This is a genomic window from Parafrankia colletiae, assembly GCF_001854655.1.
Classification (GTDB): domain Bacteria; phylum Actinomycetota; class Actinomycetes; order Frankiales; family Frankiaceae; genus Parafrankia; species Parafrankia colletiae.
Genome location: NZ_MBLM01000138.1, coordinates 1 through 57,671, shown reverse-complemented (window position 1 = coordinate 57,671; position 57,671 = coordinate 1). Strand labels below are relative to the sequence as shown.

47 protein-coding genes and 2 pseudogenes (1 of these 49 running past the window's edge) are annotated in these 57,671 nt (G+C 70.8%); 22 read left to right on the top strand and 27 right to left on the bottom strand.

The features are described 5' to 3' along the window. The 3 genes from CC117_RS23855 to CC117_RS23845 all read left to right on the top strand — a co-directional run. A protein-coding gene (locus CC117_RS23855; RefSeq protein WP_084132691.1) for a GlcG/HbpS family heme-binding protein crosses the window boundary here: on the top strand, window positions 1-365 show its 3' portion. It extends 91 nt beyond the left edge of the window; only the last 365 of its 456 coding nucleotides appear in the window; its start codon lies off the left edge, out of view; its stop codon occupies window positions 363-365. Between the two features lie 66 nt (window positions 366-431). After that, window positions 432-1,955, top strand: a complete 1,524-nt coding sequence (exaC, locus tag CC117_RS23850) for an acetaldehyde dehydrogenase ExaC (RefSeq protein ID WP_071087829.1) — start codon at window positions 432-434, stop codon at window positions 1,953-1,955. A 10-nt stretch (window positions 1,956-1,965) separates the two neighbouring features. Further along, entirely contained in the window at window positions 1,966-2,439 is a 474-nt protein-coding gene (locus CC117_RS23845; protein ID WP_071087827.1) for a DUF779 domain-containing protein, read from the top strand. Window positions 2,440-2,486: 47 nt separating this feature from the next. On the opposite strand, the gene CC117_RS23840 is transcribed toward CC117_RS23845, so the two are convergent. Continuing rightward, window positions 2,487-3,968, bottom strand: coding sequence for an alpha/beta hydrolase domain-containing protein (locus CC117_RS23840; RefSeq protein WP_198541963.1), 1,482 nt, complete (start codon window positions 3,966-3,968; stop codon window positions 2,487-2,489). Window positions 3,969-4,206: 238 nt separating this feature from the next. Here CC117_RS23840 and CC117_RS23835 point away from each other — a divergent pair, with 238 nt between their 5' ends. The 4 genes from CC117_RS23835 to CC117_RS23820 all read left to right on the top strand — a co-directional run bounded on the left by CC117_RS23835 (window position 4,207) and on the right by CC117_RS23820 (window position 8,940). Then, the gene (locus CC117_RS23835; RefSeq protein ID WP_071087865.1) at window positions 4,207-5,244 is read left to right on the top strand and encodes a potassium channel family protein; all 1,038 of its coding nucleotides are present in this window, start codon (window positions 4,207-4,209) and stop codon (window positions 5,242-5,244) included. A gap of 255 nt (window positions 5,245-5,499) precedes the next feature. After that, complete coding sequence (gene groL, locus CC117_RS23830) at window positions 5,500-7,140, top strand: chaperonin GroEL (protein WP_071087825.1); 1,641 nt, start codon at window positions 5,500-5,502, stop codon at window positions 7,138-7,140. Window positions 7,141-7,276: 136 nt separating this feature from the next. Next, a complete protein-coding gene (locus CC117_RS23825; RefSeq protein WP_198541962.1) occupies window positions 7,277-7,795 on the top strand; it encodes a GNAT family N-acetyltransferase in 519 nt (172 codons plus the stop codon). A 197-nt stretch (window positions 7,796-7,992) separates the two neighbouring features. Continuing rightward, entirely contained in the window at window positions 7,993-8,940 is a 948-nt protein-coding gene (locus tag CC117_RS23820) for a zinc-dependent alcohol dehydrogenase (protein ID WP_071087821.1), read from the top strand. Between the two features lie 153 nt (window positions 8,941-9,093). Here the strand turns inward: CC117_RS23820 and CC117_RS23815 are convergent, their stop codons facing one another. From CC117_RS23815 to CC117_RS23780, 8 genes are all read right to left on the bottom strand, one after another. Further along, entirely contained in the window at window positions 9,094-10,365 is a 1,272-nt protein-coding gene (locus CC117_RS23815; RefSeq protein ID WP_071087818.1) for an acyl-CoA dehydrogenase family protein, read from the bottom strand. Next, window positions 10,362-11,501, bottom strand: coding sequence for an acyl-CoA dehydrogenase family protein (locus CC117_RS23810; RefSeq protein ID WP_071087816.1), 1,140 nt, complete (start codon window positions 11,499-11,501; stop codon window positions 10,362-10,364). Before CC117_RS23810 ends, CC117_RS23815 begins: the two co-directional genes overlap by 4 nt. Window positions 11,502-11,586: 85 nt before the next feature. Next, complete coding sequence (locus CC117_RS23805; protein ID WP_071087814.1) at window positions 11,587-12,411, bottom strand: SDR family oxidoreductase; 825 nt, start codon at window positions 12,409-12,411, stop codon at window positions 11,587-11,589. A 58-nt stretch (window positions 12,412-12,469) separates the two neighbouring features. After that, a complete protein-coding gene (locus CC117_RS23800; RefSeq protein ID WP_071087813.1) occupies window positions 12,470-13,684 on the bottom strand; it encodes a CaiB/BaiF CoA transferase family protein in 1,215 nt (404 codons plus the stop codon). Beyond that, window positions 13,681-14,982, bottom strand: a complete 1,302-nt coding sequence (locus tag CC117_RS23795) for an amidohydrolase family protein (protein ID WP_071087811.1) — start codon at window positions 14,980-14,982, stop codon at window positions 13,681-13,683. Before CC117_RS23795 ends, CC117_RS23800 begins: the two co-directional genes overlap by 4 nt. 62 nt (window positions 14,983-15,044) lie before the next feature. Continuing rightward, window positions 15,045-16,241, bottom strand: coding sequence for a cytochrome P450 (locus CC117_RS23790; RefSeq protein ID WP_071087809.1), 1,197 nt, complete (start codon window positions 16,239-16,241; stop codon window positions 15,045-15,047). A gap of 311 nt (window positions 16,242-16,552) precedes the next feature. Next, window positions 16,553-17,995 carry an aldehyde dehydrogenase family protein gene (locus CC117_RS23785; protein WP_071087863.1) on the bottom strand — a complete coding sequence of 481 codons (1,443 nt, stop codon included), beginning with the start codon at window positions 17,993-17,995 and terminating at the stop codon, window positions 16,553-16,555. A gap of 390 nt (window positions 17,996-18,385) precedes the next feature. Beyond that, on the bottom strand, window positions 18,386-19,114 hold the full coding sequence (locus tag CC117_RS23780; protein ID WP_071087807.1) for a TetR/AcrR family transcriptional regulator: 729 nt from the start codon (window positions 19,112-19,114) through the stop codon (window positions 18,386-18,388). A gap of 1,217 nt (window positions 19,115-20,331) precedes the next feature. On the opposite strand from CC117_RS23780, the gene CC117_RS23775 reads away from it, so the two are divergent. The 7 genes from CC117_RS23775 to CC117_RS23745 all read left to right on the top strand — a co-directional run bounded on the left by CC117_RS23775 (window position 20,332) and on the right by CC117_RS23745 (window position 29,761). After that, window positions 20,332-21,690, top strand: a complete 1,359-nt coding sequence (locus CC117_RS23775) for an ABC transporter substrate-binding protein (RefSeq protein ID WP_084132685.1) — start codon at window positions 20,332-20,334, stop codon at window positions 21,688-21,690. Window positions 21,691-21,819: 129 nt separating this feature from the next. After that, window positions 21,820-22,626: an ABC transporter ATP-binding protein gene (locus CC117_RS23770; protein ID WP_071087805.1), complete on the top strand. Its 807-nt coding sequence runs from the start codon at window positions 21,820-21,822 to the stop codon at window positions 22,624-22,626. A 34-nt stretch (window positions 22,627-22,660) separates the two neighbouring features. Further along, window positions 22,661-25,513: an ABC transporter permease subunit gene (locus CC117_RS23765; protein ID WP_071087803.1), complete on the top strand. Its 2,853-nt coding sequence runs from the start codon at window positions 22,661-22,663 to the stop codon at window positions 25,511-25,513. Next, complete coding sequence (locus CC117_RS23760) at window positions 25,510-26,445, top strand: zinc-dependent alcohol dehydrogenase (RefSeq protein ID WP_071087801.1); 936 nt, start codon at window positions 25,510-25,512, stop codon at window positions 26,443-26,445. Before CC117_RS23765 ends, CC117_RS23760 begins: the two co-directional genes overlap by 4 nt. A 61-nt stretch (window positions 26,446-26,506) precedes the next feature. Further along, window positions 26,507-27,058 carry a VOC family protein gene (locus tag CC117_RS23755; protein ID WP_071087800.1) on the top strand — a complete coding sequence of 184 codons (552 nt, stop codon included), beginning with the start codon at window positions 26,507-26,509 and terminating at the stop codon, window positions 27,056-27,058. A gap of 112 nt (window positions 27,059-27,170) precedes the next feature. Then, window positions 27,171-28,031 carry an SDR family oxidoreductase gene (locus tag CC117_RS23750; RefSeq protein ID WP_256385404.1) on the top strand — a complete coding sequence of 287 codons (861 nt, stop codon included), beginning with the start codon at window positions 27,171-27,173 and terminating at the stop codon, window positions 28,029-28,031. A 278-nt stretch (window positions 28,032-28,309) separates the two neighbouring features. Further along, window positions 28,310-29,761 (top strand): DEAD/DEAH box helicase, encoded by a 1,452-nt coding sequence (locus CC117_RS23745; protein WP_071087798.1) that lies wholly within the window; start codon window positions 28,310-28,312, stop codon window positions 29,759-29,761. Window positions 29,762-29,907: 146 nt separating this feature from the next. On the opposite strand, the gene CC117_RS23740 is transcribed toward CC117_RS23745, so the two are convergent. The 13 genes from CC117_RS23740 to CC117_RS23680 form a co-directional block, all read right to left on the bottom strand. Then, a complete protein-coding gene (locus CC117_RS23740) occupies window positions 29,908-31,098 on the bottom strand; it encodes an amidohydrolase family protein (RefSeq protein ID WP_071087857.1) in 1,191 nt (396 codons plus the stop codon). A gap of 117 nt (window positions 31,099-31,215) precedes the next feature. Further along, complete coding sequence (gene dmpG, locus CC117_RS23735; protein WP_071087796.1) at window positions 31,216-32,226, bottom strand: 4-hydroxy-2-oxovalerate aldolase; 1,011 nt, start codon at window positions 32,224-32,226, stop codon at window positions 31,216-31,218. Then, window positions 32,223-33,149, bottom strand: coding sequence for an acetaldehyde dehydrogenase (acetylating) (locus CC117_RS23730; protein ID WP_198541961.1), 927 nt, complete (start codon window positions 33,147-33,149; stop codon window positions 32,223-32,225). Before CC117_RS23730 ends, dmpG begins: the two co-directional genes overlap by 4 nt. A gap of 4 nt (window positions 33,150-33,153) precedes the next feature. Beyond that, on the bottom strand, window positions 33,154-33,966 hold the full coding sequence (locus tag CC117_RS23725) for a 2-keto-4-pentenoate hydratase (RefSeq protein ID WP_198541960.1): 813 nt from the start codon (window positions 33,964-33,966) through the stop codon (window positions 33,154-33,156). Window positions 33,967-34,018: 52 nt separating this feature from the next. Continuing rightward, a complete protein-coding gene (locus CC117_RS23720) occupies window positions 34,019-34,954 on the bottom strand; it encodes a 3-carboxyethylcatechol 2,3-dioxygenase (RefSeq protein WP_084132679.1) in 936 nt (311 codons plus the stop codon). Continuing rightward, window positions 34,878-36,644 (bottom strand): bifunctional 3-(3-hydroxy-phenyl)propionate/3-hydroxycinnamic acid hydroxylase, encoded by a 1,767-nt coding sequence (locus tag CC117_RS23715; protein ID WP_084132677.1) that lies wholly within the window; start codon window positions 36,642-36,644, stop codon window positions 34,878-34,880. Before CC117_RS23715 ends, CC117_RS23720 begins: the two co-directional genes overlap by 77 nt. Before the next feature lie 2 nt (window positions 36,645-36,646). Next, window positions 36,647-37,510, bottom strand: coding sequence for an alpha/beta fold hydrolase (locus CC117_RS23710; protein ID WP_071087788.1), 864 nt, complete (start codon window positions 37,508-37,510; stop codon window positions 36,647-36,649). Between the two features lie 445 nt (window positions 37,511-37,955). Beyond that, window positions 37,956-38,387, bottom strand: coding sequence for a hypothetical protein (locus tag CC117_RS23705; protein WP_071087786.1), 432 nt, complete (start codon window positions 38,385-38,387; stop codon window positions 37,956-37,958). Window positions 38,388-38,682: 295 nt separating this feature from the next. Continuing rightward, window positions 38,683-39,435, bottom strand: a complete 753-nt coding sequence (locus CC117_RS23700) for an IclR family transcriptional regulator (protein ID WP_071087779.1) — start codon at window positions 39,433-39,435, stop codon at window positions 38,683-38,685. 50 nt (window positions 39,436-39,485) lie between these two features. Then, the gene (locus CC117_RS23695) at window positions 39,486-39,977 is read right to left on the bottom strand and encodes a nuclear transport factor 2 family protein (protein ID WP_071087777.1); all 492 of its coding nucleotides are present in this window, start codon (window positions 39,975-39,977) and stop codon (window positions 39,486-39,488) included. Continuing rightward, the gene (locus CC117_RS23690; protein WP_071087775.1) at window positions 39,977-40,981 is read right to left on the bottom strand and encodes an alpha/beta hydrolase; all 1,005 of its coding nucleotides are present in this window, start codon (window positions 40,979-40,981) and stop codon (window positions 39,977-39,979) included. The genes CC117_RS23695 and CC117_RS23690 overlap by 1 nt, the downstream gene beginning before the upstream one ends. Further along, window positions 40,981-42,774, bottom strand: coding sequence for a flavin-containing monooxygenase (locus tag CC117_RS23685; RefSeq protein ID WP_071087773.1), 1,794 nt, complete (start codon window positions 42,772-42,774; stop codon window positions 40,981-40,983). Before CC117_RS23685 ends, CC117_RS23690 begins: the two co-directional genes overlap by 1 nt. Window positions 42,775-42,807: 33 nt before the next feature. Further along, window positions 42,808-44,472, bottom strand: a complete 1,665-nt coding sequence (locus CC117_RS23680) for an FAD-dependent oxidoreductase (RefSeq protein WP_071087771.1) — start codon at window positions 44,470-44,472, stop codon at window positions 42,808-42,810. Window positions 44,473-44,888: 416 nt separating this feature from the next. Here CC117_RS23680 and CC117_RS23675 point away from each other — a divergent pair, with 416 nt between their 5' ends. After that, window positions 44,889-46,577: a class I adenylate-forming enzyme family protein gene (locus CC117_RS23675; RefSeq protein ID WP_071087769.1), complete on the top strand. Its 1,689-nt coding sequence runs from the start codon at window positions 44,889-44,891 to the stop codon at window positions 46,575-46,577. Between the two features lie 48 nt (window positions 46,578-46,625). Here CC117_RS23675 and CC117_RS23670 read toward each other — a convergent pair whose 3' ends face one another. Next, the gene (locus tag CC117_RS23670; RefSeq protein WP_071087767.1) at window positions 46,626-47,507 is read right to left on the bottom strand and encodes an LLM class F420-dependent oxidoreductase; all 882 of its coding nucleotides are present in this window, start codon (window positions 47,505-47,507) and stop codon (window positions 46,626-46,628) included. A gap of 215 nt (window positions 47,508-47,722) precedes the next feature. On the opposite strand from CC117_RS23670, the pseudogene CC117_RS23665 reads away from it, so the two are divergent. Further along, window positions 47,723-47,902, top strand: a pseudogene (locus CC117_RS23665) (amidohydrolase family protein); the annotation flags it as partial. A gap of 424 nt (window positions 47,903-48,326) precedes the next feature. Here the strand turns inward: CC117_RS23665 and CC117_RS23660 are convergent. Further along, window positions 48,327-49,196 (bottom strand): hypothetical protein, encoded by an 870-nt coding sequence (locus tag CC117_RS23660; protein ID WP_198541958.1) that lies wholly within the window; start codon window positions 49,194-49,196, stop codon window positions 48,327-48,329. Between the two features lie 539 nt (window positions 49,197-49,735). On the opposite strand from CC117_RS23660, the gene CC117_RS23655 reads away from it, so the two are divergent. Then, complete coding sequence (locus CC117_RS23655; RefSeq protein ID WP_071087853.1) at window positions 49,736-50,125, top strand: VOC family protein; 390 nt, start codon at window positions 49,736-49,738, stop codon at window positions 50,123-50,125. A 196-nt stretch (window positions 50,126-50,321) separates the two neighbouring features. Then, window positions 50,322-50,489 (top strand): annotated as a pseudogene (locus tag CC117_RS35160) (sugar phosphate isomerase/epimerase); the annotation flags it as partial. 85 nt (window positions 50,490-50,574) lie between these two features. Here CC117_RS35160 and CC117_RS23650 read toward each other — a convergent pair. Then, window positions 50,575-51,813: a cytochrome P450 gene (locus tag CC117_RS23650; protein ID WP_071087761.1), complete on the bottom strand. Its 1,239-nt coding sequence runs from the start codon at window positions 51,811-51,813 to the stop codon at window positions 50,575-50,577. Window positions 51,814-52,000: 187 nt separating this feature from the next. Further along, entirely contained in the window at window positions 52,001-52,708 is a 708-nt protein-coding gene (locus CC117_RS23645) for a GntR family transcriptional regulator (RefSeq protein WP_071087851.1), read from the bottom strand. A 130-nt stretch (window positions 52,709-52,838) separates the two neighbouring features. On the opposite strand from CC117_RS23645, the gene CC117_RS23640 reads away from it, so the two are divergent. Genes CC117_RS23640 through CC117_RS23630 form a run of 3 tightly spaced genes read left to right on the top strand, consistent with a single transcriptional unit; the run spans window position 52,839 to window position 56,038 of the window. Beyond that, a complete protein-coding gene (locus tag CC117_RS23640) occupies window positions 52,839-54,011 on the top strand; it encodes an amidohydrolase family protein (RefSeq protein ID WP_071087759.1) in 1,173 nt (390 codons plus the stop codon). 7 nt (window positions 54,012-54,018) lie between these two features. After that, window positions 54,019-55,125 (top strand): NAD-dependent epimerase/dehydratase family protein, encoded by a 1,107-nt coding sequence (locus CC117_RS23635; protein ID WP_071087757.1) that lies wholly within the window; start codon window positions 54,019-54,021, stop codon window positions 55,123-55,125. A gap of 46 nt (window positions 55,126-55,171) precedes the next feature. Further along, on the top strand, window positions 55,172-56,038 hold the full coding sequence (locus tag CC117_RS23630; RefSeq protein ID WP_071087755.1) for an SDR family NAD(P)-dependent oxidoreductase: 867 nt from the start codon (window positions 55,172-55,174) through the stop codon (window positions 56,036-56,038). On the opposite strand, the gene CC117_RS23625 is transcribed toward CC117_RS23630, so the two are convergent. Next, window positions 55,946-56,830 (bottom strand): dienelactone hydrolase family protein, encoded by an 885-nt coding sequence (locus CC117_RS23625; protein WP_241830360.1) that lies wholly within the window; start codon window positions 56,828-56,830, stop codon window positions 55,946-55,948. The two genes, CC117_RS23630 and CC117_RS23625, sit on opposite strands and share 93 nt — an antisense overlap. A 300-nt stretch (window positions 56,831-57,130) precedes the next feature. Between CC117_RS23625 and CC117_RS23620 the strand changes: the two genes are divergently transcribed. Further along, window positions 57,131-57,671, top strand: a 541-nt coding sequence (locus CC117_RS23620) for an IS6 family transposase (RefSeq protein WP_071087753.1), incomplete at its 3' end; no start/stop codon positions are given.

Here is a 57,671-nt window from a genome sequence, read left to right as displayed (position 1 = left end):
CCGTGGCCGACGACGGCGGCCACCTGCTGGCGTTCGCCCGCCAGGACGGCGCGATCCTCGCCAGCGTCGACATCGCCATCCGCAAGGCCCGCACCGCGGTACTGCTGCGCATGACCACCGACGAGCTGGGCAAGGCCGCCGCGGTCGGTGGCCCGCTGTACGGCATCGAGGGGACCAACGGCGGCCTGGTCGTCTTCGGCGGCGGCATCCCGCTGTTCACGCCGGATGGCGACCTGCTCGGTGCGATCGGGGTGAGCGGCGGCACCGTCGAACAGGACATCACGATCGCCCAGGCCAGCGCCGACCGTCTCAGCGCCGATCACCCCGGCACCGCCGCAACGTCTCCGCAACGTGCACGGGCCTAGCGTCCGCGCCAGCCACCTCGGCCGGAATCGACCGGAACCAGCAGATTCCCGAAGGAGTTCCGAGACATGACCGTCTACGCCCGCCCCGGACAGCCGGAATCCCCCACCCGTTTCGCCTCACGCTACGACAACATCATCGGCGGCGAGTACGTGGCGCCGGCGAAGGGTCAGTACTTCGAGAACACCAGCCCGGTCACCGGTCAGGCCTTCACCGAGATCGCCCGGTCCACCGCGGAGGACGTGGAGAAGGCCCTCGACGCCGCACACGCCGCCGCGCCGGCCTGGGGACGGACCTCGGTCGCCGCCCGCGCCGACATCCTCAACAAGATCGCCGACCGGATGGAGGCGAACCTCGAACTGCTTGCCGTCGGCGAGTCCTGGGACAACGGCAAGCCCGTGCGCGAGACGCTTGCCGCCGACATTCCGCTGGCCATCGACCACTTCCGGTACTTCGCGGGCGCCATCCGGGCGCAGGAGGGCTCGCTCTCCGAGATCGACGCGGACACCGTCGCCTACCACTTCGCCGAGCCACTGGGCGTCGTCGGGCAGATCATCCCCTGGAACTTCCCGCTGCTCATGGCGACCTGGAAGCTCGCGCCCGCCCTCGCGGCCGGCAACGCCGTCGTGCTCAAGCCGGCCGAGCAGACCCCGGCGTCGATCAACCTGCTGTGGGACCTGATCGGCGACCTGCTGCCACCCGGCGTCCTCAACGTCGTGCAGGGCTTCGGCGTCGAGGCGGGCAAGCCGCTCGCGTCCTCACCGCGCATCGCGAAGATCGCCTTCACCGGCGAGACGACCACCGGACGTCTGATCATGCAGTACGCCAGCCAGAACCTGATYCCGGTCACGCTCGAACTCGGCGGCAAGAGCCCGAACATCTTCTTCCGGGACGTGTTCGCCGAGCACGACGACTTCCAGGACAAGTGTCTGGAGGGCTTCACGATGTTCGCCCTCAACCAGGGCGAGGTCTGCACCTGCCCGTCGCGGGCCCTGGTCGACCGCGAGATCTTCGATGACTTCCTCGACGCGGCGGCGATCCGCACGAAGGCCGTCCGGCAGGGCAACCCGCTCGACACCGAGACCATGGTCGGCGCGCAGGCCAGCGCCGACCAGCTGGAGAAGATCCTCTCCTACATCGACATCGGCCGGAAGGAGGGCGCCCGCCTCGTCCTCGGCGGCGAACGCGCCGAGCTCGGCGGCGATCTGGCCGGCGGCTACTATGTCCAGCCGACGATCTTCCAGGGCGACAACCGGATGCGGATCTTCCAGGAGGAGATCTTCGGCCCGGTGGTGTCGGTGACCTCCTTCGACGGCTACTCCGACGCGATCGCCCAGGCGAACGACACCCTGTACGGGCTCGGCGCCGGCGTGTGGACCCGGGACGGCACCACCGCCTACCGCGCCGGCCGCGACATCCGCGCGGGCCGCGTCTGGACGAACTGCTACCACCTCTACCCCGCGCACGCGGCCTTCGGCGGCTACAAGCAGTCCGGCATCGGCCGGGAGAACCACCGGATGATGCTCGACCACTACCAGCAGACGAAGAACCTGCTCGTCAGCTACTCCCCCAAGGCGATGGGCTTCTTCTAGGAGACAGACCATGACCGACGTCCAGGGAACCGACGTCGGGGGAAGGGCCACCCGGGTGGATGCCACCCCCGCGGCGCTCGCCATGCTGCGGCGACTCGCCGCGGAACACGGGCCGCTGATGATCCACCAGTCCGGCGGATGCTGCGACGGCTCGTCCCCGATGTGCTACCCGCGCGGCGAGTTCCTCGTCGGCGACCGCGACGTCCTGCTCGGCGTCATCGGCGCGGACAGCGCGGACAGCACGGACAGCACGGACAGCACGGATGACGCCACGGTCGGGGGCATCCCCGGCGATGGCGTGCCCGTCTACATCGGTGCGGCCCAGTTCGAGTACTGGTCCCACACCCACCTGACGATCGACCTGGTGCCGGGGCGCGGCGCCGGTTTCAGCCTGGAGGCGCCCGAGGGCTACCGATTCCTGACCCGGTCCCGCCTGTTCACCGACGCCGAGGTGGCCCGGCTGGACGCCGTGCGGCCTGGCTGACCGCCGCGCTGCCCGCGGGTGCGGGTGCGGGCAGCGCGACCGCCGGGTCAGGGAATGTCGTCGCGGTGGGCCTGCGCGATCGTCGCGGCGGCGTCCGCCTGGACGACGTAGCCCCGGGCGACGTTGCGCACGGTGGCGGCGGTGACCTTGCCGACGTAGTCGCTGTGCGACCGGTACAGCTGGTCCAGGGTCGCCTCGTCGAAGGGGACATGGGTGCCGTACAGGATGCAGAAGCTTTCTCCGCCGTTGGCCCCGGTGTTCACCGCGGTCGGGGCGTCCACGGCGGCCAGCCGGATGCCGCCGAGAGCGATCCCGTGCTCGTCCCGGGCCAGCACCTGCCGACCGTCCGGACCGGTGGTGAACGTCAGGCCCGGCGCGGAGGGCGGGGAGGCACCGAAGCGGGCCCACCGCGCGAGGTGGTCGATCGCCGCGTTGGTCACATGGTGCAGCGGCGCCCGGCTGAACGGCGGGCTGGTGCAGTCGGGTTCGAACGCCCCCTCGGGGTAGTCCCGCTCCAGCAGGCTGTACAGCGCCGACCGGATGTTCGCGTCGAAGTGCGAGGTTCCGGCCACCTCCCAGCGGCGGAAGGTCGCCGAGTCGGGCGTGGTGGACGGCGTGCGGACGTCCGTCTCGCTCAGCACCTGCAGGACCTTCAGGCCGACGTCCGTGCGCAGCGCCCCGCCGCCGACGGTGAGCAGCAGCGAGTCGATCACCTTGTGCAGCGGGTGGATCGCGTTGTGGTAGACCGCGAGCCGCCCCGCGGACTGGGAGGCGCCGGCCCCCATCACGTGCCGGGCCGTCAGCGGGCCGAGTGGACGGACCTGCGTCGGCTTCGGGCTGCGCACCGCCTGCACGGCCTGGGAGAAGATGTCGTAGGACAGCGCGTCGGGGGGCGTGACAGTGCCGCCGGCGGTGGTGTCCAGAGCGCCGTAGCGGTCCGGGTTCCAGGCCCTGAGATGGTTCACGCCGCCGGTCTGCGCCGAGACGCCGACCCAGGCGTAACCCTCGCGCAGGAAGTGCTCCCGGTGCGGGAGCCAGGCAGCCTCGATGTCGTAGCCGGCCGAGACGTTCAGCCACTCGACCACCACCACGCCGTTGAAGCGGCGCGGATCCGTCGGACGCCGCACGATCATCCGTGAGGTGTACGGGATGTCCGGCGTCGCCACCGTCGCGTCCGCGAGCGCGGGGATCGTGTAGATGTTGGCCTTGCCGCTGAACGAGAACTCCTCCTCGACGTACCCGTGCCTGCGCAGGTCCGTGTCGCTCAGGAACGGCTTCGACTGCGCGGTGGTCGGGATGGCGGTCACGGCCGGGTTCGGCACGGCCGACGGCGCCGCCGGGCCCGGCCGTCCCGGCGCGGACGGCGCGGACGGCGCGGACGGCGGCGCGGGCGTCGCGTCCGCCGGTAAACGGACAGTGGCAGCCGGTGCAGCCGCGGTTGCCGCAGGCACCGCGACACCCAGCGGAATGATCATGGACGCCGCGACGAGCCCGGCGCTGGCCACACGGCCGAGGGGCGAGCGGGGCATAGCGCTCCTTCCGATCACGGCCGGGCCGAGCGCCCAGCCGCCACCACGATCGGTGAGCGGGCCACGACAGGTCAGGAAACCACCACGTTCCGGCTAGCCCAAAAGGGGAATCATCGATCTTCATCTGCGCGGCAGGTCGCAGTCGTCTCCGGGCTCGTGGCCGCCGATGCTCGGCAGTCGCGCCTCCGCGCATCCCCGGCCGAGGGGGCGTCGGCCGGGGCGCCGGGCGTGCGGGAGACTGGCGGGCGTGGCGAGGGAGCGCGGAAGTGAGCGGGCGCATGCGAGTGTCTCGGTGCCGCGCCCGGCGGGTGGGGGGCCGGGCCGGGCGATCGCACGGCGGCTGGCGCTGGCCCTGCTGATCCTGGTGGGGACCGTGGCCGTGGTCTACGCGGGGCGGGACGGCTATGCGGACAACCAGGGGAACCCGCTGAGCCTGCTGGACGCCTCCTACTACGCGACCGTCAGCCTTTCGACGACCGGGTACGGCGACATCGCGCCCCTCACGCCGAGCGCGCGCCTGGTCAATGTCCTGGTGGTCACCCCGGCTCGGGTGATCTTTCTGATCGTGCTGGTCGGCACGACACTGGAGGTGCTGACCGAGCGTTCCCGGGAGGCCTTCCGGGTCGAACGGTGGAGGAGACGAGTGGACCAGCATGTGGTCGTGGTCGGCTACGGGGTGAAGGGCCGCAGCGCGGTGCGGGCGCTGCGCGAGGACGGCGTTCCCGCGGAGCAGATCGTTGTCGTCGACCCCGACCGGCGGGCGCTCGCCGACGCGGGCCGTGACGGGTTCACGACCGTCACCGGGTCGGGCACCCGTTCGGCCGTGCTGCGGGAGGCGCTGGCCGAGCGCGCCCGCGCTGTGATCATCGCCACGAACTCCGACGAGGCCAACGTTCTGATCACCCTGACGGCACGGGAGCTGGCACCGAACGCGGTGATCTCGGCGGCTGTCCGCGAGGCGGAGAACATCCCCCTGCTGCGCCGCGGTGGGGCGGACCAGGTGGTGACCAGCTCGGACGCCGCCGGCAGGATGCTCGGACTCGCGACCCGCAGCCCGCAGGTCGTCGACGTGTTCGAGGACCTGCTGACCTCCGACGCGGGGCTGCGGCTGGCGGAGCGCCCCGCGGCCGCGGACGAGGTCGGGCGCGGCCCCCGGGAATGCTCGGATCCGGTGCTCGCCGTCATCCGGGACGGCCGTCTGCTTCGGTTCGACGACCCGGCCGCGACCCCGATCCACCCCGGCGACCGCCTGATCACCGTCCGCAACGTCGGTTGACACCCCGCAGGACGAGCTCCTGCCGGGAACACGACCACCCCCCGACATCGGTACCGGGGGTAGACCTTGGGTGGTCGCGGTGTCGCTGTCGGCACGGCCGGTCCCTATAAAGTTGCTGGCACTCAGCTAGGTCGAGTGCCAACCTCTGGTGTGACGGTGCCGGGGCCACCTGGCCCGTCGTCTGGCGTCGTCAGGCACCCGCCAGCGACCGGCATTCCTCCGCGCAGGCCTGCCCCCCAGGAGGACTCACCACGCATGTCAAAGATCATCGCGTTCGACGAGGAGGCACGGCGCGGCCTGGAGCGCGGCATGAACCAGCTGGCCGACGCGGTCAGGGTCACGCTCGGCCCCAAGGGCCGCAACGTCGTCCTCGAGAACAGGTTCGGGCTGCCCACGATCACCAACGACGGCGTGAGCATCGCGCGCGAGGTCGAGCTCGAGAACCCGTACGAGAAGATCGGCGCGGAACTCGTCAAGGAAGTGGCGAAGAAGACCAACGACGTCGCGGGTGACGGCACCACCACCGCGACGATCCTGGCCCAGGCGCTGGTGCGCGAGGGCCTGCGCAACGTCGCCGCCGGCGCGAACCCCCTCGGCCTGAAGAAGGGCATCGAGGCCGCCGTCGAGCGCGTCTGCGCGGAGCTCGTCGCCGCGGCCCGGGAGGTGGAGACGAAGAAGCAGATCGCCGCAACCGCGTCCATCTCCGCCGGCGACCCGGCCATCGGCAACATGATCGCCGAGGCGCTGGACAAGGTCGGCCGGGAAGGGGTCATCACCGTCGAGGACAGCAACACCTTCGGCCTGGAGCTCGAGCTCACCGAGGGCATGCGGTTCGACCGGGGCTACATCTCGCCGTACTTCGTCACCGACGCCGACCGCCAGGAGACCGTCCTCGAGGACCCGTACATCCTGCTCACCACCGGCCGGATCTCGTCGGTCAAGGACCTCGTCCCGCTGATGGAGAAGGTGGCCCAGACCGGGCGGCCACTGGTGATCATCGCGGATGACATCGAGGGCGAGGCCCTGGCGACCCTGGTCGTGAACAAGATCCGCGGCACCTTCAAGAGCGCCGCGGTGAAGGCCCCCGGTTTCGGTGACCGCCGCAAGGCCATGCTCACCGACATCGCCGTGCTGACCGGCGGCCAGCTCATCTCCGAGGACGTCGGCCTCACCCTGGACGGCACCACGGTCGACCTGCTGGGCCGTGCCCGCAGGGTCGTCATCACAGCCGACGAGACCACCATCGTCGAGGGCGCCGGCGACCCGGACCAGATCACCGGACGCGTCAACCAGCTCCGGGCCGAGATCCCGACCGCCGACACGGACTTCGACCGCGAGAAGCTGCAGGAGCGGCTGGCGAAGCTCGCCGGCGGCGTCGCGGTCATCAAGGTCGGCGCGGCCACCGAGGTCGAGCTCAAGGAGAAGAAGCACCGCATCGAGGACGCCGTCTCGAACGCGAAGGCAGYGGTCGAGGAGGGCATCGTCGCCGGCGGTGGCGTCGCCCTGCTGCAGGCGTCCACCCGTGCGTTCGAGAACCTGGGCCTGACCGGCGACGAGGCGACCGGGGCGCGGATCGTCGAGCAGGCGCTCGCCGCGCCGCTGCACCAGATCGCCTACAACAGCGGCCTGGAAGGCGGTGTGGTGGTCGAGAAGGTGCGGGGCCTGCCTACCGGCCACGGGCTGAACGCGGCCACCGGCGAGTACGTCGACATGATCGCCGCCGGGATCATCGACCCGGTGAAGGTCACCCGCTCGGCGCTGCAGAACGCCGCGTCGATCACCGGGCTCTTCCTGACCGTCGAGGTCGTCGTGGCGAACTCCCCGGCCACGGCCGCGGCGGAGGCGGCGGCGGACGCAGCCGCCATGGCCGGCCAGATGGGCGGCATGGGAATGTGACCCACGGGTCCTCCCGACCACAGCCGTGCCGGTACAGCACGAGGCCACTTCCGCTCCGCGGAAGTGGCCTCGTGCCACGACGAATCCTGACGTCCTGATGCGCCTGCGGCTGGCAACATCGGGCGCTGTGGAACACGTGCTGATCACGCAACGGCTGGTACTCACGCCCGTCGCGGACACCGACCAGGCAGAGCTGGCGGCGCACTGGACCGATCCGGACGTGCGGCGGTTCCTGTTCGACGGCACCGCGCTGTCACCGGCCCAGATCACCCAGACCGTCGCCGACAGCGCCGCGTCGTTCACCGCCCACGGGTACGGACTCTGGCTGGCCCGCGGACGCGGCGGCCATGACGAGCCCGGCGGGCACAGGGGCGAAAGCCTGGTCGGCACCGCCGGGCTGCGCCCACTCGACGACCTCGGCGTCGAGGTCCTCTACAGCCTCACCCCCGCCGTCTGGGGCCACGGGTTCGCGACGGAAGCCGCCCGCGCGGTCATCGACCACGCCCTGGGCACCGTCGGCCTCCCCGAGGTGCTCGCCGAGGTCGACGAGGGCAACACCGCCTCCATCCGCGTGATCAACCGCCTTGGCCTGACCCCGTTCGCCACCGTCCAGGGCGAACTCGGTCCCCTGATCCGCTACCGCCTGCGCCCCTGACCCGCCCGAGCCGAAGGCGGCGGGGGACTCACTGCCACCGGTGCGCGCCCGTGGTCTCCGACGGCCTTCCGTTGCCGTCACCATGGTCGCGCTCACCGGCCTGAGCAGCGTCATCGACCGCCATGTCGGCTCCTCACTCCGGCGGCCCGACGTCATCCCTGGTAGACCTGAGTTCTCCGGCGGTGGGAGGAGAACCGATGAAGGCGGTACGTGGGTACGAGGGGCGGCCGGTGGTCGTCGATGTGGACGACGCCCCCGGGTGGGACGACGGCGAGCTCCTCGACATGGCCGTGGCCGGGATCTGCGCCTCCGACCTCAGCTACCTGAAGTACGGGACCGCGTTCGTCCTCGGCCACGAGCTCGCCGGGCGGCGGGCCGACGGAACGCCCGTGCTGGTGGAGGGCCAGTTCGGCTGTGGGACGTGCGACCTGTGCCGGGAGGGCCGGAACAACCTGTGCGGCCAGACGACCAGCATGGCCCTCGGCATGAAACGTGACGGCGGCATGGTGGAGCAGTTCCGGGTGCCCGCGAACAAGGTCTTCGACGTGCCGGCCGGGCTCGACGTCGCGGACGCCTCGCTGGCCGAGCCCGCCGCGGTCTCCTGGCACGGGGTCCGCCTCGGCGGGGCCGCGCCGGGCCGGACAGTCGCCGTCGTCGGAGGCGGGTCGATCGGTCAGCTCGCCGCCGCCGCGGCCCAGACCCAGGGCGCGGACGAGGTCGTGCTGGCGGCCCGCTACCCCCACCAGCACGAGATCCGCGAGCGTCTCGGGGTGGGCGAACCCGCCGAGGGGGCCCTCTACGACGTGGTGATCGAGGCCGCCGGGTCGCCCAGCTCCCTGCACCGCAGCATCGAGCTGTTGAAACCCGGGGGAACGATCGCCCTGCTCGGTGTGTACTTCGACGGCATGGATCTCCCGCATTCTGCGCTGCGCGGCAAGGAGGTCACCCTCGTCGTCTCCATGGGGTACTGCGGCCACGCCGGTCGCCGCGAGATGCTCCAGGCCGCCGAGATGCTCGCCGCCCGTCCCGAGATTCCCGAGGCGCTCATCACCCACCGATTCCCACTGGCGGACGCCGCCGAGGCGTTCCGGGTGGCGTCTGACCGCAGCACCGGCGCCGTCAAGGTCGTCGTGGAGGTCACCTGAACCCACTGCGCCGACGTGGGCACCCTCAGGTCGAGATCCGGTCGTGCACCCCGGACCCGGCCGTCGGTGCGGCGGTCGACGACACGACCGGCGTGGCGGCAGGCGGCCCGGCAGACCGCCTGCCGCGAGTTGCCGGCCCGGTGGATCCTCCGGTCAGGCGCGGGTCGACGCGCTGCGCGGTACGTCGCGGAACGGGCGGTCGCGGTCAGGCGTGCGCTCGCGGGGCATGCCGAGCACCCGCTCACTGATGACGTTGCGGGCCATCTCCGTGGTGCCACCGCCGATGCACGACGTCTGCCGCATCAGGAAGTCGTCGACGCAGTTCGCGGCCGCGCCGTCGTCCGATGTCCAGGCTGCCCCCGCGGAGCCGGCGATCTCGAACGCGATGGTGGCCTTCCGCGCGGACGAGACGCCCGCGAACAGGCGCGTGATCGCGGCCGACTGTTCGGAGATCCGGCCCGCGGCGACACCCCGGCCGATCCGGCGCCGGAGCGTCTGGCCGACGAGTTCCAGCATGTGGGCCTCGCCGAGAAGGTCCCGGACGCAGCGATCGTCGAACCGTCCGGCGTCCCGGGCGACGTTGACGATCGAGGCCGCACCGACCTCGCCGGGAGAGGCTCCCACGGGGATGCTGACGAACGGCGAGTTGAAGAGCATCCGCTCGTGGAACATCCAGCGGGTGCCCACCGTCCAGCCGCCGTCGACATCGCCGATGCGGTCGCTGTCCGGGACCCGGACGTCGGTCAGGAACTCCTGGCAGAACTCGGTCGAGCCGTTCAGCATCTCGATGCGGCGCACCTCGATGCCCGGCTGGTGAATCGGGAGAATGAACACGGTCAGGCCCCGGTGCTTCGGGACGTCCCAGTTCGTCCGGGCCAGGCACAGGCCCCAGTCGGCGGTCGAGGCGCCGGTCGTCCAGACCTTCGAGCCGTTCAGGATCCACTCGTCGCCGTCGCGGACGGCGCTGGTGAGGGCGGCCGCGACGTCCGACCCGCCGCTGGGTTCGGACAGCAGCTGCATCCAGATCTCCTCGCCTTTCAGGATGGCGGGGATGTGCCGGCGCTTCTGCTCCTCGGTGCCGAACTCCAGCAGCACGGCGCCGCACGGCGAGAACGTCGGTGCCTGCAGCCGCGCAGGGTATTCGTAGCCCACGATCTCGGCGTTGAACGCGCGCTGGTGGTCCGCTGTCAGGCCCTGCCCGCCGTACTCACGGGGAAAGCCGATCCCGGCGAGGCCGGCGTCGAAGACCATGCACTGGATCTCGCGTTCACGGGCGAGCGCGGCGAGTTCCTCCTCCTCGGTCTGGACCGGTAACGCGACGGTGGGCGCGGCCGTCTCATCCGGCGCCAGCGGGCGGAGATTGGCGTGGATCCAGGTACGGGCCCGCCGCCGGAAGCTGTCGACGTCCTCGGTACCGTCGGTCATGCCCGCTCCTTCTGGTTCTCGAGCACGGTGCTGATGCGTTGGCGGTGGTCGGCCGGCGTGCCGTACAGCGCTCGGTTCACGGTGACGCGGCGCAGATAGAGGTGCAGGTCGTGCTCGAAGGTCACGCCGATCCCACCGTGGATCTGCACGCAGTCCTGGACCAGCTCGGAGCCGTAGTCACCGATGAACGCCTTGGCGGCGCTGACCAGCTCCTTCGCGTCGGGCGATCCTTCGTCGACCGCCGCGGCGGCAGCGTCGTTGACGGCGTGGCAGGCCTCCAGCCACGTCTTCTGGTCCGCGAACCGGTGCTTGAGCTCCTGGTAGGAAGCCAGTGGGCGCCCGAACGAGTAACGGTCGAACGCCCACTGGAGGGTCATGTCGAATGCTGTCTGCAGGGCGCCCACCGCCTCGGCGTTGCCGATGACGACCGCGAGCTGGAGCTGACGCTCGAGAAGGTCGTCGGCGTCACCCGGCTCCCCCACGATGGCCTCGACGGGGACACGGACGCCGTCGAACGTGACCGCGCTGAAACGGCGGGTCAGGTCCGCCGTCCGCATCGGTTCGCGGGACAGCCCGGCGGCGTCGGTCGGAACGAGGACCTGCGTCAGCCCCGCCTCGCCCCAGGCCGTGACGAGGATGTGGTCCGCCTGCCCGGCCGCCTCGACGGGGCGCTGGGTGCCGTCGAGGACGACCTCACCGCCGGCGATCCGGCAGCGCGGGCCCGCAGGACCCTGGCCGTCGGTGGAGAGAGCCGGGCCGAAGCACCACGCCGCGACCGACGTGCCGGCCAGGAGGGACGCGAGGACGGGCCGGTGCGTGTCGCCGCCGACAGCGCTCAGCGTCCCGGCTACCACGTTGGTCGGCACCAGCGGGCCGGGCGCGGCGTGCACCCCGAACTCGTGGGCGATCGTGGTGAGGTCCACCAGCCCCGCGCCGCTGACCGAGCCACCGCCGTGTTCCTCGCTGACCAGCAGCGACGTCCAACCGAGATCGGCCCCCTCGCGCCAGTAGTCGGGATCGAAGCCGGCGGGGTGGTTCCGCAGACTCCGGACCTCGTTGATCGGCACCCGACTGGTCAGGAATCTCGCGGTGGTGTCCCGAAAGATCTCCTGGTCGGCGCTCAGTTCCAACAGCATGTCGGGTTTCCTCCAGGTCGCTGGCGGCACCGGCGGGGCCGGGCCGGCCGAACGTCGGTCCGGCCGGCCGGCCGAAGATTCGGTCCTACCGGCCGAAGAAGAAGCGCACGTTCTCCACGGCGGCCGGGTAGCTCCCCGTGATGCCCGAGCTGCAGTAGCCCGCATCGGTGATGACGGTGATCCCACTGACGGCCGCGGCGGCGTCGCTGCAGAGGAACAGCAACGGGTAGGCCTGCTCCAGCGGCGTCGCCGCCTCGATGCCGATCTCGGCCCGGTAGTCGGCGCCGAAGCCGAGCCACATCTCCTTGTTGGCCTGGGCCAGGGGCGTGTCGGTGGGGCCGGGGCAGATGGCGTTGACGCGGATGCCCCGCTTCAGCAGCGTGAACGACTCCCGAGCCACGTAGGCGCAGACCGCCTGCTTGCTCCACATGTAGTCGGCCTTGCCGTGCTCGTGGACCCACGCCGTCGCCGCGTCGAAGTCGGTGATGTCGAGGAACTCCCTGAGCAGCGGGAGATTGCCCTCCCAGCCGAGGCCGGCCGCCGACGAGATGAAGCCGATGGCCGAGCCCCGGGGCAGCAGGTCCCCGGCCAGCAGGCGGTCGATCAGATACCGGTGGCCGATGAAGTTGATCCGCTCGATGCCCGGCGTGCCGTCGGCGACACCGGCGGCGGAGAACAGCGCGTGCACCGGCCCGCCGACCTGCTCGACGGCCGCGTCGATCGACGCCGCGTCCGCCAGGTTGACGTGGATGGACTTGGCGCCGGGCAGCGTGACCTCGGCGTAGTCCATGACCACGACCTCGGCGCCGGCGCTCTGTGCCAGCTCGGCGGCGGCCGCGCCCATGCCGGTCGCCCCGCCGACGACGAGGACCCGCTTCCCGTCGTACCGGAAGGCATCGAACAAGGTCATGTCACTTTCTCCTACCTGTCAGGTCGAATGACTGATCCGCGGACGGCCCGGGCGGCCGCTACGCGACGACGCCGCGCACCTTGAGGTCCACGACCGTGTCCCAGTCGAGCCCGAGCTCCGCGAGGATGGCGTCGCCGTGCTCGTTGAACTGCGGCGCCCGGTGGGCGGGCGGCGGCTGCTCGTCGAACTGCACCGGCGCGGCGGCCAGCTGGAACGGCACGCCGGCCGCCGTCGCGCAGTCCTGGATGTAGCCGTTCGCGACGGCCTGGGCGTCGACCGCGGCCTCGCGTGTGTCCTGCACGACCGCCCACTGGCCGACGAAGTCGGCCAGCCGCGACCGCCACTCCTCGAGCGTCCGCTCCGCGAAGGCCTCGCGCAGCAGCGCGATCGCCTCGGCGCTGTTGTCGCGCAGCGCCGCGTGGCCGGCGAAGCGGGGGTCGACCGCCAGCTCCGGCCGCCCGATCACCTCGCAGATCGGCGGCCAGTACCTGCCCGCCTGCAGGCAGGAGAACGCCAGCCAGCGCCCGTCCTTGGTCAGGTAGTTGCCGACGAGCGGATTGGCCAGCGCGTTCAGCGGCGGCGGCTCCCAGGGCAGGTCCAGCAGCAGCGAGAGCCCGAGCGCCTGGCCCATGGCCCACAGTCCCGTGCCGAGCAGGGACACATCCACGATGCTGGCGACGCCGGTGCGCTCCCGGTGGAACAGGGCGCCCATGATCCCGCCCGCGATCGTCATCGCGCCGATCGAGTCACCGAAGCCCGGGGCCGGCGGGCTCGGCACATGGCCGTACTCGGGCCGGGTCAGCCCCGCGGCGATCCCGGCACGCGCCCAGAACGCCAGCGAGTCGTACGACCCCCGGTCCGCGTCGGGGCCCCGCTCACCCTGGCCGGTGCCACGCACGTAGACGATGCGCGGGTTGTGCGCACGGATCGACTCGACGTCGATCCGCAGCTTCGTCCGCACCTTCGGCAGTTTGTTGGTGAGGAAGACGTCGGACGTCGCGGCCAGCCGGTAGAGGAGATCGCGACCCTCGGCGGAGGTGAGGTCGAGGCCCAGGCTCCGCTTCCCGCGGTTGGAGTGCTCCAGCAGCACGTGGACGTCCGCCGGAACGGGAACGACCCCGGCCGCGGCGAGCCCGCGCATGGCGTCGCCGCGCTCGACATGCTCGATTTTGATGACCTCGGCGCCCCAGTCGGCCAGCAGGGCCGACGCCGCCGGTACGAACGTGTGCTCGGCGACCTCGAGGATGCGGACGCCCTCCATGACACCCGTCATCGAAGCCCACCCACGTCCTGGAGCCCGTCGGCCTCCACCCGGCCCACTCCGGCGGCCTCGTTGCGCCGACGCCACTGGGCACGCGACATCCGGGTCACATCCACGTCGGTCGCCTGCGCACGCAGCGCCCCCACCGTCGCCTGCTCCTTCGGGACGTGCCCGAAAGGGTCCCAGTTGAAGAAGCGGGCGCTGTTCTCCCAGGTGATCTGGTGAATCTCGGCGTCCGGGACACCGGCGTTCTGCAGCTCGTTCCACACGAACTCCGGCGACTCCGGCCAGGTCGTGTCGGTGTGCGGGTAGTCGCACTCCCAGGCGATCACGTCGACGCCGATGTCGTGCCGCATCTTGAGGCCGGCGGGGTCGGTGATGAAACAGGCCAGGAAATGCTCACGGAAGACCTCGGATGGAAGCTTCCCGCCGAAGTCACCCTCGATCCAGGTCTGGTTCTGGAAATGCCGGTCGATCCGGTCGAGATAGAACGGGATCCAGCCGATACCACCCTCGGAGAGGGCGACCCGCAGCTTCGGGAAGCGGCGCAGCGTGGGACCGAACAGCAGGTCCTGCGCGGTGAGCATCGTCAGCTGTGACGGTATCACTATCGAATGGTCCACGGGCGCCTCGGGAGCCAGCTGCACGATGTCCCAGGCGCCGCCGATGTGCAGGCAGAGCACCATGTCCTCGTCAACGAGCGCCTTCAGCATCGGATCCCAGTAGCCCGACAGGAAGCTCGGCCAGCCCTGCCCGTGCGGCGCCTCCAGGAAACTGATCGCGCGGCACCCCTTCCGCGCGATTCTCCGGACCTCCCTGACCGCCAGGTCGACGTCCCACATGGGGACGATTCCCAGCGGGATGAACCGGCCGGGGTAGGTGGCGCACCACTCGTCGATGTGCCAGTCGTTGTACGCCTGGAGCATGATGAAGGAAAGCTGCTTGTCGGCGGCCTCGCTGAAGGTCCGGGCGTTGAAGCCGGCCATCGTCGGGAAGCACATCGAGGCCAGCACGCCGTTCACGTTCATGTCGCGGACGCGCTCGTGGACGTCGAAACAGCCCGGCCGCATCTCGGACATCGAACCGGGATGGAATCCCCACTCCTCCCGGGGCCAGCCGACGGTCGCCGCCATGCCGAACGGTGTCGCGGTCGCCTGCCCCTGGAACACCCAGAGATCCGCGCCCTCCGAGCCGCGCACAACCTTCGGAGCCTGGTCCAGCCATTTCGCCGGCACATGCCGCTGGTACATGTCCGGAGGCTCGATCGAATGGTCGTCAATGCTGATCAGGATCATGTCCGACTGCTGCATTTTCCCTCTCCCCTGGGGGCGGCGGCGGAACGGTACGGAAACACGGGCGCCGGGACGGCCGGTCAGCCGATGAGGACGGGCATCTTCTCCCAGCCCCGCACGGTCGAGGTGCGGGCCTGGACCGCGTTGTCCCAGTCGACCTCCCAGTCGGGGAAGCGCTGGAGCACCTCGTCCAGCGCCACCCGGCCCTCGAGGCGGGCCAGTGCGGCACCGAGGCAGTGGTGGATGCCGTAGCCGAAGCCGAGATGGCGACCCACGGAGCGGTGGATGTCGAAACGGTCGGGATCGGGGAAACGGCGCTCGTCCCGGTTGGCGGAACCGTTGAGAAGAAGGACCACACTGCCCGCGGGTATTTTCTGGCCGTGCTGTTCCACATCGCGTTCGATGTACCGTGCCTGTACCGGGGAAGGCGCTTCGTACCGCAGCACCTCCTCCACCGCGTTGGGAATCAGCGATCGATCCGCGGCGAGTTCGCGGCGCTGGTCCGCGTGTTCACCGAGGAGCTTCCCGGCCCAACCGACGAGCCGCGCCGTCGTCTCGTTCCCGGCGCCGGCCAGCAGGTTTATGTAGGCGATCACCTCGTCTCGCGTCAGCGTGCGGACGGCCCCGGTCTCATCCTCGAACTCCGCATTCATGAGTTCCGTCATGAGGTCGTCCGAAGGATGTTCTGACCGCCATTCGATGTAGTCGACGAACGCACCGTCGATACCGATGTCTGGCGGCCTCGGGTTGTCCGGGTCCTCGATGCGCAGATTATCGTCGAAGAGGCTTCCGATCGCCTCCTGGTCCTCCTCCGGAATACCCAGGAGATAGCCGATCGTGCGCATTGCCATGTGCGTTCCGAGATCTCCGATGAAATCAAAGCCAGCGGTCCCGACAAACGGATCTAGGGATCGCCCGCAGAATTCACGGACTTTCGACTCGAGGGCGTTCATCTTTTTCGGCGTGAACACGCGGGCCATGACACCACGGTGAGCGTGGTGCACGGGAGGGTCCTCGAAGAGAATGTTCCCGGAAGGTATGGGGACGTTCGCCTTGATGATTTCAAGGAGGGTGCCCCGTCCTGAGAGAAAGGTGCCCCACTCAGTCAGGGCGCGCTCGACGTCCTCGAAGCGGCTCAGCGCATAGAAGTCGTGCTTCTCGTTGTAGTAGAGCGGCGCCTCGTCGCGCATCCGCCGCCACACCGGGTAGGGATCGGCGTCGATACTGAAGTCGTAGGGGTCGTAGTAGACGTCGTCTAAATGGCTGGTGGGTGACACGGTTGCTCCTTCACTGGGGCGAGCGGCTTTCCGGAGATGCCGCACGCCTCGGCGTCATCCGCGGGGGGTCGTCGTCACGGTGTTTGTCCGGGCATGCCGCCGGCGGCGGACCCCGCGGTTCCTGCCCTGCGGAGCGTGCCGGTGGGCCGCGGGTCGCGTCCTGAAGCGGGAAAGGAGAGTTCGCGGTGACGGTCGCCGCCGGAGGTGCCGCCGGCATCACCGACAGCACAGCAGCGCCGGCGCCTGCGGGATCTGCGGGATCTGCGGGATCTGCGGGATCTGCGGGATCTGCGGGATCTGCGGGCCGCAGACTAGGCCTTCGGCCAGGCGAGGGACTTGGTCTCCAGGTACTGCTCGAATCCCAGCGTGCCGTTCTGCCGGCCGATCCCGCTGTGCTTGTAGCCGCCGAACGGCAGGTCGGCGCCGTAGGGCGTCCCGCCGTTGACGCACATTCCCCCGGTACGCACCCGGCGGGCCACGGCGAAGGACCGTTCCAGGGATCCGGAGAAGACACCGCCGCTGAGTCCGTAGACACTCTCGTTGGCGATCCGGACGGCATCGTCGTCATCGTCGAACGGAATCACCACGAGAACCGGCCCGAAGATCTCTTCCTGGGCGATCGTCATCGAGTTGTCCACGTCGGTGAACAAGGTGGGCTCGACGTACCAGCCGGTGGGCAGGTGCCTGGGCTGACCGCCACCGAGAGCGAGCGTGGCGCCCTCCGCCACCCCCTTCTCGATGTAGCCGAGCACGCGATCCCGCTGCTTCGCCGAGATCAGCGGGCCCATCATCACGTCCGGGCGCTGCGGGTCGCCGTAGGGAACCGCCGCGAAGGCGGCCTTCAGCACCTCGACACCCTCTGCATAGCGCGACCGCGGCAACAGCATCCGGGTCTGGACGGCGCAGCCCTGACCGGCGTGGTAGCACACGCCCAGGCCAGCCATGAGCGCGCTCGGGAAATCCGCGTCGTCGAGGACGATCGTCGCGGACTTGCCGCCGAGCTCGAGGAACACCCGCTTCATCGTCGCGGCGCCCTTGGCCATGATGCGCTGCCCGACGGTGGTCGATCCGGTGAAGGAGACGAGGTCGACCTGCGGGGAGAGCGTCAGCTCCTCGCCCACCAGGTGGTCCGAGGAGGTGACGATGTTGACCACGCCGGGTGGGATGTCCGTGCGCTCGGCGACCAGCCGGCCAATGCGGGTGGCGTTCCACGGCGTGTCCGGAGCGGGCTTGAGCACCACCGTGTTCCCGGTGGCGAGGATCTGGCCGAGCTTGTTGAGAGCCACCTCGAAGGGGAAGTTCCACGGCACGATGGCGCCGACCACACCGGCCGGCTCCTTCCGGACCCGCCGCCGGTTCAGTACGCCCATCGCCAGGCCGTCCGGGAGATCCGACTCCCAGGGGAACTCGTCGATCAGCTTCGCCGGGTAGCGAAGCGCACTCTCCAACGGATCATCCAACTGAGGGCCGCTGGTCACCATCCGTGGGCAGCCGACCTCGAGGATGAGCTCCTCGCGCAGCTCCTCCCGCTCGCTTTCCAGCGCGTCCTGCAGCTGTTCGAGACAACGCTTGCGGAAGGCATGGTTCGTCGACCAGTCAGTGGTGTCGAACGCGCGTCGGGCGGCCGCGATCGCCCGCCGCATCTCCGCCGTGGAGGCGTCCGCCACCTGGCCTAATAACTGTTCGGTCGCGGGGTTGATGTTGTCGAACCGCTTGCCGGAGTCGGCTTCGACGAGCTTGCCGTCGATGAGCATCCTGGACTCGGGCCTGACATCGGTCACCGCGGTCACCTTTCTCAAAGGGCTGGGCGTCGTTCCGTCCCGACGCCAGGGGCAGCGCTCACACCGGGTGAGACGCCACGTCGGGATCTCGGCGACGCCACCGGCGGAGATACCTGCGCGGTCATGACGTCGCGGGGGGTTGTGATCCGTATCCGCCCGGGGACGCGAGGCGGGTGCCATCGGGTTGTCAGGGGAGGCCACGTGCTCCGGCTGTCGACTCCGCGCCGCGTGCGGTGTCGACAGCGGATCACGAGAGCCGATCCCCGCTGGTGTCGTCGGTTCAGGTCCGCTGGTCAGGCGACAATGCTGGTCAGGTAACGAGGCCGGTCACGCGAGGAAGCCGTTGTGCCGGGACGCGACGTACTAGCCGCTGTCGTCGCGCCGGCGGCGCTTCTTGGGGTCACGAAGTTGCAGTGCGTTGATGAAGATCTTGGTGATCTGGTCGACGGCGGCATCGAAGTCGTATCTCGAGCCCTCCTGCACCAGGGACTGTTCGGCGAAGCGCAGTGTCATCGTGGCCAGCGCGTCGGTCGCGATGACCGGGTCCAGGGTCGCGTCCGCCAGGCCGCGCCGCTGGAGCTGGGTGATCGAGGCAGCCATCTCCTCGCAGTGCCGTTGGTAGAGCTCGCTCCAGAGCGCGTTGATCTGCTCGTTGTATCGCGCCACCTGCTCGATGACGTTCATGATCCGCGCTTCTTTGCGGTGTGCCTCGAAACGGATCCGGATCGCCTTCGTGAGGCGCTCCCGCGGTGTGGCCGTGGAAGACGGATCAAGGATGACGTCCATCCCCGAGTTGAGAGCATGATCTATCGCAGTGACCACCTCCCGGAGGATGTCCTCCTTCGAGTCGAAGTAGTGGTAGAAGGCGCTGTGCGTCAGGCCGGCACGCTCGCCGATGTCGGAGACCCGCGCATCGTGGAAGCCCTTCTCCTMGAAGATGGTCTTCGCCGCCTCCACCAGGCGGGCCCTCGTCTCGACCCCGCGACGTGAGCGCGGCAGGTCGTCGTCCCAACGCTGCGTTCTGAGCTGGCTGTCGGCGCCGGAGCTCCAGACCGGTTCCGTCGCCGGCTGCGGCGGGGGAACAGTTGTCATCGGTACTCCTCCAGGGCCATCGGGTTGGCGCCGCGGGTGCCAGGTCCGGCAACGTGGTCGAACCGCACGCCCGCATCCGCCTCGGGCCAGTGTGTGCCGGCGGGCGCTCGTCGGCGCCTGCCGGCCTCCGCTCACCTTCGGCATCTCGATCACCGCTCACCTGTTCACGAGGCCGGGCCCGGCGCCGCTCCGCACGGTCGTCGAACCGCTGCCCCTCGCCGGCCTGTCGAACCGACGAGCCCGTCACACCAAAACTGACATGATCCTGAAAAAAAATCGACGATCATGTCTGGAATGTTGACGACAATCTAGACGCTCGCCGGTCGGACAGCAAGCACCTTCCGAACGGGCACAGGGGGTCGGCCGAGGGCAGCCAGCCCATCTACCAGGCGCGGAGCAGCCGACCTCGCCGTCGGACGGGCCGCGCGCCGGACGGGCAGCCCCCGGGCCAGGCGGCCCCGAGTGGGCCCACCGCGCACCACGACGCCACCCCCGCCGCACAACTCCACCGCCGCACGACGCCGAAGGCCGCCGCCGCACGACGCACGACGCACGACGCCCATGCGGCATGACGGCTCCGACTCATGATCTCCCCGCGTCACGACGACCTCCGGGGAATCCGCGACTCCCCCGACGCCGCCGACGCACCTCTGGGGCCGTCACCCGGCCCTCAGCGGGGAATGCCGCTACCAACGGAGCGAAAGCGGCATCAAGGAAGATGTCAGACAAGGCGGACAGAGTCCGGCAGCATACGCATCTGCGCATCGCGACCAGCCGGAAGCCGAGAGTCACAGCTATCGCTTACTTGACTTTCAGATCGGGAAATGTAAGCCTTCCCACACGTTCCGGCCGAACCGACAGGGAGTCGCGCCGGCGCGGTCCGGTAATTGTTCGCCCACCGGCGCATGTCGGCAGGCAGAACAGCCGCGTACTGGACCGCAGCCGACCTGTCACGGCCTCTTCGGCTTCCAGAGACCGTGGGCGCCCGTGTTCACGGTCGCCGCCACGGAATACTTCGCCACACCACACTAGTTTGGCGTCACCCGGATTCTGCGCCGACCGGCGAGCGGTATTGGCCGCTCGTCCAGTTCCCCATCTACAGGCGCGGTCCGGCGCACCGCGGATTTCGGCTGCGCCGAAGAGGACGACGTTGCGGCAGGCGTCGTGACTGCCGGGCCGTCCGCGCAGCGACTAACCAGAGGAAGGTCGTCCAAGAAATGAATCCCAGGAAAGGCCTGTTACCGGTGCTGGCGGCGGCACTCGCCCTGGTGGCCGCCTGCGGGAGCGGCGGGGACGGCGGGGACGGCGGCGGCAGCACGGCGGCGCCCGGCGCGGACGCCGCGACGACGGCGACGCTGTCCCGCTCCTCCGCCACGGAACCCGCCACGTGGAAAACCCTCCCGGTGTCAGGCACTCTGCCCTGCTCCGGTCCCTCGCCCGACCCGACCCGAGGGATCACCCCCACCAGCATCAAGGTCGGCGGGATCGGCACTCTCAGCGGCGGCGGCACCTCCACCTACCAGGAGGCGGACCTCGGCGCCCAGGCCCGGTTCGCCCGGGAGAACGCCGCGGGCGGCGTGTTCGGCCGCACGATCGACTACACCGGCATGGTGGACGACGCGCAGAACGCCCAGCAGAACGCCGACGCCGGGAAGAAGCTGGCCGAGAACGAGAAGGTCTTCGCCGCGGCCCCGGTGACGACCACGATGGCGGGCTACGTCGACGCGCTGTGCAAGAACGTGGTGCCGGCGTTCGGCTGGTCGTTCAACAGCGGGTTCTGCGGCCGGGCGAACACCTTCGGCTTCACCGGCTGCCTGCTGCCGGACAAGTACAACTCGATCCAGGTCGGCCCGTACGTCGAGCTGCTCTCCGGCAGCTCGGACAAGAGCGTCGTCCTGCTCGGCGTCGACAACGCCTCGGCCAAGCAGGGCGTCGCCGACACCAAGGACGCCCTGGAACGGGCCGGGCTGGACGTCGTCATGACGAACACCACCCTGCAGTACGGGCAGCCGCCCTCGGACCCGTCATCCCTCGTCCGGCAGATCATGACCGCCAACGACGGCAAGCCGCCGGCACTCATCTACCACGTCACCGACTTCGTGAACGTGACCGCGCTGGCCCAGACGCTGACCGCCGCCGGCTACCAGGGCATCCAGACCAGCTCGGTGGGCTACGACCCGCGGCTGACCGGTCTGGAGGCGCTGGACAAGACCTACACGAGCGTCCAGTGGCTGCCGTTCGAGGAGACCGCCAACCCGACGGTGCGCCAGATGACCGACGACATCAACAAGTACGGCAAGGGCGCCAAGCTGTCCCTGACCTCGGCGATGGGATGGCTCTCCGCCGACATGCTGATCTCCGGTCTCAAGGCGACCGGCAAGGATCTCACCGTCGACAAGTTCCTGAGCACAATGAACAGCCCGGACTACCACTACGGTGACGGCATCTTCATCGCTCAGTCGACGTGGCCGGAGAATCATTTCTACGGCGCGCCCTGCAGCGCCTCCACCCAGTTGAAGGACGGCCAATACTCGCTCGCCGTTCCGCTCGTCTGCAACAACCCCTACACCAACTAGGCCGGCAGCCGCGCGACGTGGGCGGAGAGCGGACCACAAACCCTCCGCCCACGGAGCGATCCAGTCCGCACGGAGGCCGGGCCTTTCCCCGCTTCCTGGACCGTTACGGGCCCGCACGGGCGGAAAGGAGTGGGTGTGGCTGCGACGAGTACCGACGGCGGCGTCGCCGGAGTGACCACGAAACCGGCGCTGGAGGTCCGGCACATCACCAAGCGCTACGGCGGGCTGACCGCCGTCAGTGATGTGTCCCTGCGGGTGGACCCCGGCGAGGTCTGTGGCTTCATCGGCCCGAACGGCGCTGGCAAAACCACCCTGTTCGACATCATCTCGGGCCTGACGCCGCCCACGTCGGGGACCGTACGCCTCGACGGGGTCGACGTCACCCGGCAGCTACCGGAACGCCGCACGCGTTCCGGAGTGCGTCGTACCTTCCAGCGCGCCCAGCTGTACAGCCGCCTCTCGGTGGAGGACAACGTCCTGGCCGCCATGGAATGGCGCGGCGGCGGGGGCGGGCTGCTCGCCGACCTGTTCGCCACGCCCGGCAGGCGGCGACGCGAGGCCGAGCGGCGGGAGCACGCGCTGTCGGTGCTCACCGCCTGCGGGCTGGCCGACCTGCGGCACAAGCCCGCCGGCTCGCTGCCGATCGGTCAGGCCCGGCTGGTGGAGCTGGCGCGGGCGATCGCCGACCAGCCCCGGCTGCTCCTCCTCGACGAGCCGACGTCGGGGCTCTCCGCCCACGAGACGGAGCTCTTCGGCGAGCAGATCCAGCGTCTGCGGACGACCGGCGTGGCGGTCGTCCTCGTCGAGCACGACGTCGGCTTCGTCATGGGCCAGTCGGACCGGGTCGTGGTGCTGAACCTCGGCTCCGTCCTGGCCGAGGGCACACCGGACGAGATTCAGGCCCACCCCGCCGTCCGAGCGGCCTACCTGGGCTGACCGCCAGACCGGATCTCCATCGAAGGGCCACACAATGGAGGAGTTCCTCAATCTCATCGTCGGCGGCGCCGTCGCCGGCGGTCTCTACGCCATCCTGGCGGCCGGCGTGGTCCTGACCTATCAGACGTCGGGCATCTTCAACTTCGCGCACGGTGCGGTCGCCTTCGCCACCGCCTATCTGTTCGTGCAACTCAATGTCACCGCCGGCGTGCCGGTCGTCCCCGCGGCGATCATTTCCATTCTTGTCTTCGCGCCGCTGCTGGGCCTGTTACTGGACAGGCTGGTCTACCGGCGGCTCGCCCACGCCCCGGTGGCCGTGAAGATCGTGGTACCGATCGGGCTGCTGATCGCGGTGCCCGGGCTCTGCCTGTTCATCTCCAGCCGGCTGAACCTGTGGTTCCACCTGGACATCGCCGGCATCGAGGATCTGTTCCTGATCCCCGGGCTGGGGCCGACCCCGAAGAGGACGTGGACGCTCGGCGGGGTGCTGCTGGACAGCAACCAGATCGCCGTCTTCGGCGCCGCGGTGCTCACGGCCATCGGTCTGTGGGTCCTGCTGCAGCGCACCCGGCTCGGGCTCCAGATGCGGGCCGTGGTGGACCGGCGGAGCCTGGCCGCCCTGCGCGGCATCGATCCCGACCGGACCTCCGCCGTGTCGTGGATGCTGGGCAGCTTCCTCGCCGGGCTCGCCGGTGTGCTGGTCGCCCCGATCTTCACGCTCAACACCCCGGTGTTCACCACGGTCGTGCTGATCTCGACGCCGGCCGTCGTGTTCGCCCGGTTCCGTTCGATGCCCCTCGCACTCGCCGGCGGCCTGCTGATCGGCGTCCTGCAGAACCTCATCGTCGGCTACGCGGACTTCGCCCAGAGCATCTCCGGGTTCAGCACGTCGGTGCCGTTCATCCTGCTGCTCGGGCTGCTGTTCGTGTTCGCCGTGGACCGCAGCCGGCGGGCCGGCGCGCACGCCGACGACGACCCGCCGCCGCCGTCCTACGGGACGGAGTCGAAGCGACGCAAGGTCATCGCGTGGACGGTGTGGAGCGTCGTCGTCCTCGTCTTCGCGCTGTTCGTGGCGGACGAGTACTGGCAGTCACTCATCATCCGCGGGCTGGCGCTGTCGCTGGTGCTGCTCTCCTTCACCGTCGTGACCGGAGTCGGCGGGATGGTAAGCCTCGCGCAGGCCGCGTTCGTGACCGCCGCCGGCATCACGGCCGGCTGGGCGGTCAGCCACCACTGGCCGTTCGCGGTCGCGCTGCTCCTCGGCACCGCGGTCGCCACCGCGATGGGCGTGCTGGTGTCGCTGCCCGCCCGGCGGCTCGGCGGGCTGCCCCTGGCGCTGGCGACCCTGGCCCTGGCGTACCTCTGCCAGAACCTGTTCTTCCAGCTCAGCGGCGTGAGCCGGAACGACTTCGGTGGGTGGGTGCTCAGCCCGCCCGCCCTCGGGCCGGTGGACCTCGCCGACCCCCGCTCAATGATCATTTTCCTGTCGGTCGTGCTGGGTCTCGCCCTTCTCCTGGTCAGCAACCTGATCCGGTCGAGCTCCGGCCGGGCGATGGCCGCGCTGCGCTCCACCGAGCCGGGCGCGGTGACCATCGGCATCTCGGCGGGCCGCACGAAGACCGCGGTGTTCGCCCTGTCCGCGGCGATCGCCGGGTTCGGCGGTGTGCTGCTCGCGAGTTCGTCCGGGCGCATCACCCACCTCGACTATCCGGTCGAGACGGGCCTGTTCTGGCTCGCCACGGTCGTGCTGTTCGGGGTGCGCCGGCCGGCCGCGGCCGTGATCGCCGGGCTGAGCGCCGCCGTCAGCCCCGAGATCCTCAGCCACGTCGCGGAGACGTCCTACCTGCCGCAGGTGCTCTCCGGACTGGCCGCGATCAACCTGGCGCAGAACTCCGACGGCATCCTCGCCCTCACCGCGCAACAGCGGTTCGAGCGTCGCCGCAGGCGGGAGCAGCGGGCGCTGCGCCGGGAGACCGCCGCCACCGCGGCGACCCCGGTCGGCGTGACCCCGAACAGCACGGTCCCGGTCGGCGCGACCCCGAACAGCGCGGCCGCGGTCGGCGCGCCGGGCACCGAGGCCTCGGACGGTGCCTCGACCGTGCTCGAGCTGCGCGGCGTGCACGCCGCCTACGGCGCCGTGGAGGTGCTGCACGGGGTCAGCCTGACGCTGCGGGCGGGCGAGGTGCTCGCGCTCATCGGGGCCAACGGGGCCGGCAAGTCGACGATCTGCGGGGTGGTCACCGGCGGCGTCCCGGTGACACGGGGCACCGTGCGGCTCGGCGGCCAGGACGTCACGGGGCTGCCACCGCACCGCAGAGTCCGGAGCGGCGCCTTCCTCATCCCCGAGGGCCGCGGCATCTTTCCGGCCCTGACCGTGGACGAGAACCTCTCCCTGTGGCTCCCGTCGACCGATGACCGGGACGCCGCCTACCGCCGTTTCGCGGTGCTCGGCCGGCGCCGCGGCCAGCTCGCCGGATCTCTGTCCGGCGGCGAGCAGCAGATGCTGGCCCTGGCACCAGCGCTGGTGAAGCCCCCCGCCGTCCTGATCGTGGACGAGCCCTCGCTCGGCCTGGCCCCGCTCGTCGTCGCCGAGGTCTACGGCGCGCTGGAGGAACTACGGGCCACGGGGACCGCGATCCTGCTGGTCGAGGAGAAGGCCCACGACGTGGTGGCGCTCGCCGACACCATCGCCTTCATGGCCGTCGGCCGGGTGGCCTGGGCGGCGCGGACCGCGGATGTCGACGCCGACCTGCTGGTGCATTCCTACCTCGGGATCAGCGACACCCCCACCGGGCCCGCCGGGTCACCGGCAGCCCTCGCCGGCAGCACGACCGGCTCCAGCACGACCGGCCCCACCGTCCCGCAACCCGTGAAGGAGCGTCCATGAAAGCCGTACGTGCAGCCGAAGGCGGCGTGCAGCTCGTCGACCTCGACGAGCCTCCCGGCACCGGCGAGATCCTGCAGGTCCGCTCGGCGAGCATCTGCAGCTCCGATCTGATCTACATCAGCCAGGGCAGCCGCCACATCCTCGGCCACGAGCTGGCGGGCGTGCGCGCGGACGGCAGCGCCTACATCGTCGAGGCGCTCTTCGGCTGCATGGAATGCGAGCAGTGCCTGAACGGCAACTACAACCGCTGTCCCACGCACGGCGAGCGGGCGCTCGGCTTCAGTGCCGACGGCGGCATGGCCGAGCACTTCCGCGTGCCCACAGCCCGATTAGTCCCGCTGCCGGCCGGCCTCGACGTACGCGACGCCTGCCTTGTCGAGCCGGCGTCGGTGTCCTGGCACGCCATCCGGGTCGCTGGCGCGACCCCCGGAGCCCGGGTGGCGGTCGTCGGTGCGGGCGCGCTGGGTCTGCTCGCCGTCGCTGCCGCCCGCCGGGCGGGCATCACCGACGTCGCCATCGAGGCGCGCTATCCGCACCAGATCGAGGCCGCCCAGCGCCTCGGCGCCAGCGGCCCGCCCAAGGGCGAGTACGACGTCATCATCGAGGCGGCGGGAAGCCCGGCCAGCCTCGCCCGCGCCGTGGAGCTGCTGGCGCCCGGCGGCACTGTCGTCGCCATCGGGGTCTACATGGGCACCATCGAGGTCGACTGGCTCTCCGTCTTCCTCCGCGAGGGCCGTCTGGTGTCCTCCCTCGGCTACTGCCGCCACGGCGGCGGCCGCGAGATGGAGGACGCCGCGGCCATGCTCGCCGAGGACCCCGAGATCGTCGAGACCCTCATCACCCACCGCTTCCCGCTCGAGGAGGCCGAGGAGGCGTTCCGGGTGGCGAGCGACCGGAAGTCGGGCGCCATCCGGGTCGTGCTGGAGCCCTGAGGACGCCCCCGGCCCCGCCGGCCCACCCCATCCATACGACGTCAACGCAGAAGGAGCACCGATGAACCCGACCTCGGAGGTGGCCGCCGGGCCGACCGTCCTGCCGGGCGCCGTCCGCCAGATCGGCTACGTCGTCCGTGACATCGACCAGGCCGTGCGCAGCTGGCTCGAGCTGGGCGTGGGCCCCTGGTACGTCCTGCGTGGGCAGCGCGAGACCGCCAGCTACCGGGGCCGGACCTGCTCGGCCCCGCTGTCCATCGCCTTCAGCAACTCCGGTGACCTGCAGGTCGAACTGATCTGCCAGGAGGACGACACCCCCACCATCTACACCGAGTTCCTGCAGGCGGGGCACGAGGGGTTCCACCAGCTGGCCTGGTGGACCGACGACTTCGACGCCACCATGCGGTCCGTGGCGGCCGCCGGCTGGCCCGTCGTGTGGTCCGGTGACGGCGACGGCGCGGCCCGCTACGCCTACGTCGAGCCGCCGGCCGGGCCCGCCGCCATCGTCGAGATCATGGAGGTCACGGCCGCCACCGACGGCATCGCCACGCTGGTCCGCCAGGCCGCGCAGGGCTGGGACGGCAGCGACCCGGTCCGCACGCTCAGCGTGTAGGCCACCTGCCCGTGGGCGGGGCCCGGTCCGGGACCACCCGGCCGGGCCCCGCCCACGGCGGTCCGCACACCACGCCTCGCACGGTCACCTCGCACAGGGAAGTGGAGAAGCCTTGACCAGAAAAGGGAACCAGGCCGCCGCCGGGACGGTGGGCATCGTGACCGGAGCCGGCCGCGGTATGGGCCTGGCCTGCGCACAGCGCCTGGACGGCGCGGTCGACGCGCTGCTGCTCGTCGACCGGGACGAGTCGGTGACCGCGCTGGCCCAGCGGTGGCCGGCGAGCACGACCGCCGTCGAGGCGTTCGTCCTCGACGTCACCGACAGGGAGGGACTGGCCCGGCTCGCGGCGCGGGTCGGCGAGCTCGGCACGCTGCGCGCCGTCGCGCACGCCGCGGGCATCTCACCGACCATGGCCGACTGGCGCCGCATCTTCGCCGTCGACCTCGTCGGGACGGCGCTGCTCGCGGCGGCCCTGCGCCCGCTCACCACCGCCGGGACGGCGCTGGTGTGCTTCGCCTCCATGGCGCCGTACCTGCAGATCAGCGAGGCCGATCCGGCCGCCGACGCCGTGCTGGACGACCCGCTCGACGAGAACTTCCTCGACCGCCTGCACGAGACCCTCGGGCCCCTCGTCGAGGACACCGGCATGGCCTACTCGTGGGCCAAACGCGGGGTGCAGCGCTTCGCCCGCCAGGAAGCGGTGCGGGTCGGTCCGCTCGGCGGGCGCGTCTACTCCCTCTCCCCGGGGATCATCGACACTCCGCAGGGCCGGCAGGAGGCCGAGACCCACACCGTCATGCAGACCCTGGTGGACCAGACTCCCCTGGGCCGCATCGGGCAGGCGGAGGACGTCGCCGACGTCGCCGCCTTCCTGCTGTCCGACAGCGCCCGTTTCGTGACCGGTGTCGACATCCTCGTGGACGGCGGCATCTGCGCCGCGCTGAGCGGGTCGGCGGCCGCCGCCACCCAGTAGGCCCTGTCAGGTGCGACGCGCCCTGGGTGGGGCCCACCGCCGGCGCAGCCCCCAGCGACGGCCCGTTGCCCGCCGACGACCGCACCGGCACCTGTGGGCACCGGTGCGGCGCGCGGACCGGCTATGATGGCTCCATCAGCTCGTCGAGCTCCTGCCGCGAGTTGTCCGCGCGTCGTAGCACCCGTTTCTCAGCATCGGGCCTCCGCTCCGCGCGTAACCGGCCGAGATCCTCGGATCCCCGGTTGTCGGCGGGACACCCGCACAGATAGAGATTCTTCTTGTCTTCGTTCACCGATCTCGGCGTGCCCGCGCGCCTGACCGATGTTCTCACCCGTCTCGCCATCGAGACCCCCACCCCCATCCAGCGGGCGACGCTGCCGGACGCGCTCGCCGGACGTGACGTCCTCGGCCGCGGCCGCACGGGGTCCGGCAAGACGCTCGCGTTCCTCCTGCCCGTGGTCGCGCGGCTGTCCGGCGGGCCCCGGGCCCGGGCCGGGGCTCCGCGCGCGCTGGTTCTGGCGCCCACCCGCGAGCTCGCCGCGCAGATCGAAACGGCGCTGCGACCGTTGGCCGCCGCGGCCGGCCTCACCTCGTGCACCGTGTTCGGCGGCGTCGGTCAGGAACCGCAGGTGGCCGCGATCCGGCGGGGTGTCGACATCGTCGTGGCCTGCCCCGGCCGGCTGGAGGATCTCCTCGCGCGGGGGCGCTGCTCGCTGGCCCAGGTGAAGATCGTCGTGTTGGACGAGGCCGACCACATGGCCGATCTGGGGTTCCTGCCCGCGGTGCGGCGGTTGATCGGCCAGACCGCGGCCGGTGGGCAGCGCATGCTGTTCTCGGCGACCCTGGACAAGGCCGTCGACGCCCTGGTGCGCCAGTACCTCAGCAGGCCCGCGGTACACGAGGCCGACTCCGCCCAGTCCCCGGTGGGCACGATGGCGCACCATCTGCTGCACGTCGAGCGGGACAACCGACTTCCCGTGCTCGTCGACCTGTCCAGCGCCCCGGGCCGCGCCGTCGTGTTCACCCGCACGAAGCACGGCGCCAAGGCTCTGGCCCGCCAGCTCAACCGCGCCGGCGTGCGCGCGGTCGAGCTGCACGGCAACCTGAGCCAGAACGCCCGTACCCGCAACCTCGACGACTTCCACACCGGCCGGGCCTCGGCGCTGGTCGCCACGGACATCGCCGCCCGCGGCATCCACGTCGACGACGTGGCACTCGTGATCCACGCCGACCCACCGGCCGACCACAAGGCATATCTGCACCGTTCCGGGCGCACCGCGCGCGCCGGCAACAGCGGCACCGTCATCACCCTGGCGACCACGGAGCAGATCCGTGAGGTCATACAACTGGCCCGCGCCGCCGGCATCAGGCCGACGACCACCCGGATCGCATCCGCCGATCACCCGATACTGTCCACGCTCGCCCCCGGTGCCCGGTCGCTCACCAGCCCCGTGGTCGCGGCACAGGCGGAGGCCAGAACCACTCCAGCCCAGCGCCCACCGGTCGGTGAGGACCACGGCGCCGAGCCGACACCTCGAACGGGCAGACGGCGTGGGCGCCGCCCCGCCGGCAACCACCGCCGCGCCGGGCGGTCCACGGCGTCTCGACCGTCCAGGGTCACGACTCGTACCACCTCACCCGAGCGCGAGGCCAGCCCGTCGACCGCGGAGCGGTCCAGGTCGCAACCGACCCACAGCGCCGCGACGTTCAGCGCACGCCGCGCCCGCTGACCGGACTCGCTCACACCCACTCACCATGAGCCCGGGTCCGCTCGGGCGGCGTCACCACAGGGCGGCGCTCCCACCCCCGGTGGGAGCGCCGCCCTGCGCCGTGCCCGGGGACGGGTCCGTGGCCCGCCCCCGGGGAGCCTGTCCGGCTAGGCCGGGACCGGGATGTTCATCAGCCGGGCGAGGTTGCCTCCCATGATCTTGCGGGTGGTCGCCTCGGGCAGGTGCCTGAGCTCGTCGAGGTAGGTCAGCGGGCTGGCCAGCCCCTCCGGGTGCGGGTAGTCGGAGCCGAACAGCACCCGGTCCTCCCCGATGAGTCCGGCGAGCGCGCCCAGGTCCTCCTCCCAGAACGGGCTGATGTTGATGTTCCGCCTGATGACCTCGATCGGGTCCTCCGCGAAGTCCTGCGGCAGCTTCTTGTAGAGGTCCCTGATGGACAGCAGCAGCGGCGCGACCCAGCTGCTGCCGTTCTCSACGACGGCGATCTTCAGCCGGGGGAACCGGGACAGCGCGCCGTGGCAGACCAGCGCCGCCACCGCGTCCTCCACCGGACGCCAGGCCTGCAGCATCCGGAACGCGCTGGGCTTGAACGGCAGCATCTCGGAGCTGGTGCCCGTCCAGTCGCTGTAGTAGCGGTCGTAACCGCTGTCCGACGAGTGCAGCGCGACCAGGATGTCGGCCTCCTGCACCCGCTCCCAGAACGGGTCGAACTCCGGCAGCCCGAACGAGCGCGCCCCGCGCAGGCCGGGCACCGGCGCCGGGCGGATGAGGACCACCCGGGCACCCCGCTCCAGCACCCACTCCAGTTCCTCGATCGCCCGCTCGACGATCGGGAGCGTGATCACCGGGGTGGTGAAAATGCGGTCGAGGCCCTCATAGTTGAACTGCCAGGTCTCGTACAGCCACTCGTTGAGGGAGTGGATGACGGCGTGGACCAGGTCCGGGTCGTCCCGCATCCGTTCCTCGATCAGGCTGGCCAGCGTCGGGAACATCAGCGTGCGGTCCAGGCCCTGCTCGTCCATGAGCTTCAGCCGGGCGGCCGGCTCCCGCCAGGCGTCGATGCAGCGCACCGGCGCGCCGAAGATCTCCCGGTAGGACTTCCCGTCGGGATTGCCGTGGCGGTAGTAGTCCTCCTGCGCACCCGGGCGGGCGACCACGTCGAAGGTCGGGTTCGGGATGTAGTCGCTGATCTGCCCCCGGACCACGATCTTCGTCCGGCCGTGGACCTCGACGTAGTCGACGGCGCCCTTGTACCGGTCGGGCAGGAACTTGGTCAACGCGTCCCTGGTCTCGTACAGATGGTTGTCGGCGTCGAACACCGGGATGTCGTTGGCGGGCATCATGGCCTCCTCGGGCACACGAAAAGCAGCGTGCGGGGCACGGCGCGGAGGAAGAGAAAACGCGGAAGTGGCGGAGCGATGAACGCGCCCCGCGGGCATCCGCCGGTTGGCACGGGCCTACTTGGGCTGTATTGCCAGGGCGATGTCGACGAGCATGTCCTCCTGGCCGCCGACCAGCTTTCGGCGGCCCGCCTCGATCAGGATGCTGCGGGCGTCCACGCCGTAGGTCTCGGCGGCGATCTCGGCGTGCCGGAGGAAGCTTGAGTACACGCCCGCGAAGCCGAGCGTGAGGGTTTCGCGATCGACGCGGACGGGACGGTCCTGCAGGGGCCGCACCAGGTCCTCGGCGGCGTCCTCCAGCGCGAGCAGGTCGCAGTCGATATCCCAGCCGAGCAGCAGCGCGACCGCGACGAACGGCTCGATCGGGCAGTTGCCGGCGCCGGCCCCCTGCCCGGCGAGCGACGCGTCGACGCGGTACGCGCCCTCCTCCACCGCGGCGAACGAGTTGGCGACCGACAGCGAGAGGTTCTCGTGCGCGTGAATGCCGATCTGGGTGTCCGGGCTGAGGACGTCGCGGTAGGCGCGGACCCGCTCGCGCACGCGGTCGGTGGTCAGCCGGCCGCCCGAGTCGGTGACGTAGACACAGTGCGCCCCGTACGACTCCATCAGCCTGGCCTGGGCGGCCAGCTCGGCCGGCTCGGCCATGTGACTCATCATCAGGAAGCCGGACACGTCCATCCCGAGCTCACGCGCCGCGGCGATGTGCTGGGCGGCGACGTCCGCCTCGGTGCAGTGCGTCGCGATGCGGACCGAGCCGACACCCATCGCATGCGCCCGGCGGAGCTCGGCGATGGTGCCCACCCCCGGCAGCAGCAGCGTGGTGATGGTGGCCTGCGCGGCGTTGGCGACCGCCGCCTCGATCCACTCCCAGTCGGTGTGGCTGCCGGGGCCGTACGTCAGGCTGGAGCCGGCCAGCCCGTCGCCGTGGGTGACCTCGATCGCCCGGACGCCCGCCTTGTCGAGAGCGGCCACGATCGCGCCGACCCGCTCCGGGTCGACCCGGTGCCGGATGGCGTGCATCCCGTCTCGAAGGGTGACGTCCTGCAGATAGATGTTCGGCCCGGTCATGCCGTCACCTCGGATCCGGCGATGCGCTCGGCGACCCGCACGGCGGCCGACGTCATGATGTCCAGATTGCCGGCGTAGGCCGGCAGATAGTGCGCGGCACCCTCCACCTCGAGRAACACGCTCACCTTCCAGCGGACGTCGACCGTGTCGTCCGGCAGGAGTATGCGCACCTCGGCCGGGTCCACGGGGTTGAACTGCACGTCCTGCTTCAGGCGGTAGCCGGGCACATAGGCGGCGACGTCCGCGATCATCCGGTGAATCGATTCGGTGACCGCCTCCCGGTCGACGTCGCCGACCAGGCACAGCACGGTGTCGCGCATGATGAGCGGCGGTTCGGCGGGGTTCAGGATGATGATCGCCTTGCCGCGCCGTGCGCCGCCCACCGACTCCAGCGCGTGCGCCGTCGTCTCGGTGAACTCGTCGATGTTGGCGCGCGTGCCGGGCCCGGCGGATTTCGACGCCACCGTGGCGACGATCTCCGCATAGGCCACCGGGGTGACACGCGAGACCGCGGCGACGATCGGGACGGTGGCCTGCCCGCCGCAGGTCGTCATGTTGACGTTGGGGGCGCTCAGGTGCTCGTCGAGGTTGACCGCCGGCACCACGAACGGCCCGAGGGCCGCCGGGGTGAGGTCGATCAGCCGCCGGCCGTACGGGGCCAGCGCCGCCGCGTTCGCGCGGTGGGCGTTGGCGCTCGTGGCGTCGAGCACGATGTCGGCCTGCTCGAACTCGGGCATCGCCAGGAGACCGGCCACCCCGTCGGAGGTCGTGGCGACCCCCAGCCGTCTCGCCCGGGCGAGGCCGTCGGACTCCGGGTCGATCCCCACCATGGCCGCCACACTCAGCGACTCGGACCTTCGTTTGATCTTGATCAGGAGGTCGGTGCCGATGTTCCCCGACCCGATGATCGCCACATGCCGCACCGTTTCAGCCTTCCTTCTCGAACGTCGCCGTTACCGGGCCCAGGGGGCCGACCTCGGCTTGGATCACATCGCCGGGCTCGATGGGGACCAGCGGACCGAGCGCCCCGGAAAGGACGATGTCGCCGGCCCGGAGCGGGTCCTCGAAGTCCAGTGCCGTGCGCGCGAGCCACGCCAGCGCGGCGAGCGGGTCGCCGAGGCACGCGCGCCCCGTCCCGGTGCTGGCGGCCACGCCGTTGCGCAGCATCCGCATCGACACGTCGGCCGGGGTGAACTCGTCCAGGGTGAGATGCCGGTCGCCCAGCACGAAGACACCGCTGGAGGCGTTGTCCGCCACCGTGTCGGTGATGCTGATCCGCCAGTCCGCGACCCGGCTGTCGACGACCTCGATCGCCGCCACCGCACTGCCGACCGCCGCCCGGACGGCGGCGGGCGCGGGGTCGACGATGTCCGCGGCGAGGACGAAGGCGATCTCGGCCTCGGCCCTGGGCTGCAGCAGCCGGCCGAACGGCACCGTGGTACCCGAGGCGTAGTGCATGTCGTCGAAGAGCACGCCGAAGTCGGGCTGGTCCACGCCGACCTGGCGTTGGACGGCCGGCGAGGTGAGGCCGATCTTCCGGCCGACGATCCGCGCGCCGCGGGCGACCCGCAGCGCGGTGAGCGCCGACTGCACCGCGTAGGCCGCGTCGATGTCGCTCGGGCCGATCAGGTCGGCGACCGGTGCGCACGGAACGTGCTCGGCGGCCGCCCGGTCGAGCCGCGCGACGGCGGCCTCGATCGCGTCGCGTCCCACGACGCCTGTCACAACCCTGCTTGTCACCTGGCACCTCGGAATCGTTGGGGCGAGCACCGCTCGCGGCTGCACGCCGGCCTCATCGCGGGAAGGCCGTCCGGACGGCGAAGCCGGCGATCAGCTCGGGCGCGGGCCGGTAGTACCGGGTCCGAACCCGGTACGGCCCCACTGCGGCGAGCGCCGCGAACGCGGCCACCCACGTGCGGATCTCGTGCGCGGAGTTGCCGCCCTCCCGCGTGATCGCGGCGTTGCTCCACCCGTCCAGCTCGGCCAGCCGGCCCTGGTCGAGGACGTCGAGCACGCGCTGGTCCCACCCGGGGTTGAGCGGCCGCAGGTCGGTCTCGCCGCGGGCGAAGCCCGCCGCAGCCTCGATCACCGCGGTCTGCCGCGCCTGCCGCTCCCCCGCCGTCGGCGGCCGGCCGTGCACGATGCGCTCGAGCACCTCCGGCGGGCTGGCCAGGGTCGGGACGGGCGGGTCGTGCGACAGGCCGCCGGACCCGATCACGAGCACCCGCCGGTCCAGGCCGGCAAGGTAGCGGCCGATCGCCGCCCCGAGCAGCCGGGCCCGGCGCAGCGGCGCCAGCGGGACGGCGACCGAGTTGACGAAGACCGGGACCACCGGACGGGCCGCGATGTCGCCGAAGAGCAGCTCCAACGGCTGCGCCGTGGCGTGGTCGACGTCCATGCCGGTCGAGACGGCCACGTCGACGTCGGCCGCCCACGCCGCCTCGGCGCAGCCGTAGGCGAGGTCGGACGGGACGTCGAGCGCGCCGCTCTGCGTCCCGTAGTCGCCGACGCCGCGTGCCGCGGTCCCGACGCAGAACGGCGGCATGAGCCGGTAGTAGAAGCCGTTGTAGTGGTCCGGAGCGAACAGGACGACCAGGTCCGGGTCGTAGTCGTGCACCACGTCCCGGGCGGCGGCGAGCGCCGTGCCGACGTCAGCCAGCAGAGACGGCGGTGGGCCGGGCAGGCCGAGCAGCGGGCTGTGCGACATACAGCAGAGGGCGAGCGCCATCCTCGGCTCCCGGGGTGAGGGACAGCGCGCCGGTGAGCGACGCGGCCAGTTCGGAGGTCAGCTGGGCGACGCAGGCGCCGGACACACACCGGTCGGGCCGCAGGAAGAGCACGGACTCCTCGTGCGCGTCGAACCAGGACTTGAGGGCGCCGGTGCGGTCCCCGACCACCACGACGTCCGGGTGGTCCTGGCCCGCCCAGTGCAGCTGGGTCACCGGCCGCAGCGCGACGAAGGTCGCGCCGAGGGCCTTCCACCTCGCGAACGTCTCGGGGCCGAGCAGCTCGTACGGGTCGTTGTTCCAGCACAGCACGGCGAACCAGGGCCCGAGCACGTCGTCGAGGCGGACGTTCTCGCGTTCGCGGGTGTCGACCCGCGGCTGGATGAACAGGGTCCCGACCGGCGAGTCCGCACGGATCGGCTCCGTGTGCACCACCGCGCCCTCGGCGTACCGCGGCATCGGCTTGAACCGCATCTCCACGACGTACTGCTTCAGCGCGGGCACGGCGGAGGCCGTCCGGGCGATCCAGTCCCGCACGGTGGCGACCCGCCGGCTGGTCGGGGAGATGATGCGCCCGACGGTCGTCGACAGGTCGATCATCGCCTGCGCGTGCCGGCGCCGCTCGACGTCGTAGGTGTCGAGCAGGGCGTCACCGGCGAGGCCGTTCGCCACCGCGGCGAGCTTCCAGCCGAGGTTGGCCGCGTCCCGGATGCCGCTGTTGTAGCCCTGGCCCTGCCAGACCGGCATCAGGTGGGCGGCGTCGCCGGCGATCAGGACCCGGCCGTCGCGGAAGGAGCCGGYGATCCGCGAGTGGTGTGTGTACACCCGGCGCCGGATGACGGTCACCCGGTCCGGGTGCGGCACGAACCGGGCGAGCATGGTGGCGACGAACGCCGGGTCCTCCGCCGCCTCGTCGGCCTCGTCCGCGTGCAGCATGAACTCGAACCGGCGGATGCCGTGCGCGATGGACACCGACACGTAGGGGCGCGCCGGGTCCGCGCCGACATCCACGTTGGGCCGGCCGAGCGGGTCGGGGCGGATGTCGACCACAAGCCAGCGCGTCGGCGACGTCGTGCCCTCGAACGACATCCCCATCAGCTGGCGGGTGGCGCTGCGCCCGCCGTCGCAGCCGACGACGTAGCCGGCCGTGACGGTCGAGGGGCCGGCGGGCCCGGACAGCCCGACAGTGACCCCGCCGGCGGACTGTTCCAGCGACTCCATCCGGTGGCCCCAGCGGACCTCGACATGGTCGAACCGCCGCAGGCCCGCCAGCAGCTCGGCGTCGACCAGCGGCTGGACGAAGCCGTTGCGCTTCGGCCAGCCGAACGGCTCGCTGGTCGGCGCGATCTCGGCGAGCACACGCTGCTTCGCGTCGACGAACCGCATCACCTGGTTGGGGTTCGTGTGCGGCAGGATCCGGTCGACCAGGCCTGTGGTCTGGAAGGTGCGCAGCGACTCGTCGTCCAGCCCGACCCCGCGCGGGTAGTCGATCAGCGTCTCCCGCTCCTCGACCACCAGGGTGCGCACGCCATAGCCGCCGAGCATGTTCGCGAGGGTCAGCCCCACCGGCCCTGCGCCGATCAGCACGACCGTCGGTGCGGCGGCCTCGGTTCCAGGTCCGGTGCCGGTGCCGGCTCCAGGCCCGGAACCGGCTGCGGTGCCCGCTCCGGTGCCGGGCAGGTCCGCGGTCATGGTCAGCGCCCCAGCAGGAAGTCGAGGTGCAGGCGGTTGAAGGTCTTCGCGTCCTCGTACTGGGGCCAGTGGCCACAGCCGGGCATCACCTCGAACCGGGCACCCGGGATCATCGAGGCGATCCGGCCGCCCTCCTCGACGTCCGCGGTCGGGTCGTCACTGGTCCACAGCACCAGCGTGGGTGCCGTGATGGCGCCGTACTCGGCCGGGCCGAGCAGGTTGCGCGCCCTGATCACCGGGTCCTGCAGCGCCATGATGTCGCTCATCGCCGCGGTGAAGCCGGGCTGCCGGTAGATGCGCTGCCGGCTCGCGACGAGGTCGTCGTAGTCCCGGGTCTTGTCCGCCATCAGCCATGTGATCCGGGCCTGGACGACCGGCCAGGTCGGGTTCTCCACCGCCGCCATCGACAGCGTGCGGATGCGGGCCATGACGGCCGGATCCGCCTGCGACCCGCCGGCGGTGTTCAGCACCAGCCGGTCGACCCGGTCCGGATGGTCGACGGCCGCGCGGGCCGCGACCCAGCCCCCGAGCGACTCGCCGCTGATGTGGGCGCGGTCCGCGCCGATCGTGTCGAGCACCGCCAGCAGGTGCTCGACGTAGTGCGCGACCTCCAGGGGGTGACCGGGCCGGCCGGTGTACCCGTGGCCGAGCATGTCGATCGCCCACGTCGAGAAGTGCTGGGCGTGGGCCTCCAGGTTGCGGACGTAGGCCTCCGCATGCCCGCCCGAGCCGTGTAACAGGACGAGCACCGGTCTGCTCTCGTCGCCGGCATGCAGGTATCTCGTCCGCACGCCCGCGGCGTCCAGATATCCCTGCGAGAACGGGACGCCCTGAAGGTCACTCCAGATGCTTTCGTACTCCGACACGCGCCTGGCCCATCCCTCTCTCACGCCGCACCCCACTCACGCCGCCCTGGCTCACGGATGCGCCCCGGCTCACGCTGTGCGCACGCCGTGCGAACTATCGTTGTGCGAACTATAGAACGCGAGTGTTCGACATATGCACAGTAAGATCGGCGTTCCGGGGTGTCAAGACCGGAGCGACGCCCGCTGTGCCCGCCCGTCCGCCCCCGGCGGGCGGGCACAGCGGGCGGGCACAGTGCAGCGGCGCCTACCGCCGGCAGCAGTGGGCGCACAGACACAGGGATCGCGGGAAGCGCGGAAGAGGGAAGACGCGGAGCACCGCTGGAGCCGGTTCGCCCGGGGCCTCCGCTGGAGCCGTGCCGGCCCGGTGTGGCGTCGTCATGATCGGCACGTTGGGACCTCGACCGAACTCGAGGTCAATCGGCCGGCGACGCTCGGCCTGCTCGCACTACCCGGGTCGGGGCGGTTCGAGCAGCACGCTGGGCACGGCGCAGGCGGGCAGCGCGTCAGCCATCCGGGCGGTGATCGGATAGCCGTCTTCGGTCTGGGGAACGATGATCGCGACCGAGCGGCCACCGGGGCCGGCGGGGCCGGCCAGCAGTGCGTGCTCGGTGTCGCCGCGGGCGCGCAGGAGCGCTTCCCAGTCGGCCAGCCAGTCCAACGCCGGCGGGTCGCTGTCCAGCGTTTCCGGACCGATCGCACGGTCCCGCGCGATCATCGCGGCCACGGCCGCGTCCTGGGCGGCCATGCTGGCCGCTACATCGGTCGGGGCGCCTGAGGGCGGCGGTGCCAGGCCGGCGAGCGACCGCTTCATCTCGTCGCAGGCCGCGGTCAGCGGCTCGACAAGGGCAGCATCCTCGATCACCCACGCGTCGTCCATCGCGGCGTGTGTCCTTCCGGAGGCCCACGCGTACAACACGAGGAGCGCAACCATGGCTGCGGTGCTCAGAACGGTCAGGAGCGCGGCGTTCTTCTCGCGCCGCCGCTCCCAGCTTCGCGGGGGCAGCCAGTTGTCGGGCCGCGGGTAGGGGGCAACTCGTCGAGCACAGGGAGCACCCGTCATCCGGTGAGAGCACGCCGAGGCGACGGCCGAGGCAGCCGCCACGACCAAAGGATGACAGCCAGCGGGGCGAACGGGCACCCGAACAGGACGCAGTGCCTCGGGGGCTGGCGGGCTAGCCGGCCTGGCCCAGGCCGGACACGCGGGCGCCCGACAGCCGGTCGCCTCCGTCGAGAAGCCGGCCGATCTCGCCGGCGGCGTGCACCATCACCGGGCCCGCGCCGGCCGCCGCCTCGGAGCGGAAGGTGACCAGGTGAAGGCACAGCGGTGGGCTCGGGGGCCGGGTCGGGATGAGCGCCGCGACACCGTGTGCCCCGGCCTCGATCTCACCGCTGCTGGTCGCGAAGCCGCGCTCGCGCGCGAGCGTCACCCCGGCCGGCTCGTCAGACTGCGGCGGCAGCGCCGACGCGAGCGCGTAGGCCGCGGACCCCCGGTCCAGCGGGGTCCGCATGCCGGCGCGGAAGGACAGGTGATGGGTCGTGTTGGTGGGCTCGACCAGCGAGATCGCCACCGCTTCGGAACCCTCGGCGATGAAGAGCGCGATCGTGGAGCCGAGCCGCTCGGCCAGCCTGCGCATCGACGGCAGGGCGATCTCGCGCAGGCCCGGCAGGTACGCGTCCGACAACGACACGAGCCTCGCGCCCGGCTGGTAGACGCCGTTGTCGGTCCGGGTGAGAAAACGGAAGTCCACGAACGTCTGCAGCAGCCGGTAGGCGATCGACCGGTGAATGGAAAGCCGTTCCGCGACTTCCTGGGTGGTCAGACCCGTCCCGGATTCCGTGACGGCGATGAGGGCCCGCAGACCGCGCGCGAGCGTCTGGCTCCCAGGCTGCGCTTTGACGATCTCCGTCTGGTCGGCTTGGGCCATGGGCTGATGGTATCCGGCCCCGTCAGGGCCCTGCCGGGCGGCGCGGGCTCTCATCCCCGCGCCAGGCGCATGATCGCCTGGGACTCGGGTGAGCCGTCGAGGACGCGGTTGCGGCGGTCCCGGATCCGCCAGCCGGYGGGAGTGCGCAGCAGCGTCCAGTGGTTGATCGCGGCCCGCCACAGGAACCACCGCTCGCCCTCTCTGCGGACCACGAAGGAGTAGCCGACGGCGTCCGCCGTGTCACCGCTGACGGTGATGCGGGGGGTGGCGGTGAGGTGCGCGACGCCGTCGGCGACCAGCCCGGTGTGCGGCTCGGTCCGGTAGAGGTCGGCCAGGCCCGGCGGCGCCTCCACCCGGACAGTTCCTCCGGCCGGAAGACCGAACTCGTAGCCGCCGCCGGTCACCCACAGGTCGGCCGCCTGGTCCGCCGACCCGCTGTCGACCAGCGGGCCGTAGCTGTTGAGCAGGCGGAGGATCTCCAGCTGGTCCTCGGCCGCCCGCAGCCGGGCGTCCAGCTCCCGGAGTCTGCTCTCCACGTCCATCAGGGCCCCTCCCCGGTTTCCGGGGAGCCGTCCGCCGGCGCGAAGGCGGCGGCCAGCGCCGCGTAGACGTCCCGTAGGAACTGCGCGGTGCGCGGGGTGCGCGGCGGTGCGCCGAACCCGCCGTGCACGACCCCGGGGTACACATGCAGCTCCGTCGGCACACCGGCCCGCGACAGGCGCGCCGCGTAGGCGACGTTCTCGTCGAGGAACCCGTCGACGTCACCGATCGCGAGGAAGGCCGGCGCGAGCCCGGCGAGGTCCTCGGCCCGCGCCGGCGCCGCGGTGGGCGGGACCTCGCCGCCGGCGAGCGATCCGAGGTAGGCCGCCCAGCACATCCGGTTGGCCCGCAGATGCCAGAGGCCCCAGTGGCCCGGGTCCTCGAGCGCGCGGATCGAGGGTGTCAGCTCACGGTCGTCGAGCATGGGGTAGATCAGCAGCTGCAGCGCCGGCTGGGGGATGCCGAGGTCCCGCAGCCGCAGACACAGCCCGGCGGCCAGGCCGGCACCCGCGCTCGCCCCGCCCAGGACCAGGCGGGACGGGTCGACCCCGTAGCCGGCCGGGTTCGCGCTGACCCGGCGCCAGACCGTCTCCGCGTCCTCCAGCCCCGCCGGGTAGGGATGCTCCGGGGCCAGCCGCCAGTCGACCGAGACGACGGCGCAGCCGAGCTCGACGACCATCCGGTCGAGGCGGTCGTCGTTCTCGTCCAGGTTCCCCATGATGTAGGCGCCGCCGTGCAGCCAGAGGAGGAAGGGCAGCGCCACGCCGGCGTCGGCGTCGTCGGTGGCGGGACGGTACCAGCGCACCCGGACGTCGGGACGGCCGTCCAGGCCCGGGATGACCTCGTCGGTCCGTCGGACCCGCGGGTCCGACGGCGCGGGCGGCGGGCCGACCGCCGTGTACGAGCGCCGGATCGTCGCGATGCTCGTCAGGTCCCAGCGTGCCAGTCGACCGAGCAGCGCCACGGTTCCGGGTTCGACCCGCCTGTTCACCTCGATGGCGGACATCAGCCGCCGTCGGTCCGGTCCGGGTCCATCGGCTCGACGCCGACCTCGATCGCCTTGATCAGCAGCGCTGTGAACCGGGTGTAGAAGCGGGCCATCCGGATGAACCCGGTGCCGAACCACAGACCCGCCTGCGCGGACCGCCGCCACGTGTTCGCGTACTCACCGTCCGCCGCACGGCCGTAGGCCCGGTCGATCCGGTCCGCCGCCGGACCCAGCGTCGGCTTGATGTGGCCCCAGAACTGGTGGTATCCGGTGGCGAAGACGATGAGGTCGACGTCGAGCGTCGAGCCGTCGGTGAAGACCACCGTCCGCTCCCTGACCTCGGCCACCTCGACACCCTGTCTGAGGTGCACCAGGCCGTCCGCGATCAGCTCGGACGCACCGATGTTGATCTGGTAGGCGTCCCTGCCGGACATGTGGGCGCCGATGATGCCGGTCCCGTCCGGGCCCCACTCGAGCTTGAAGCCCCGCGACGTGAGGCCGTCGAGCAGATCCCGGTCGGCCTCCGCGGCGAGCTTCACCAGCTTCTTGTTGAGCTCGTCAACCCGCTCGTTGGGCAGCGCGTAGGTCATCTGGTCCGCGAAGTCCGGGGTGTAGGGCATGTCCTCGGTGAACAGCGTCGACCAGTACCGGTGGTAGGAGGTGTAGCTCACGACGTAGGTGGCGCTGCGCTGCAGCATCGTGACGTCCGTGCCGTGTTCGTACAGGTCGTGCGCGATCTCGTGGCCGCTCACTCCGGCCCCGATCACCAGCGCCTTCTTGCCCCGGAAGTCGGCGCCGTACTGGAACTCGTCCGAATGCGCCGTCATGCCGGGGAAGGTCTCGATCCCCCTGATCGCGGGGATCTTCGGCGATCCGAACAGGCCGCCCGCCACGACGAAGTGCCGCGGGTGCAGCTCCCGGATCGAGCCGTCCCCACGCCGGACCCGGATCGTCCACCGCTGGGCGTCGGTGTCGAAGTGCCCGTCGAGGAACGTGGTGGACGTCCACACGTTGAGGTCGAGCAGGTTCGCGTAGGACTCCAGCCAGTCGGCGAACTTGTCCTTCGGGGTGTGCGCCGGCCAGGACGGCGGCAGCGAGAGGTAGGGCAGATGGTCGCCGAAGACGGTGCTGTGCAGGGCGAGCGACGCATAGCGCCTGCGCCAGGTGTCCCCGACGCGCTCCTCGCGGTCGATGACGAGCGTCGGGACGTCAAGCGCGCCGAGCCGGGCCGCTATGGCCAGCCCGTTGTGTCCCGCCCCGAGCACGAGCACCGCGGGCTCGCTGTCCTCGAAGGCGATCTCCTTCTCGCGGTCGCTCGACCACCGGGTGCGGTCCGGCACGATGCCGTAGACCTTGCCGTCCCGGCGATGGTGGCGCACCCGCTCCGGATGGGCCTGCAGACCGATCACCTGGGTCTGCAGGATCGACACCACGAAGCGCCCCGCGCTCGGCACCAGCAGCACATAGCCGCGGTCGATCCGGTCCGTGGTGGTGAAGTCGAAGAAGGCGTTGACGGCGCCGTCCGTGACGACCGGCGGCTGTTCCCGGCTGGGCCGGAAGTCGGCCGCGTCCCAGGCCTTCGCCAGCTCGGCGAGCCGGCCGACGGTCTCCGCCTGCCCGACCGTGTGGTGGAAGTCCCAGGGGAAGGCCATGAAGTCACGCCAGGTCGCTTCCGGCAGGAAGAGCGCGGCGAGGTCGGAGGTGGATCCGCTTCGCAGGGCCGCCGCGAACTCGGCGAGCCATCCGGCGAAGATGTCCTCGGCGTCCCGCGCGGTGATCGCCTCGGTCGGGATCTCTAAGGTCTCGGTCATTGCCCCAACTTCCGGTGGTCTGCTGGCTTCGAATCAGCTTCCGAATCGTTCGCTCAGGACCGGCGGCCGGGAGCCGGCCGCCGGGTCGCGCGCCGCCGCGCGCCCGGCGTGCATACCCCACACCCCTGCCACCGCCAGTGTCGCTCCGGCACCGCCGTACACCATGCCGGACGGACTCGCCATCACGTTGCCCGCGGCGTAGAGCCCGCGGATCACGTCGCCGTCGACATCCAGGACCCGGCCTTCCTGATCGGTCCGGGGCCCGCCCTTGGTACCGAGTGCCGACGACCCGACCTCGACGCCGTAGAACGGCGCGGTCTCGACCGGGCCCAGCGTGGAGTGGACCGAGTCGGGGTCGAGCACCCGGCCGCCGGGGAACCGGTCGTAGGCGTTGTCGCCGCGGCCGAAGTCGGGGTCGGTGCCCGCGCGGGCATGCTCGTTGAACCGCTGCACGGTCGCGGCGACCTCGGCCGCGGGAAGGCCGAGCCGGCCCGCCAGCTCGTCGAGGGTGTCGGCGCGCACCAGCCAGTCCGGCACCGCGCCGCCGGGCGCGCCGCCGAACACACCGAACCGGTCGACGGTCGACTGGTCGAAAATCATGAAGCTGGGCAGGTTCGGGTACTCGAACCTCGACGCGTCGAGCTGGTGGTAGGCGCCTCCGAAGGCGTTGTAGTTCGCCGCCTCGTTGGCGAACCGGCGGCCGTGGCCGTTGACCATGATCGAGCCGGGAAGCGCACGTTCCCGCGCGGTCAGCAGACCGTTCCGGGCGCCGTCACGACGGTGCCCGGGAAGGCTGACGACCGGGGCCCACCAGGCCTCCCGCATGTTGCCGAGCTGGGCGCCGACCCGCATCGCCATCCGCAGCCCGTCCCCGGTGTTGGTCGGCGCGCCGATGGCACGGGTCAGCGGCCCGCGCAGGAAGTCCCGGACGAGATCGGGGTCGTACTCGAATCCGCCGGTGGCGAGCACGACCGCGCCCGCGCGCACCGACCGGACGCCCTCGGGCGTCCCGATCTCGATCCCGGTGACGGTGCCACCCTCGGTGATCAGCCGTAGGCCACGCGACCGGGTGGCGACGTGCACCCCGCGCCGCAGGCAGGCCTGGAGCAGACCGCCGACCAGCGCCCGGCCGAGGCCCTCCGCGCGGTTCCTCTCCCGTTCGGCGAGCACCTCCGGCGCCAGTGCGCCGGTGCCCCCGCCGAGAGGCATCTCGCGGATGAGCAACCGGCGGGTGTCGCCCGCGATGCGGTCCTCCCACTCCTCGAACCCGAGGAAGGAGAAGAGGCCGACCTCGATCGACCGCCCCCCGTCGGGCCGGCCGCCGGGGCGTTCCGGGTGGTAGTCGGGATAGCCCTCGACCAGCTGGAAGCGGAGCTCCGTCTGCTGCTCGACGAAGTCGACCAGCTCCGGCCCGCCGTCGACGAGCGCCTCGGCCAGCTCCGGGATGATCATCCCGTTCGACAGGCTGGCGAGGTACGCCAGGCCGTCCGCCCGGGAGTCCTTGATGCCGGCCGCCCGGGCCGGCTGGTTGCCGGGCACCCAGATCGTCCCGCCGGACAGCGCGGTCGTGCCGCCGAGCAGCTCCGCCTTCTCGAAGACGGCGACGCGGGCGCCCTCCACGGCCGCGGCGAGCGCCGCGGTCAGCCCTGCCGCGCCCGACCCGAGAACCACCACGCCGTACGTCTCATGCTCCTGCATCGCATGCCCCCGTCACTGGGAAGGTTCCGGAACCGTTGTGACTGCGTCGGCGCGGCGCCGCGGGCTGTGGTGGCCGACCGGTGCGCCCGCTCGCGTACGACTGCTTGGGCACCATGACTCCGCGCTCCACGACTCCGTGCGCCATCATGACGCGCGCCATCATGACCCTGTGCGCTATTTGATACATGGTGTTCAATAACTGCTCAAGGTAGTAAGCTCCCGGAGGGGTGTCAAGCCTGACCGGATTCCGCTCAGCCACCTTGGGCCACGGCGTCCAGACCCACCCGGACCCACCCGGACGCACCCGGAGCGACCGCGCGGGCCGCGGCGGAGGGCTCCGCCGCGGCGGCGGCCCACGTATCGAACGCTGGACGCAACGCTGGACCAAACCCTGCGCAGACCCGAGGGACTGATCAATGCCGACCGATTCCGCGAGCGAGGACGTCCTCTCGGCCGCCCGGCCGTGGCTCGCCACCTATCCACCAGGGATCGACCCGTCGCCGCACCCCGCCCACTGTTCGATCGCCGCCGCCTGGCGGGACCGGGTGTCCAGCAACCCCGGCAGGCCGGCAGTGCGGTACTTCGACGGGTCTGTCAGCGCGGCCGACCTTGACGCCCACGCCGACGCCCTCGCCGCCGACCTTCAGGAACGGGGCGTCCGGCCGGGCGACCGCGTGGGCATCTACCTGCAGAACGTGCCGTACTACCCGATCAGCCTGCTGGCGATCTGGAAGGCCGGTGGCATCGCGGTGCCGCTCAACCCGATGTACGGCGGGCGCGAGCTGCGGCGCCTGATCGACGACTCCGGCACCACCGGGATCATCCTGGCTCGCGGCACCGACACCCAGACCCGCGAGACGCTCGTGGGCAGCACGGTCCGCTGGTTTTTGTCCGCCTCCGCACGCGATTTCCAGACAACGAACGACCCGCGCGTCTTCGACGCCGCGGGCGATCCCGCACCGTCGCCCGACGGCGATCTCGCGGCGATCCTGTCGGAACGCCGGGGGCAGCGCCCCCAGCCGGTCGAGACCGCCCCGGACGACACCGCTTTCCTCACCTACACCTCGGGTACCACGGGCCCGCCCAAAGGTGCGCTGAACACACACCGGAACTACCTCAACGCGGTTCTGAACTACGGCCGCTGGCTACTCCTCCAGCCGGGTGACGTGGTGTTCGCGATCGCCCCCCTCTTCCACATCACCGGCCTCTCCCTGAACGCAGGCATCGCGCTGCTGAACGACACGACCCTGAGCATGAGCGGCCGTTTCGAGCCCTCGGTCGCGCTCGAGGCCTTTCGCGACCACGGCGTGACGACCACCATCGGCTCGATCACGGCGTTCAACGCCTTCTCCCGGCTGGAAAGCGCGGGCCCCGAGCATTTCGCCACGGTGAAACGGCTCTACTCCGGCGGCGCGCCCATCCCGCCGTCGACGGTGGAGGCCTTCCGATCGAGGTTCGGGCCCTACCTGCACAACATCTGGGGCATGACCGAGACGACGGGCGGCGGCATCGCCGTCCCTCCCGGCGCGACGGCCCCCGTGCACAGCCCGAGCGGCACCCTTTCTATCGGCGTGCCGATGCAGAACGTCGACGTGTGGATCACCGACGAGAACGGCGCGCCGCGACCGCCGGGTGTCGAGGGCGAGCTGGTCATCTCCGCCCCGCAGGTCATTCCCGGCTACTGGCGCAACCCCGAGGCGTCGGCGCACGCGCTGGCGGACGGGCGGCTGCGCACCGGAGATGTCGCCGTCCTCGACGCCGACGGCTGGGTGTATCTCGTCGACCGGGTGAAGGACCAGATCAACACGTCGGGCTTCAAGGTCTGGCCGCGTGAGGTGGAGGACGTCCTGTACGAGCACCCCGACGTCTTCGAGRCCGCCGTGGTCGGCCTGCCGGACGCCTACCGGGGCGAGAGCGTGGTGGCCTACGTGTCGCTGCGCGACGGCGCGACCACCAGGCCCGAGGACCTGACCGCCTTCGCCCGGGAGCGGCTCGCCGCGTACAAGTCCCCCCGCCAGGTCTCGATCCTGCCGGAGCTACCGAAGACCGCGACCGGCAAGATCCAGCGGGCGGCGCTGCGCGAACAGCACCCGCGGCACGCATAACCTCGCGCGGACGCGGCACGCCGCGCCCGCGCGAGCAAGCCAGTCCCTTCAGCGCAGTACCGCGTCCGCCACTTTCATGATCTCCGCGATGTAGTCGATGTGGCGGTCGACACCGGCGAAGCCGCGTCCCATCGTGAACAACGAGGCGTGTGTCGCGCCTGCCTCCCGAAGCCGCAGCAGGCCACCCGTGATCTCCTGATCGGTGTAGGGCCGGCCGGGCGAGTGCAGGACGAACTGCGCGCCGAAGCCCTCCACGGGCCGACCCGCGGCCGACAGGAGAGCCCGCAGGCGGATCCAGCCGTCCATCGCGGCCTGCTCGAGGCCGTAGCCGAAGATGAAGCCGTCGGCCAGGGCCACGGCCCGGCGGAACGCCGCCTCGGCGAAGCCGCCGCACCAGATCGGGATCCGCCGGGTCGGCCGGGGGACGATGTTGGCGCGGTCGATCTGGTCGAACTCTCCCTCGAAACTGATCAGCTCCTCGCTCCACAGCCGTCGAAGGTAGGAGATCTGCTCGGTCAGTTTCCGGCCCCGGGCGGAGAAGTCCACACCCATCGCGTGGTACTCGACCTGGTTGTACCCGGCACCCACCCCGAGCCGCAGGCGCCCCCCGGACATCAGGTCGATGTCGGCCGTCTGCCGGGCGACGAGAACTGTCTGGCGCAGTGGAAGGACGAGCACGCCGCTCACGAACTCGATGCGCTCGGTCAGTCCGGCCAGGTAGGCGAAGGCCGTGAGGGGATCATGGAACGGGCTCCGTTCCCCGTAGCGGCCCCGGATCGGCGGGTCGCGCCCCTCGCGCAAGGCGCCGATGACGTGGTCGTACAGGACCAGATGGTCGTAACCAAGCTCCTCGGCTGCCCGAGCGAACCTGGCGAGCGCCGACGGATCGCCCTCGAGCTCGATCTGCGGATAGACGACCCCGAGCCTCATCGCACCCCGCCAGTCCCTCTCGTCTGCCACCCCGAAGATTCCGATCAGGCTATCAGCCTCATTTCTTTTATTACAACTATCAGTTCAAATAACGCACATCCGCCCGCACCACGAATGGCAGCCGTCCGGTCCGGTCGGGGTTCGACTACATTCAGTCATTAACTCTCGCCGGACGAACACCTGGGCGTCCAAGAGTGGTTGACACCGACGCACACATGACCGAACGTCACGACCTGTTCACCGAGCGGGCGCCGAAGGGGTACGAGGACCGGGTCCCCCACGTCGAGCGGATCGACGGCACGGACATGTGGGTCATCGAGGGCAAGACCTTCGGCAAGGCCGGCTCCGGCGGCACCGTCGACCACGACGGCAAGAAGCACGCGTTCCGCTGTTCGTGAGGCCGAGCGGTGCGCCACCCTGGGCTGCGGAGGGGGTCCGGGCGAGCACYCGGGTCAGTGTGTTGTGCCCGACGTCGACGCTGGCGTCGGAGTTCGCATTCACACGTGACACATCACGTCGACCTATATCGAGCACATCACGGACCTTCGAGATAGGAACAGTTTTTATTGCTATGTTCCCGAATCGGGAAACGGAAGCAGGAACCTGAAACAGGGACGATTGTCGGGATACCGAGGGCCGCAGCCGTTTCCTTCGCTACCGTCATCCGAGGAGTATCTGATGGACAAGATCACCTGGGCGGTCACCGTCCCGCCCGGATACCTGGTGGGACGGTGGCGGGTCGTCGATCGGCCGAATCCCTGACGGCCGTTTCGCAGGCTGAACAATGCTTCGCAGGCTCCTCGTCGCCTGCGTCGCCCCCTACCCCGCCTCGGGGCGGCCGATATCGGCGAGGGCGGCGTGTGCGCGTGGCAGGGCCTCCCGTTCGAGGCGCGCCCGGGTGTCGACGTCCGTCTGGTGCTGTCCGGTTCTCTGGACTCGGTACTGTTCTTCCAGCCGGTGCAGGTCCGTGGACATGCCCGTGCTGTGGGCGCACTCCGCCTCGGCGACCGCCGTCCGCACCTCCTGTGGGCGATCCGCGCTCTGCGGTGGCCGGAGAAAAGCCTCGCGGGCCCCGCCCGGGGTGAGGTAGTCGAATCCGCGGGCCTTCATGCAGGACGACCACCGTCGAACAGCCGACTGGAAGCGGCCGTCGCCGGTGACGTCAGCGCGCCACAGGGCGGCGAGGGAGTCGGTCACTGAGGTGGCACGAAACCAGGCGGCCAGGTCGCCGTAGATTTCCTGTTGAGCCTGCGAGGTACAGCCGTCGGAGATCCGGCCCATGGTCACCCCGTCGGGCGTCCTGACCTCAAGCCGGGCCGCGGACTGCCGTCCGTTGAGGGTTTCCAGGGCGCGTTCCTGGTCCGCCGGCGGCAGGCTCTCGAAGTACTGCCTGTTGGGGTCGGCAGCACGCAGCCGCCGGCGTTCGGCGTCGATGTCGCTTCCATACCCATGCTGCGAAGCCCATTCGATGTCGTCGATCACGTAGGGAAAGTCGCGGTCCTCCGGCAGTGGCCGTCGGGGCACAGACCACATCTCGAAGCCGTGGTCTTCCATACAGGAACGTGTCAGCATCTGCTCCGCCTCGTGCAGCAGCTCCTTCTCCGGCTCGGTGAGAGGGGTCCCAGCCGCCTGACGAGGTGCGGGTGAGCCGCAGGAAACCGTCGCCAGCACGGCCACCATGCTCACCATTCGGGCGACTCGTCGCCGACGGCGCATTTCCCCTCCTTCGACCGCAGGGCCGGCTGCCCTCGACAGGAGCTTTTGTGCCTGTCGTCATGGCACCGAATATGCCGGCGATTCCGCTGGCCGCCATCCCGCAAGACACCAGGTAGACAGTTGCGCCGTGGCGTGCTAACACCGCTGGTCCCCACCGCTTCGGACCACGCGAGAGAGGCAATGTTCGAACAGATGGTGCCCARCACGGGTGAGCCGCCGTCGGAGATGCTCGCGGCACCGATCCGTGATCGGGGTGATCGGCCCTGAGGCCAGGTTGCGATAATCACCCGCAGCACCTCAGGCGTCGAGAGCCCGTCGATGCGTCGCCGCACCCTCCTCGCACCGTCAGGCGCCCTCACGGCCGGTCAACCTCGGGAACGGGCCTCGACTCCCACCCGTTGACGTGCCTACCGCCTGGCAGGTGGATCCGGAGCCATTTCGCCGCGAGGAGACGCCGACGTGCCATGTGCGATGGTGAGACCGTCAGCCGCAGAACCATCAGGGGAGAGAACGTGACGGTGTCGCGCATCGAGGTCGGTCTCGTCAGTACCGACGAGACCCTGGTGAACTTCTTCGCCACCGTCTTCRACCTCGAACGGCTCCCGGTGATCACCTCGAGTTCCGGAGTCGTCCATCCGCTCCAGGCATCTGGCGTGACAATCAAGATCATGGTTCCGCTGCGACCGCCGACGGTGGCCGAGCCACCCGCCGTCTTCATCGGCGCCACCGGTATTCGGTACCTCACCATGCACGTCACCGACCTGGGAACGATCACAGATCGTGTCCTGGCTGGTGGAGGGCACCTGCTGACCGGCCCCATCGACCTTGGCTCCGGCGTACGCCTCGCGGTCTTCCGTGACCCTGACGGCAACGCCCTCGAGGTCGTCGAGGGTGCCCCCTGAGCTCAGCCCTGCACCGGGTCGTACGAACGTCTCACCGCACCACTCGGGATGCCGGATTATCCGGCATGGCGCTCTCTCACATCGAGGAGGAGGACGAAACCGGTGGTAGACCTGGGAATCGAGTTTCCCAGCGTTTTCGGAATGCCGCCGGTCGAATTTGTCTCCCTGGCCGCAGATCTCGGTTGCCGGCACATCTCCACCGACGGGTGAGCTGCCGTTGCTCGACATGCTCGCGGCACTCCCCCGCGACCGGGTGATCGGCCTTGAGGTACCGATCCGCTCCCAGGCGGAGGCCGGTGTCGGTCCCGCTGACCGGCTCGCCCGGTGCGTCGAGGCGACTCGAGGCCTCCTGGCCCAGCTGTAGCTCGCGGCACGGCCAGGCCCGACAGAATCGCATCCCGCGGCTCGGCCGAGACAACGCGCCCAAACCTCGGCGACTGGCCGCGCGATCAGAAGGAAGTCGGTTCGGACACCCGCTTCCCAGGGGTGAAAACAAGCGGGACGGACTCCGGCGCCCGATTGAACGTCGACATAAAACCGATATCGGCACCCGGCTGCACCTGGATGTCGTGCAGCCGCCGGACAATCTCGACGAGGGCGACCCGCAGGTTCATCCGTGCAAGGTTGGAGCCGGCGCAGCGGTGCGGCCCGGCACCGAAGGCGACATGCGCGTTCCTGGCTCGCTCGAGGTCGAACACGTCGGGGTTGTCGAACTCGGCCTCGTCGCGGTTGGCCGAGACCCAGTACATGAGAACCTTCTCGCCCTGCCGGATCAGCTGGCCGCCCACCTCGGTGTCGTTCCGAGCTGTGCGGGCGATGCACACGAAGGATCCGTCGAGCCGCAGGAACTCCTCAACGGCGTTCGGAATCAGCTCCGGTCGCTCCCGCAGCGCTGTCAGGATCTCGGGGTGCTCGCAGAGCCGCAGCATCGCCATCCCCAACACACCGGCGGTCGTCTCAAGGCCGCCGAGGACCAGCAGCTGAATGGTCCCGACCACCTCCTCGGGGGTGATCGGACGGCCCTCGATCTGTGCGGCCATCACGGCGTCGACAACGTCTCCACGCGGGCCCTGCCGGCGCCGTTCCTCGACGAACCGGCCGATCCAGCCGGCCAGTTTCAGCAGACACTCCCGGGCCTCCGGGCGGTGCATCTGCGACGCCATGATGGCATACCCGTTGACCTCGTCGAGATCCTCGGCGGGGGCGTGCAGCGCCAGGTCGAAGAACGTCAGGCCGGGGAACGGCCGAGCGAACGCCTCCATGAACTCGCAGGTGCCGTCCTCGATGAAACCGTCGATGAGGCGGTTCACCACGGCGCGAGTCGGTTCCTCCCACTCCTTCACGACCGTGGGCCGGAAATAGGGGTTCGTCAGCTGCCGGAACTCACGCTGCAGCGGCGGGTCGACCGTCACGGGAAGGATCTTCATCGGCGGCCCCGGCGGCGACGGCACCGTGATGCCGCGCTCGGAGGTGAACGCCTTCCAGTCCTGGGCGACGCGGAGGACGTCCTCCTTCCGGGTGACCACCCAGAAGCCTCCGTGCTGGTCACTGTGCGCCACCGGACACCGGGAGCGGGCCCGGGCCAGCGTCGGGTGTAACTCCCGGGCAAGGTCGGGCGACAGATGGTCGAAGTGTTTCTCGACCCACTCGTCGTCGATCAGCACCGGGCCCGCGATCTTTGTCTCCATCACACCTCACGCTCTTACCGATGGCAGCCGTACAGGTTCGGTCGGGTTGCCGGGCGCCAGCCAGTCACCGGCCGTCGCCGGGCGAACGCGCAAGCGTTCAGCTCCAATGTAGTGAGTACTTGCTTGCCAAGCCACGCATCGCCGACGTCGCCGCGCCTCGCCTCCCGGGGGGTGACGCTCCGCCCTGTCAGCCGGCGGCGGCGTTGGTGCCGTCCGCGCGCAGCACCCCACGCCGGATCAGCTCACCGATCACCTGTTCGGCCGCGGCACGGGTGTCCTGCAGGCGGGCCCGCGAGGCCTTCCGCGGGTCACCCGCGACGATGGCGTCGATGACCCGCCGCTGAGCCTCGATGATCTCCCCGGGGGGACGCCGGTCGCTCTGGCGCGCCGCCCACTCCAAAAAGCCGCCGGCTCCCCGGAGATCCGCGAGCAGGCGCGGGGTGGCCCCCGCACGGTGCTGGACCAGGACGATCTCGGCCGCGAGGTCCAGCAGGTGCCCGCCGTCGGCGCCGCCGGCGCCGCTGTCGTCCAGTGCCCGGAGAAGACCCTGGAGCCGGGCCAGAACCTCGGGGTCACGGTCCTTCGCCACCCGCGCCGCCGCGACTCCGCCCAGGAGGCCCAGGACGTGGAAGTCCGCACGCAACGTGCGGGCGTCGAAGTGCTGGACGAACGCCACCCGGTGCACACGGGTCGCGATCAGGCCGTCCCGCTCGAGGAGCACGAGGGCCTCGCGGACAGGGGTGGGGCTCACCCCGAGGGTCGCGCCGATCCGCTCGACGTCGACGCGGTCACCGTAACGGAGGCTACCGGCGAAGATCTCCTTCTGCAGGTACTCGACGACCGCAGCGCTCGTCCTGGTCCGCCGCAACACGGCTTCTGCCACCACATCGCCCATCGTGGTCGACACCGCCCCCAGCGGGCAATCAACAATCAAAAATTGGCGATTGCGGTCCAGAGGTAAGTGAGCATACGCTCAGGTTCTGACGCAGCACGGCCGCGGCCGCACCGACCGAAGGAGACCCCGCATGAGCGAACTGGCTGGTCTGCGCGTGGTTGACGCCGACGCACACATGACCGAACGTCACGACCTGTTCACCGAGCGGGCGCCGAAGGGGTACGAGGACCGGGTCCCTCACGTCGAGCGGATCGACGGCACGGACATGTGGGTCATCGAGGGCAAGACCTTCGGCAAGGCCGGCTCCGGCGGCACCGTCGACCACGACGGCAAGAAGCACGCGTTCCGCGACTCCCAGGGCGGCTCGTGGGGCATCCGCGACGTGCACCCGRCCGCGTGGGACCCGAAGGCACGGCTGACCCTGATGGACGAACTCGGCATCCACACGCAGGTCCTGTACCCGAACGCCATCGGCATCGGCGGCCAGAACCTGCGCAACTCGGTGAAGGACCCGGTACTGCTCCGGCTCTGCGTCGAGCTCTACAACGACGCGATGGCCCAGGTCCAGGCCGAATCGGGTAACCGGCTGCTCCCCATGCCGATCATGCCGGCGTGGGACATCGAGGCCTGCGTCCGCGAGGCCGAGCGGTGCGCCACCCTGGGCTACCGCGGCGTCAACATGACCGCCGACCCCCAGGACTCCGGATCACCGGATCTCGGCCACCGCGACTGGGACCCGTTCTGGGAGGTCTGCGCCGGCCTGCAGCTGCCGGTGCACTTCCACATCGGCGCCAGCCAGACCTCGCTGTCGTACTTCGGCACCACGTACTGGCCCAGCCAGGACGACTACGTGAAGCCCGCCATCGGGGGCGCGTCCCTGTTCCAGAACAACTCCAGGGTCCTGCTCAACAGCGCCTACTCCGGGATGTTCGACCGGCACCCCGCGCTCCAGATGGTCTCCGTCGAGAGCGGCATCGGCTGGGTGCCGTTCATGCTCGAGGCGATGGACTACGAGCTTGCGGAGAACGCGCCCAAGCACGCCGCGAAGCTGCAGAAACTCCCCTCGGAGTACTTCCGCGACAACTGGTACGCGACCTTCTGGTTCGAGACCGGCCGCGGCGACCTGCAGCACCTCATCGACCAGGTCGGCGAGGACAGAATCATGTTCGAGACGGACTTTCCGCACCCCACCTGCCTGCACCCCGACCCCCTCGGAATCGTCAGCGAGAAGATCCTCAGCCTGCGTCCGGAGACGCGGGAGAAGGTCATGGGCGGTAACGCGGCCAAGCTCTACCGGATCTAGGCAAACGGTGCGGGTCCTGGTGGTGGGTGGGACGGGGCCTACCGGGCCGCACGTCGTGCGCGGTCTCCTCACCCGCGGCGACGACGTCACCATCTTCCATCGGGGCTCCCACGAACCGCCCGAGCTGGCCGAGGTCGAGCACATCCACGGCGACCCCCATTTCCGCGCGTCGATCGATGCCGCCCTCGGCGGGCGGGACTTCGACGCCGTGGTGGCCATGTACGGGCGGCTCAGGCATCTGGCGCCCGCGCTGGCCGGGAGATGCGGCCAGTTCGTCGCCGTCGGCGGGGTACCGGTGTACCAGGGGTTCTTCCCGAGCCCCGGCCAGAGCCCACTGCCGGTCCCGGTGACCGAGGATCATCCGGTCGTCCGGGACGGCACCGGCGCGGCGGCGCTGGCGTTCTCCAGYCGGCTCGCGGAGGCCGAGGCCGCCGTCTTCGCGCACCATGCGGGGGCGACGGTCGTGCGCTTTCCGATGTTGTTCGGGCCGAACAACCCCCGGCCGGCCGAGTGGTCGGTGGTACGGCGGGTGCGCGACAGCCGTCCTTTCATGATCCTTCCCGACGGTGGCGGCCAGATCCACACCCGCTGCGCCGCCGCCAACGCGGCCGCGTTCGTCCTGGCCGTGGTGGGCGCCCCGGCGGTGGCCGGCGGCCAGGTCTACAACGCGGGCGAGGCGACGAGCTGGTCGCTCCGCGACTGGGCGTCGACCATCGCCCGACTCATGGGAGCCGACCTGGAGCTGGTCGGGCTGCCCCGGGAGATCGCCGTCGAGGCGACCACCACGCTGCTGCCGCTCGCCGGCACCACCGCGACCCACGTCGTCGTCAGCACCGAGAAGGCGCGCCGCGAGCTGGGCTACACCCCGGCTGTCGACCCGTTCGACGCCCTGGCCGCACTCGTCGACTGGTACGGCGAGCACCCCGACTTCGATCCGGCCGCCAGCCCGTCGTTCACCGACCGGTTCGACTACCCCGGCGAGGACACGCTGCTCGCCGGGTACCGCGCGGCGGCGGAGCGGCTGGCCGCCGTGGTCGAGCAGCGCGCGGCGCCGCCGGTGCACAGCATGCCCCACCCGCAGGAACCCGGAAAAGCGGACCACCGCGGCCGCTGAGGGAGGACATGAGTGACCACTCACCCAGTTTTCCACGGTTACCGCCGTGCCTGACCTGCTCACCACCCGGGTGGCCGTCGTGACCGGCGGCGCCAGCGGCATCGGCCGGGCCAGCGTGCTGCGCTTCCTCGCCGAGGGCGCCCGGGTCGTCTTCGGCGACCTCAACGAAGCGAACGCCGCGCAGCTACTGGACGAGGTCACCGACCCGGCCCGCGTCCGGTTCGTGCCCACCGACGTCACCGCCGAGGCGGACGTGGCCGCGCTCGTCGGCGCAGCCGTGAACGCCTTCGGCCGGATCGACGTCATGTTCAACAACGCCGGTGTCGGCGGAGCCTTCGGGCCGCTGGTCGAGACCGACCCGGCCGACTGGGACCGGACCTTCGCCGTGATCAGCCGCGGGGTGTTCCTCGGGACGAAGCACGCCGCCCGAGCGATGATCGCTCAGGGTGACGGCGGTGTGATCGTGAACAACGCCTCCGTCGCCGGCATGGGCGGCGGTGGCGGCCTGACCGCGTACTCGGCGGCCAAGGCCGCGGTCATCAACTTCACCGCCAACGCCGCCGTCGAGCTCGCCGCCCACCGCATCCGGGTCAACGCGGTCTGCCCCGGCCTGGTCGACACCCCGCTGGTGATGGGCCGGGACGCCGCCGCCATCGAAGCCCAGCTGGCCACGTTCCAGCCGTGGCCGGAGCTGGGCCGGCCGGAGGACATCGCCGGCCTCGTGGCCTTCCTCGCCGGCCCGGACAGCGTCTTCCTCACCGGGACGGCGGTGCTGGCCGACGGCGGCATGGTCGCCTGGGGCCCTCGCATGACCGGAACCTCAGACCCCCGCGGCCGGACCCGCAGCTTCGTCGGCTTCGCCGAGGGCTCGACCGGCCGACCCGCAACCAGACGACCCGTCGCCGACGTCTGATGCGGAGCCCGGGCCGACGTGGGTGGCCAGCCACCGCAGCATCCGGTCCCAGGCGTCGCGGGCGGCCTGCGGGTGGTGGGTCGAGGGCCGCTCGGGCGTGTGGAAGGCATGCTGCGCGCCCGGATAGCTGATCAGCTCGGTCGGCACCGAGGCCCCGGCGACCGCGGCACGCAGCCGCCCGATCTCCTCCAGCGTGACCCAGGTGTCGTTCTCGCCGTACAGCCCGAGCCACGGGGTACGCAGACCGCCGGCGACGTCCAGCAGCGGCGGCGCTCCGGACCAGTAGGGCTCGGTGACGGCGCCGCCGTAGAAGGACACCGCGGCACCCAGGCGGCGGCGCGCGGCGGTGAGGAACGCCGCGGTACCACCCATGCAGAAGCCGATGACCGCGGTCCGGCTTGGTGGGAACCCGGTGGCGGCCAGGTGCTCCAGGCACGCGTCCAGGTCGGCGGCGATGCCGTCCGCGGTCAGGGTCCGCATCTTCGCGGCGCCCTCGGCCACGGGCACCTCGGAAACGCCGTCGCGGTGGTAGAGGTGTGGCGTCAACGCCAACCATCCCTCGTCACGCAGCTGCTCGCACACCGAGAGCACGTACCCGGTGATCCCCCGCGCGTCCGCAAGGACGATGACCGCACCGCGAGCCGCCGACCCGAGCGCGGACGTGGGTGGCCGCGGAGCGGCGACGGTCACCGGGACGCCCGCCTCCGCCCTCCCCCCTCGGGTCTCCCCCACTGCGTGGCCACCGGCGTCCGTCGCGCCGCTCGCGGCAAGGCGCATCGTCTCGGGCGTCATGGCGACATCATCCGGCACGCCGGACACGAGACGTCGGTCGCACCCGGCCCCGCCCAGAGACGCTACGCCGACAGACATCGAGGGGTGTACGTCGAGTTCCGCTGTACCTGCCGCTCGATTACAAGACGGATCACCGCGTATCCGGATATACCGGAACGTGTCGCGTCGTGCCGCAAAATCCGAGGTCGGGGCGATTTCCGTGCCGGAAAATGCCGCGCCGTGCCGGGACATCCGCGCACAGGCACTGTTGCATCGGTGATGTCCACCTTCGCGTGGCCGCCGATCAGCCATGATCAGAGGATGCGTCGACGTCGTGTCCGTCCACCGGTTCCGACGTCGGAGTTCGCCGGGTTCCGGTTCCCGCCGGAGGTGATCGTGCTGGCAGTGCGGTGGTATCTGCGGTTCGCTCTGTCGTACCGGGACGTCGAGGAGCTCCTCGCTGAACGCGGCCTCGAGGTCGATCACGTCACGATCTACCGGTGGGTGCAGCGCTTTACACCCCTGCTGGTCGAGGCCGCGCGGCCGTGYCGGCACCGACCCGGCGACAGGTGGTTCATCGACGAGACCTACGTGAAGGTCGCCGGCCTGTGGACCTACCTGTACCGGGCCGTCGACCAGCACGGTCAGGTCCTCGACGTCCTCGACGTCCTCGCCAGCACGCGCCGCGACCATGCCGCCGCCCGCCGGTTCTTCGTCCGGGCGCTGTCTCATGGCCGGCGGCCGGTGGAGGTCACCACCGACAAGGCCCCGGTCTACCCGCGGGTCCTGGACGACCTGGTGCCCGAGGCCTGTCACGTCGACGCGGCCCGGGAGAACAACCGGATCGAAGCCGATCATGGCC

Coding starts and splice junctions, on each gene's coding strand:
- CC117_RS23755 (WP_071087800.1), top strand. CDS start 26,507: ATGAACCCGACCTCGGAGGTGGCCGCCGGGCCGACCGTCCTGCCGGGC.
- CC117_RS23845 (WP_071087827.1), top strand. CDS start 1,966: ATGACCGACGTCCAGGGAACCGACGTCGGGGGAAGGGCCACCCGGGTG.
- CC117_RS23760 (WP_071087801.1), top strand. CDS start 25,510: ATGAAAGCCGTACGTGCAGCCGAAGGCGGCGTGCAGCTCGTCGACCTC.
- CC117_RS23795 (WP_071087811.1), bottom strand. CDS start 14,982: ATGCAGCAGTCGGACATGATCCTGATCAGCATTGACGACCATTCGATC.
- CC117_RS23705 (WP_071087786.1), bottom strand. CDS start 38,387: ATGGACGACGCGTGGGTGATCGAGGATGCTGCCCTTGTCGAGCCGCTG.
- CC117_RS23685 (WP_071087773.1), bottom strand. CDS start 42,774: ATGACCGAGACCTTAGAGATCCCGACCGAGGCGATCACCGCGCGGGAC.
- CC117_RS23700 (WP_071087779.1), bottom strand. CDS start 39,435: ATGGCCCAAGCCGACCAGACGGAGATCGTCAAAGCGCAGCCTGGGAGC.
- CC117_RS23690 (WP_071087775.1), bottom strand. CDS start 40,981: ATGTCCGCCATCGAGGTGAACAGGCGGGTCGAACCCGGAACCGTGGCG.
- CC117_RS23765 (WP_071087803.1), top strand. CDS start 22,661: ATGGAGGAGTTCCTCAATCTCATCGTCGGCGGCGCCGTCGCCGGCGGT.
- CC117_RS23670 (WP_071087767.1), bottom strand. CDS start 47,507: ATGAGGCTCGGGGTCGTCTATCCGCAGATCGAGCTCGAGGGCGATCCG.
- dmpG (WP_071087796.1), bottom strand. CDS start 32,226: ATGACCGGGCCGAACATCTATCTGCAGGACGTCACCCTTCGAGACGGG.
- CC117_RS23680 (WP_071087771.1), bottom strand. CDS start 44,472: ATGCAGGAGCATGAGACGTACGGCGTGGTGGTTCTCGGGTCGGGCGCG.
- CC117_RS23815 (WP_071087818.1), bottom strand. CDS start 10,365: ATGACCGACGGTACCGAGGACGTCGACAGCTTCCGGCGGCGGGCCCGT.
- CC117_RS23650 (WP_071087761.1), bottom strand. CDS start 51,813: ATGGAGACAAAGATCGCGGGCCCGGTGCTGATCGACGACGAGTGGGTC.
- CC117_RS23800 (WP_071087813.1), bottom strand. CDS start 13,684: ATGACGGGTGTCATGGAGGGCGTCCGCATCCTCGAGGTCGCCGAGCAC.
- CC117_RS23810 (WP_071087816.1), bottom strand. CDS start 11,501: ATGCTGTTGGAACTGAGCGCCGACCAGGAGATCTTTCGGGACACCACC.
- CC117_RS23625 (WP_241830360.1), bottom strand. CDS start 56,830: ATGACGCCCGAGACGATGCGCCTTGCCGCGAGCGGCGCGACGGACGCC.
- CC117_RS23660 (WP_198541958.1), bottom strand. CDS start 49,196: ATGGTGAGCATGGTGGCCGTGCTGGCGACGGTTTCCTGCGGCTCACCC.
- CC117_RS23840 (WP_198541963.1), bottom strand. CDS start 3,968: ATGCCCCGCTCGCCCCTCGGCCGTGTGGCCAGCGCCGGGCTCGTCGCG.
- CC117_RS23645 (WP_071087851.1), bottom strand. CDS start 52,708: ATGGGCGATGTGGTGGCAGAAGCCGTGTTGCGGCGGACCAGGACGAGC.
- CC117_RS23720 (WP_084132679.1), bottom strand. CDS start 34,954: ATGGCGCTCGCCCTCTGCTGTATGTCGCACAGCCCGCTGCTCGGCCTG.
- CC117_RS23785 (WP_071087863.1), bottom strand. CDS start 17,995: ATGCTCATCGACGGCAAGCTCGTCGAAGCCGACTCCGGCAAGCGGTTC.
- CC117_RS23805 (WP_071087814.1), bottom strand. CDS start 12,411: ATGACCTTGTTCGATGCCTTCCGGTACGACGGGAAGCGGGTCCTCGTC.
- CC117_RS23820 (WP_071087821.1), top strand. CDS start 7,993: ATGAAGGCGGTACGTGGGTACGAGGGGCGGCCGGTGGTCGTCGATGTG.
- CC117_RS23775 (WP_084132685.1), top strand. CDS start 20,332: ATGAATCCCAGGAAAGGCCTGTTACCGGTGCTGGCGGCGGCACTCGCC.